Genomic DNA, 57671 nt, shown 5'->3' on the forward strand with positions numbered 1-57671 from the left:
GTCGGTCACGGCCCGCGGGCGCCGCGGCGTCGGTGAGGTAGATCGCGTTCAACAGCTGGTCGGTGGCGATCAGTTCACTGCGCGAGCGCTCCAGGAAGTGCGCGATGAGATCGTCGCCCGCGCGCGCCGCCTCGTCGCCGAGGTGGGCCCGTACGAAGGTGGCGAGGCGCTGGTGGTCGGGGCGGCCCAGCTCCAGATGGATGCAGCGGCGCATCAGCGGGGCCGGGAAGTCGCGCTCCCCGTTGCTGGTCAGGACGACGAAGGGGAAGGCGCGGCACTGCACCCGGCCGCCCCTGATCCGCACCTTCCTGCCGTCGTCGGTGAGGACCTCCGCCTCCCCGTCGGGCAGCCGGTCCGCGATCCGCTCCAGCTCCGGGATGCCGAACTCGCCCTCCTCCAGGACGTTGAGGAGGTCGTTGGGCAGATCGATGTCGCTCTTGTCCAGCTCGTCGATGAGCAGGACGCGCGGCTGCTCGGAGGGAAGCAGCGCCGTGCCGAGCGGGCCGAGCCGGATGTAGCTGCCGATGTCCGCCGACGGGTCCTGCCCCGCCGCCACCCCGGCGCCGGCCGCGGCGCTGTGCGCGGCGAGCTGGACGTCCTGGAGGCGGGCGATCGCGTCGTAGTGGTAGAGCCCGTCGAGCAGGGTGGAGCGGCTGACGATGGGCCAGCGCAGCACCCGGCCGAGCCCCAGTTCGTGGGCGACGGAGTGGGCCAGGGTGGACTTGCCCGCGCCGGGGCTGCCGGTGACGAGCAGCGGACGGCGCAGATAGAGCGCCGCGTTGATCATCTCCAGCTCCTCGGCGCCGGGGCGGTGCAGCTCCGCCTCGTGGCGGTACCCGCCGAGCCGCCGGTCGGCGGAGCCGTCACCGCCGCCGCTGCCGTCACCGCTGCCATCGCCGTTGCCGTCGTGCCCGCCCGCCGGCCAGGTGTCGCCGCGCCCGGCGAAGTCCCGCCAGGGCGGCGGCGGGGGCAGTTGGCCGATGCCGTCGTGCGGTTCGCCGGCCCCTCGGTAGATGAGCCACTCGCTGGGTTCACTCATGGTGATTTCCTCGTCATCACTCGTCCGACGGGGGCGGCAGCCGCCGAAGGTGCTTCACCGTAGCGATCTAGGGCGGACCCCGTAAGGGTCCGCCAGGAGCCGGGCCGGACAGGGCCGTTCACGGTGCCTCCAGCAACAGGCCTGATCCGGGCAGCGGATGGTGCGGATCGTCGTAGAACAGCGCCACGCCGTCCGACCAGAACGTCTCCGCACGGCCCGCGTGCACACCCTGGCGCAGCTCCATCAGGATCCGCGGCAACTGCTCCGCGCCGCCCGCCTCGGCCACCGTGCGCACGGCCCGGCGGTGGAACTCGGCACAGACCGCCTCGGGGCGGTTCTCACCGCGCCGCAGCAGCGCCACATGGAAGCCGCCGCGTACGACCCGGCCCAGTCCCGCCGCGGTCTCGCCGTCGGGGCGGGCCGCGTAACGGCAGAGCACGGGCACGGCCTCGTACGCCAGGGAGCGCAGCAGCTCCTCCTCCGGTACGGGTACCCGTAATCCGTCCTCGCAGTCGACGATCTCGGCCTGTACCGCCGTTTCCGCCGCACGGGTCCAGCGTGTCCGGTGCTCCCTGGCCTCCTCCTCGGAGAGCGGCGGCTCCCGGTCGGAGCAGCGCACGACCACCGGGCGCAGGGTGCCGAGCGGCGGCTCGTCCGGCGCCAGCCGCCAGCCCTCGACCTCCAGACCGAGCTGCTGCTGGACGACGGCGACCTGGAGGACGGCCGGGCTGTCCGGCTCGTCGCACCGCCGGAACGCCTCCGCCAGCGAGCCGGTCAGCCGGGTGTGCAGCGCGCTGCCGGGGGTGCCCCTGCTGTCCTCGGCGACGGGCAGCACCTCCCCGCTGTGCCGGGCGACCCCGACGCGCCAGTCGTAGCTGTCGCGCTCCCAGCCGCGCGGCTCCAACTCCAGCAGGACGAAGGGGCGTTCGCCCGCGCGGGGCCGCTCCCCGTACGCCGGGGCCGCGCGCCGCTGGGCGCGGTCCGTACGGTGCCGGGTGGCGGACCACAGCAGCGCGATCTCGTTGCGGAAGTCCCGGGAGAGCCGGTCGTCGGCGACGAACTTCACCCAGTCCCAGAGCGCTTCCTCGGCCGCCACGGTGGCCGCGGTGACATACGGGCGCTCGGCGGCGATGGCGCTCATGCAGTAGCGCAGGACGAGTTCGAGCGCGGCGCCGCCGCCGCGCGTCTCGTACAGCGCGCCCAGCCCGTCCCGCCAGCTCCGCGGCGCCGGATAGCGCTCCACGCGGTGCACGCCCGGGAGCCGTACCAGCAGGTCGAGCAGGCTGTGCGTGGAGACCGGCGGCGGCAGCGCGGCCAGCCTGCCGAGCAGCAGGATCCGCTGCTGCGGGCTGAGCGCCCGGTCGGTGCCCGCGTCGAGCGAGGTCTGGACGTCCGCCCAGGTCCAGCCGGTGTCCACGCGGGCGAGCTGCCGGTCCGCGTGGTACCGGTCGTGGGCGTGGAAGACCGCCTGGTAGTCGTCGTCGGCCTCGGACGCGGCCATCGCGGCGGGCACCGGCAGCGAGCGCAGCCGCTCGATCCCGATGGACGTGCCGCCCATGCCGCCGACGAGCTGGGACTTGAGTACGCCGACCACCTCGCCGCGCGCCAGGTCGACCGCGGGGCCGCCGGAGACCCCCGGCGGCAGCACGTCCCCGCCGAGCCGCACCTGTTCGTCCTCCGGCTCCGACCAGCCGCCGACCGTGCCCTGGACCGACAACTGCCCGCTGAGCCGCTTGATCCGGCCGCCCACCTCCGTCCAGCCGGAGTAGAGCACCGAGCCGCCGCCGAAGAACGCGGCGGGCCGCTCCGTCACGTACACACAGGCATGCTCGACGGGGCGGAGGAGCCGGACCAGCGCGAGATCGGGGGCGGGCCAGCCCCCGCCGCCGGGCGACGTCCCGGGGGCCGGCTCGGGCAGCGCGGCGACCACCGTGCCGGGCACGGAGGTCTCGCCGCTGCGGGGACCGGTTTCGAAGACCACTGTCACGTCCCGCCCCTCCCCCTGCAGCGCCACATGCGCACATGTGAGAACCCAGCTCGGGGCGATGAAGAAGCCGCTCCCCAGAAAGCTTCCACCCGGCCCGTCAGGGACATACCCGCTGTCCGGGCCATGGATGCGCACGGTCGCCGCCATCACGAGGTCGCGCAGCGCACCGCGGGTGGTCGCGTCGTCGACGGACCCGCCCGGCTCGATCCTGCCCAGCCCGTCGATCATGCGCCGCTCCCGGCCGGGGGCGTGAACCCGTCGGGATGCGCCGGTGCGCCGGGGGACGCGCCCCCGGGGGTCCGCCCGTGCGAGGGCGGCCCGGCCGACGGCGGGACGGGCGGGACGGACGACGGCGGCACAGGGGGCCGGGCCGATGGCGGTACGGGCGGGACGGCCGGCGGTGGCGGCGCGGCCGGCCGCTGCGTCCCGGCGTGCGTCCCGCTGTGTGTCCCGCTGTGTGTCCCTGCGTGTGGCTGGGCCTGTGGCGGCACCAGCGGCGGTGCGGACAGATCGGCGGGCGGTCCCCCGCCGGTCCAGGTGAGCGTGACTTTGATGCCTCCCTTGGCCTCGCCGTCGGCGAGCAGCCCGACGACCTTCCCCGATTTCGCGGTCAGCTCGATCCCGAACTCGATACTGACCTCGTCGGGCCTGACCGCGCGCAGCGGCCCGACGAGCGAACGCGCGACGCTGGTCACGACGCCTTGCAGACTCTCGACCCGGGCCTGTACCTGGTCGGCGAATCCGGTGTCCGAGTACACGAGGCCCCCGGAGGGGCGGCTCAGCTCCTCGGCACCCGAGATCCGGGCCCAGACGGGTGTGCCGTCCGGCATTTCGATGCGCGTGACATTGGCCTCTCCGTCACCCATGACATCCTCATTTCCCCCAATTCCCCGCAGGTTAGCGGCCGTACGGCGCCGAAGCGAGGCACATGAGGGAGGACGGCTGTTCGTGGCCGAACGGTTCTCCGGAGCTCACCGCCGATGACCAGGCATTAGGCTGATTGCCATGTACTTCACGGACCGCGGGATCGAGGAACTGGAGAAGCGGCGCGGCGAGGAGGGGGTCACTTTCGAGTGGCTGGCCGAACAGCTGCGCACCTTCGTCGACCTCAACCCCGACTTCGAGGTGCCGGTCGAGCGCCTGGCGACCTGGCTGGCCCGGCTGGACGACGACGAGGACGAGTAGCCGAGTAGCCGAGCAGACGGGTAGCCGAGCAGACGGGTAACCAGGCAGACGGGTAACCAGGCCCGCCGGAAGGCCCCGTCCCGTCACTCCCCGTCCCGTCACTCCCCGGCGGTACGGAGCCGGTCGTACGTCAGTCCCAGCGCGCCCTGCGTGATCAGCAGCGCGGCCGCGAAGGCCCACCCGGCGCTGCGGCGGCGGACCGCCCACACCGCCAGCGGGGCACCGGCCGCGAGTTGCGCGGCGCCGAGCAGCCGCGCCCGCGGCCCGTGCAGCCAGGGGCCGAGCGGCCCGTCCTCGACCGCGTCCAGCTCGGCCCGTACCGCGTCGCGCCACCCCGCCCACTCGATCTGCTCGGCCCCCGGCTGGACCCGGGCCACCTCGCGCAGCCGGTCGGCGGGTTCGCCCGGGGTGAGCCCCGCCGGAAGGACGAGGCCGGTGCGGGTGAGGAACGCGGAGAGCGCGAGCAGCCGGGTCCTGGAGTCGGCCTCCGGGTCGCCGAGGGTGAGCGGCTCCAGTGCCTGGAGGTCCAGTACGGGGTCGAGGCCGAGCCGGGCCGCGAACGTGCGCATCGCCTCGTCCTCGCCGGCCGCGGTGCCGTCCGCGAGCCAGGTGTAGCCGACCGTACGGCGGAAGCCCGCGGCCAGGACGTACCCCGCCCGGTCCGGGTCCCACCACAGCGCGAGGACCGGCCAGTTGGCGCCGACGGCGAGCGCGGTGGCCCACCCCGCGACCACCCGGTCGACCGTATCCGTACCGTCCAGCCACGGCTTCCCCTCCGGCACCAGCACGCTCCAGCCCAGCCCGGCCGGGGTCAGCAGCAGCTTCTCGCGGAGCAGATGGGCGGCGGGCCGCACCACCGCGGGCTCGGCCCGGCAGAGCAGCAGCGCACCTGCGGATGTCGCGTTCATGGCCCTTACGCTAGGGCACTTTGCCCCGATATGAGCGCTTGACGACTCACGGAACGGCCCGTTCCGCCGTCCGGCCTTGACTTCCCGTAACCGCGATATATCGTGTTCTTCAGGAGACGCGATATGTTGCGTGAAGCCGGGCCGCGGGAGGTCAGCACCATGGCAGAGTCGACGTGGGAAGTCGCCGGGTCCGAGAAGCTCACCTTCGACGACCCGGTGGCCAGACTGGACGTGCGCGTCGTCAACGGCGCGGTGAACGTGGTCGGCACGGACGAGGCCCTGCCCGACCGGCCGGGCGGCACCCGGCTGGAGATCTCGCGCGTCGAGGGCCCGCCGCTGATCGTCACCCTGGACGGCGGGACCCTGACCGTCGCCTACGCGGACCTGCCCTGGAAGTCCCTGCTCAACTGGCTCGACCGCAAGGGCCGGGGGCGCAGCGCGGTCGTCTCCCTCGCCGTCCCCACCGGGACCGAGGTGGAGGTGGGCGTCGTCGGCGCCGAGGCCGTGGTCACCGGGATCCGGGGGCGTACGGCGGTGCGCGGGGTCAGCGGGGGCACCACGCTCGTGGGACTGTCGGGCGAGGTGCGCGCCGAGACGGTCTCCGGCGACCTGGAGGCCCAGGCGGTCACCGGCAGCCTGCACTACCACTCCGTGTCGGGCAGCCTGACGGTCGTGGAGGGTTCCGGGTCGACCGTACGGGCCGACTCGGTCAGCGGTGACATGGTCGTCGACCTCGACCCGGCGGGCCGGCCCACGGACATCAGTCTCAACACCGTGTCGGGCGAGGTCGCGATCCGGCTGCCGCATCCCACGGACGCGCAGGTCGAGGCGAACACGGCGAGCGGTGCGGTGACCAACGCGTTCGAGGATCTGCGGGTCAGCGGCCGGTGGGGTGCCCACAAGATCACCGGCACACTGGGCGCGGGCGCGGGGACCCTCAAGGCGAACACGGTGTCCGGCTCGATCGCCCTGCTCAGAAAACCACCGTCGGAGGACGACGGCCCGGCCGACGGCACCCCGCGGGCCCCCCGCACCTCACACGCACCACAGGACCCGAGGGACCCGGCGCCGCCCCCCGCCCCGGCCGACGCGGCGCCCTCCCTGACGAAGGAGCTCTGACATGCCCCCGGTCTTCGCCCACGGCCGACTCCGCCTCTACCTGCTCAAACTGCTGGACGAGGCGCCGCGCCACGGCTACGAGGTGATCCGGCTGCTGGAGGAGCGCTTCCAGGGCCTGTACGCGCCCTCCGCCGGCACGGTCTATCCGCGGCTGGCCAAACTGGAGGCCGAGGGCCTGGTCACGCACGCCACCGAGGGCGGCCGCAAGGTCTACTCGATCACCGAGGCGGGCCGCGCCGAGCTGGCCGGGCGCGGCGGCGAACTGGCCGATCTGGAGCTGGAGATCCGCGAGTCGGTCTCCGAACTGGCCGCGGAGATCCGCGAGGACGTACGGGGCGCGGCGGGCCAGCTCCGCAGCGAGATGCGGGCGGCCGCCTCCAGGACCCGTACGGCGGCCGGTTCCGGGTCCCACGGGGCGGGCCACGGGGACGCTCCCCTGGGCGACACCGAGTCCTGGCGGGTGGCGAAGGAGGAGCTGAAGCGCGCGAAGCAGGAGTGGAAGGAGCAGGCCCGCCGCGCGAAGGACGAGTCCCGCCGGGCCCGCGAGGACGCCCAGCAGGCCCGCCGCCAGGCCAGGGAGGCCCAGGAGATGGCGCGTCAGGAGATGCAGCGCATCGCGAAGCAGGTCCAGGACCAGGTGCAGGACCACTTCGTACGGGGCGACTGGCCGACGGGGCTGCGCGAGGGCCTCTCCGAGCTGGCCGGCCAGCTCGGCGGCCTGACGGGCTCGGCCTGGCCCCCGTTCGGCAAGCCGGACCCGGCCGGGGCGCGGGACGACGCGTCCGGCACGCGGGACGACACCGCCGGCACGCGGGACGACGACGCGGGGGCACCGGACGACACCGCCGGGACGCGGGACGCCCGGGAGTCCGCGCACGACGCCCCGGAGTGGGCGACGGACGTGCCGGGGTCCGGTGACCCGGCGCGGGATCTGGACCGGCTGCTGGACCGCTTCCGCGACGACATCCGCGACGCGGCCCGGGACCACGGGGTCACGGACGCCCAACTCGACGAGGCCAGAAGCCACTTGTCGACGGCGGCGGTCCGCATCGGCGCGCTGCTGCGCACCCCGGAGAAGTGACGGGCGGACGGGCGGGAGGGGACGCGGAATCCCTTGACGCGTCTCTTCCCGGCCCGATACTGGTGGGCGACACCGTTCGGAAGTGACGGATTGTGTGGCATCAACACCGGTGAATTTGTTGGGACTTGTGCCCTCGTCTCGCCGTGGTGACGCCACCGTCCGGTCACGCCCCCTCCCCCGCACCGAACGGCCCCCCACACAGGAGGAAGCCGCGATGACTCCCTTATCGACTCCGCAGCGCGCCGGGCGCAGGACCGTGAAACGGCGTACGAGGGCACTGGTCACGGGCCTGGCGGCCGTCGCGCTGAGCTGGCCGGGCCTGGCGCAGGCGGCGCCACCGGCCGCGCCGGCCACCGCCCTCGCTCCGGCCACCGCTCCGGCTCCCGCCTCCGTGGAGCGGGCGGCGGCCGACATCACCTGGACCCTGGTCCGGGCGAGCAACCCCACCGCGGACCAGCAGGACGCGTACAACCGCATCACGGCGGCCATGAACGCCGCGGTGGCCCGCTACAACAACCTCAGCGACCTGGGCAAGGCCATCACCGTGCGCTACGAGCCCGGCGTGCCCACCGCCGACGGCAACATCAACGGGACGATCCGCTTCGGCAGCAACCGCAGCTACATGGCCGAGCGGACCGCCCTGCACGAGATATCCCACACCATCGGCGTCGGCACGAGCGGCGGCTGGTCCTCCCTCGGTGGCAGCGGCAGCTGGCGCGGAGCCCAGGCCACGGCTCTCGTCAAGCAGTACGACGGCGCGAACGCGACGCTGTCCACCGGTGGGGGGCACTTCTGGCCCTACGGTCTGAACTACGACAACGAGTTCTCGAACACGGCGGCCGACCGGCATGTCCGCATCGTCGCCGCGATGGTCCGCGACGGGCTCTGAGCCCGGGAAGGGTGAGGGGGCGGCACACCGCCGCCCCCTCACTCCCACCCCGCGCGCTCAGGACTCCAGGTGCTTCAGGGTGTTCCGCAGGCGGGGCACCATGGCCCGGGCCTCGTCGGTGTCCGTCGCGGCGACCTCCTCGACAAGGGCGCGCAGCCGCCGCGCACCCGCCTCCCGTCGGCCGAGCTCCTGCTCGGTCCAGGCCACGCGGACGACACAGCGCACCCGTTCGTCCAGGACACCGAGCCCGGCGAGCGCGGTGGCACCCTGTTCCAGCAGCCGGACCGCCTCCTCGCGGACGCCGTCGGCCTCCCCGTCGGCCTTCCCGTCAACGTCCCGATCGTCCTTTCCGGCGGCGTCGTCACCTTCCTCGTAGTCGTCGTCCTCGTCGTCCTCGTCGTCCTCGTCGAGGAGGTCGAGGAGCAGTTCGCCGGTCTGGTACCAGCCGCGGGCCCGTTCCAGCAGGAGTTCGTCACCGTCACCTTCGACGGCCACGAGGGACCGGGCCATCAGCTCCTTCGCGGCGTCAGCGTTCCCCGCCCGTACCTCCAGCCAGGCGACGGAGCGCAGGGCCCGCGCGGCGCCGACCGGTTCGCCGGTCTCCTGCCACAGTTCGACGGCCCGGTGGTACGCGGCGACGGCTTCGTCACGCAGCCCCGCGCCCGACAGGCACTCGGCGGCGAGGGTGGCGAACCGGGCGTGCGGCTGCTGGTTCTCCCAGCCCTTGGCCACCTCGGCGGCGAGCAGATACTGCTCGGCCGCGCCCCGCTGGTCGCCCAGCGCCCGGAGGATCCCGGCGAGCGCCTCCCGTGCCCGTACGGCCCGCGGCTCCCCCTGGCGGAGCAGGTCGGGCAGGGCCGACTCCAGCACCTCGGCGGCCTCGGCGGCACGGCCGGTCTCGGCGTACGCCTGGGCGAGGAGCAGCCGGGCGTAGGCCCCCGCGCCGGCCGACTCGCCCGCCTCGTCGAGCCAGTGCGCGGCTTCGAGGGCGTACTCCGCGGCCTCGGCCTCCTTGCCGTACTGCTGGTAGAGGATGTCGGCGAGGGTGAGTCTGAGCCGGCCGAGTTCGTCCGGGTCGATCAGCTCCGTGCCGTACGCCACGGCGGTGCGCGCCGCCTCCTCCGCCTCCTCCTCGCGGCCGAGCGCCATGAGCAGCGCCGCCCGCCGGGCGAGGGGTTCCGCGGCGTCCCACGGGCGGCCGGCGGCGGTGCCGCGCCGTGCGGCGGAGGCGAACAGCGCCTCGGCCCGCTCGGTCTCCCCGGCCTGCCAGGCCAGCTCCGCCCGCTGCTCCTCGGCGCCGGCGAGCAGATCCGCGAGGCCGGCGGCCGGTTCCTCGGCGTCCCCGCCGCCGAACGCGGTGACGAACCCGGCGAGGTCCGCGTCGAGGCGGGCCTGATCGGCCTCGGCGGTGGCGGGGTCGTGGCCGCTCTCCTGGTGCCGCAGTACGGCGCCGAGCCGAGCCTCGCTCAGTGCGACGCTCGCGATCCGCCGCGTGCGCGCGGGCTCCCCGGGGTCGAGTGCGTCCGCCGATGCCGCGGCGGTCGCGAGCAGGCGCCGTATCTCCTCGGGCGGTTCACCGCTCTGTGCCGCCGCGAAGACGATCTGCAGCTCGGCGAGGGCGGCCCGGCCGGGCTCCTCGGCGGCCCGGTAGGCGGCGGCGGTCTCCTCCAGGAGGGACCGGGCACCCGGATCGCCCGCGCGCCCGGCGCGGAGCGCGCGGTGTTCCAGCAGCTCCGCGACGAGCAGCGGTTCGAGCACGACCGGCTCCGTCGCGCCTGCCTCCGTCGCGCCTGCCTCCGACGCGCCCGGCTCCGTGGCGCCCACCTCGATCGCGCCCACCTCCGTCGCGCCCGGCTCCGCGGTGGTCCGCGCCGGCACCAGGGCTTCGATCCGGTCCCATGCCGACGCCGCTCGCGGGTGCCCCTGGCCGCGCAGCTCGCGCGCCTCCCGGGCCAGTCTCGTCACCGTCACGGCGGGCGCCGCGTCCTCCCGTGTCACCGCCGCCGGCCCCGCCGGCGCCGGGCCGAGCCGGGGCGCGCGGATCCCCAGGGGCAGGGCGTCCACCAGGGGCGCGGCGGCGAGCCGGCGGGCCAGTCGGGCGGAGACCGTGTCGTTGCCGTTGCGCAGGTCGAAGCGGGCGGCGAGCGCGGTGGCCTCGTCGTCCAGCAACGCGAGGAGTCCGGCCACGGTGCGCGGCTCACCGGCGACCGCGCCCGGTACGGCCGGCTGGTCGCCCAGGCCGAGCGCGGGCAGCCGGCGCAGCAGGGTGAGCACGCCCCCGATGAACTGGAGCCGCGCCCACGGGTTGCCGTGCGAGTCCAGGTGCGACCCGTGCTCGGCGAGGATTTCGAGACCGCGGCCCTCGTTGCCGGTCAGCGCGCAGAACTCGATGTGCAGGCCGATCGACGGCAGCAGGCTCTCGTTGCCCCGAGCCAGCCGGTACCCCTTGAGGTGGTGGGAGCGCGCCTCGTCCAGCCTGCCGGTGCGTACGAGCGGCAGCAGCGACTGGGCCAGCGTCCGGTGCGGCTCCTCCGCGCAGCGCAGCCGGTCGGCGAGCACCGGCTCCCACGTTTCCAGCGCCTTCTCGTCGTCGCCCTGCCGCACGCGGTAACTGCCCTGATCGTTCAGCTCGCAGGCGTGGCAGTTGGCCATCCGGTCGCGCTCCGCGGCCGTCCACGCGGCGAACGCGCGCGCCGCCCGCTCCGGGTCGCCGCTGTCGTCGGCGAGTTCGAACTCGGCCTGGCGTACGGCACGTTCGGTGAAGCCCGCGGTGCGGTAGCGGCGCTCCATCTCCGTGAGCCAGTGCTCGATGGTGGTGAGCGGCATCTCGGGCAGGGTCAGCATCCCGGAGCTGGCCCACTTGAAGACCCAGTGGAAGGTGTGGGTGTCCGCGCCGGAGAAGCCGGACGGGTCCCGGTCCCACTCCTGGAGCAGCCGGGCGAAGGGGACGAGCATCTTGCCGCGCTCGGTGCTGTACTCGTACGCCTGGACGAGGCTGAGCAGCGCCCTGCGGAGCACGTCGGGGTCGCCGGTCCGCTCGGCGGCGGCGACGAGTTCCTCGCCGCGCGCGTTGCGCGCCAGGCCGTTGGGGGCGGAGTCGTTCTCCCAGAGGGCGCGTCTGATGTCCTCGGGTGAGAGTTCGGCGGTCACTGGTCGCCCTCCTCGTGAGCGGCGCGGGGGGCGTCGGCGGGTGCCGCGAGCGGGTGGGTGGCCCATTCCAGGAGGTCCAGGAAGGCCCGGTTGAGCAGCGAGGTGTCGGCGGGGCGCAGCGGGCGCTGGGCCATGAGCAGGGCCTGCCCGTACAGCGACTCGACGGCGGTGCCGGTCAGTTCGGCGTCGGTGAGGGCGGCGATCCGGCGGACCAGCGGGTTGTTGTGGTTGAGCACCAGCCTGGCGCGGGGCGCGGAGCCGCGCAGCGCGCCCAGGATGCCGCTCCACAGCTGGTCCGCGTTCTCCTCGGCCGCCGCCCGGTCCCGTTCGTGGCGGGCCTCGCGGTCGTCGAGGAAGAGCGCGGGGACGGTGAGCGGGTGGAAGGCGCGGAGCGCGACGTCGCAGCCGAGCGCGTCGAGCCGGGTCCTGGCGGTGGCGAGGAAGGCGGCGAGCGCCAGCTCCCGCTGGGGGTCGACCGGGTCGAGGTGCGCGGTGACGGCTCCCGCGTCGAGTTCGGTGACGGTGACGCCCTCCCTGATGGCCGGGAGCAGGGCGAGGAGGTCGGCGTCGTAGGTGTATCCGGCGTTGACGACGCCGAGGCCGTGCGCGGCGGCGATGGGCGAGACCTGGCGGAACTCCTCGACGGTCCGGGTGAAGTGGATGCGCGGATGGCTGCGGGCGAACTCGTCGAGGGTGACCTGGCCGTCGCTGGTCTCGAACGGCAGCCACGGCAGCATCAGCGCGAACAGCTCGGTGTCGTGCCTGGCCATGGACTTGACGCCCAGGTGGTGCACGGAGAGGAACGACGCGAGCCGGTCGGGGTCGCCCGCCGCCAGCTCGGCCAGCCACCCGCGGATCCGGACGCCGAGCGCTTCCCGTACGGCGGCGAGCGTGTCGTCGTCGTACAGGTTCTCGCGGGAGGCGGTGGGGCGCAGGGTGTCGGTGTCGAGGACGACGCGGACGAAGAACGCCCAGTCGGGCAGCAGGTTGTCGGCCCGGTCGGTGAGCAGCATGCCCTTGAGGTAGACGCGGTGGGCGGCGCGCTGGGCGGGGCTGGTGGCGGAGGGCAGGACGTAGGCGACGCCGCGTACTCCGGCGACGGGCAGGTCCAGGTCGACGGAGTCGAGCGGGGTGAAGCCGAAGACCCGCGCGCAGTGCCCGGCCAGCGCGACGCGCCGCGCGGTGGGGGTGGGGTACGGGCGGTCCCAGGCGGCGGGGCGCTCGGTCAGCGGCCGGCCGGTGGCGTCGGGGCCGCTGAAGATGACCTCGTGGGGCAGCAGGGAGCCGTAGTCCGCGGCGAGTTCGGCGACCCGGCGCGGGTCGGTCCACTCCTCGGCGCCGGGCCGCGGTTCGAGGTGGACGGTCGTGCCCGGCTCGGGCCGTGCCTCGTGGGGCAGGGTCCGTACGGTGTACGAGCCGTCGTCGCGGGCCAGCCATTCGACGGGCGGTTCCCCGGGGGTGCGGGCGGACCTGGACACGACGCGGATGCGCCGGGCGACGACGAAGCAGGCGAGGAGCCCGATGCCGAACTGCCCGAGGAACTCCTGCCGGGCGTTCTCCAGTCCGTCCCGCTTGGAGCTGCGGCCTATGGTGGCGAGCAGGGTGTGCACCTCGTCGGCGGTCAGGCCGATGCCGGAGTCCTCCATGACGACGGACGAGCCGTCGGCGACGAGATGGATGCGCGAGGGCGCGCCGGGGTCGTGGAGGTGGCGCGCGGTGACGGCGTCCACCGCGTTCTGCAGCAGCTCGCGGACGTAGACGCGCGGGCTGGAGTAGAGGTGGTGGGAGAGCAGGTCGACGAGGCCGCGCAGGTCCACCTGGAAGGTGTTGACCGCGGGCGCGGACTCGGGCGCGGACTCGGGAGCGGTCACCGGCTCGGGAGCGGTCACGGACTCGGGCCGGGACATGGACTCGGACCGGGGCGCGGACTCGGAGACGGATTCGGGTACGGAGAATTCGGGCGCGTCAGGGCTCATGGATGCGTGGGGCGACCGCACGGCTCGCACAAGCAGCCGTGGTCGCGGGTCGGGCGATCGCGGGGTCCCCCCCTCACGAATCGCGATGGGCCCGGCCCTGACCCCGGCGACGGACGCACGGGTGCACCGCGCGCCGCCGCCGAGAAGGACTCGGAATTGACCACCATCCTAGGGACGGCCACTGACAATGCCTACGGTGTTTCCCCGGAATCGATCTTGCCCGGGACACCGCCGCCGCCCTCCGCCGCGCCGAACACGGCCCGCTCCACCGCCGCGTACGTCGCGCCGTGGTCCGCCAGGACCTCCGACACCACGCCCGGGCGGGCCGTCAGCGCCAGCAGGAGGTGTCCGTCGCCGATGGCGCGGTCGCCCCGGCCGAGGGCGATGCGCAGGGAGCGTGACAGGGCGGCCTTCGCGCCGGGGGTGAACGGGCGGTGCTTCGACCAGCGCGGGCGCTTGCGCCGCACCGCGACGCGCAGCGCGCCCTCCCCGTGGGTCTCCTCGACCCGCGCGACGACCTCGTCCACGTCGATGCCGAGCCCCGCCAGCGCCTCCGTCTCCGCCTTCGACAGGCCGCCCCTGCGCCGGGCGTCCCGGAGCGCGCGCTCCACCGAGGCGCGGCGGCCGGCCAGCCCCAGGGCGGCGAAGGCGAAGGACGCCCGGGTGCCCTCCTGTTCGAACATCGCGAGCAGCAGGTGTTCCTCGGTGACGGTGGCCGCGCCGGCCCGGTCGGCGTGGCCGACCGCGCCGATGACGATGTCGCGCGCGCCTTCGGTGAACCGTTCGAACATCACTGCCTCCCGTGCTTCTTGTGCGCGGCCTGTCGGCTGACGCCCAGCTCGTCCGCGATCTCCTGCCACGACCAGCCCTGATTCCGGGCGCTGCGCACCTGTACGGATTCGAGCCGTTCCAGCAGCCGCCGCAGCGCGGCGACCGCCCTCAGCCCGACCCGGGGGTCGCGGTCGCCCGCCCGCTCGGCGAGATCCGTCGCTTCGGTCATACATGTCAATCTACGTTGACACCCGGGAAGGCGTCAACCCTGGTTGACATGACGAACCGACGGTGGAGGAAACGAACGGACGGCAGAAGAGATAAGGACCGGCCTCAGACCGTCAGCACCACCTTTCCGAACAGCTCACCGGCCGCCATCTTCTCGAAGCCCTCCCGCGCCCGGTCCAGCGGCAGCACCTCGTCGATCACCGGCCGTACCCCCTTCAGCGCGCAGAAGGAGAGCAGGTCCTCCAGCTCGTCCCGGGACCCCATCGTCGAGCCCACCACCTTCAGTTCCAGGAAGAAGATCCGGGTCAGCTCGGCGTGGTCGGGGCGGTCGCCGCTCGTCGCGCCCGAGATCACCAGGGTGCCGCCGCGCCGCAGGCACTTGACGGAGTGCGACCAGGTGGCCGCGCCGACCGTCTCGATGACGGCGTCCACGCGGTGCGGCAGCCGCGCGCCCGGCTCGTACGCCGCCACCGCGCCCAGCTCCACCGCCCGCGTGCGCTTCGCGGCGTGGCGGCTGGTCGCGTACACCCGGAGCCCGGCCGCCGTGCCCAGCACGATCGCCGCCGTGGCGACCCCGCCGCCCGCGCCCTGGACCAGGACGGAATCCCCGGGCCGTACGCCCGCGTTGGTGAAGAGCATGCGGTACGCGGTCAGCCAGGCCGTCGGCAGGCAGGCGGCCTCCTCGAAGGTCAGCTCGGCGGGCTTGGGCAGGACATTGGCGGCCGGTACGGTGACGCGTTCCGCCAGGGTGCCCTGGTACTGCTCGGTGAGGATCGAGCGCGGCTCGGTGCCGTGGTCGCCCCCGCCGATGACGGAGTGGACGACGACCTCGTCGCCGTTCTCGTCCACTCCCGCGGCATCGCAGCCGAGGATCATCGGCAGCTTGTCCTGGGTGAGGCCCACCCCCCGCAGCGACCACAGATCGTGGTGGTTGAGGGAGGCGGCCTTCACCGTGACGGTGGTCCAGCCGGGGCGTGGCTCTGGGGCCGGGCGCTCGCCCAGCTCCAGGCCGTCGAGAGGGTGGGCGAAGTCCGTGTGGGCTGCGTAGGCGGCGAACATGCCCCCGACGATAGGTCGGTGGGCGGGCCCGGAGAACCGCCCACACGTGTGACACACGTCCCGCCCCACCCCCCGCCATGGCCCCCGCGGCTCGGTCCTCCCGCTCAGTCCCTGCGGTACTGCGCGGGCGAGTTCCTCGTCGCCGGGTCCTCGTACGCGCCCACCGTGCCCCGGTCGACGTGGAAGGTGGTCAGCGTGGAGACGGGCGAGGCGGGGTCGCGGCGGTCCTCGATCACCCGCATGTGCGTGCTGAACCGCTCCGGCGTCACCTCGTACACGTCGTACCCGTACCGGTTGCCCTCGAAGTACTGGAGGTGCGGGTTGGCCCGGCCCATGAGCGGGCCGTTCGCCGCGTTCCACTGCGCGTCGTACGCGCTGGAGGTCACCGAGTGCGCCGTGAACTCCGTGCCGATGACCGGCGATTCCGGGTTGTCGTAATCCGGCCGGATGTCGTCGACGAAGGCCGAGTGCCAGTCCCCGGTGAGGACGACGAGGTCCTCCAGGCCGCTCGTACGGACATGCTCCAGGACCTCCTTGCGCTCGGCGAGGAAGCCGTCCCACTGGTCGGTGAACATGAACCGGCCGCCGGGCGAGCCGCGCAGCTGGCTGAGCATGATCGAGTTGGCCCAGATGTGCCAGGAGTCGGGGGCGCGGTCGACGGTGCGCTTGAGCCACGCCTTCTGTCCGGCGCCGAGGATCGTGCCGTCGGGGAGGTTCTGCGCGGAGCGGTACTGGCGCAGGTCGAGCACGGCCAGCTCCAGCAGATCGCCCCAGCGGCGCACCCGGTGGATCTCGGGGTCCGGCAGGCCGGCCGAGGCACCGTCGCCGTCCCCCGCGTCGCGGTGCGGCAGGTGCTCGTACCACGCCTGGTAGGCGGCGGCCCGGCGCTGGAGGAACGGCGCGCCCCCGCCCGTACCGCTGTAGTCGTTGGCGACCTCGTGGTCGTCCCAGGTCAGGAACCAGGGGTGGGCGGCGTGGGCCGCGCGCAGCGACGGGTCGCCCTTGTAGAGGGCGTGGCGCTTGCGGTAGTCGGCGAGGGTGTAGATCATCGGGCCGTTGTTGTCGCGGACCGAGTCGCCGCCCTCGGGCCCGTACTCGTAGATGTAGTCGCCGAGATGGATGACGAAGTCCAGCCGCTCACGGGCGATCCCGCGCAGCGCCGCGTAGTAACCCTGCGGGTAGTTCTGGCAGTTGGCGGTGGCGAACCGTACGGAGGGCACCCGCCCGGCGGGCGCGGTCCTGGTCCGCCCGGTGCGGCTGGTCCGGCCGAGCGCGCTGAACGCGTACCAGTACGTACGGCCCGGGCGCAGCCCCGTCACCGGTACGTGGACGCTGTGCGCGAGCGTCGCGGACGCCGGGACCGTGCCGCGGGCGACGACCCGGCGCAGCGCGCGGTCCTCGGCGACGACCCACCGCACCTCGGCGACCTCGGGCAGCGCCTGCTCGCCGGGCTCGGCGAAGGGCTCGGGCGCGAGCCGGGTCCACAGCACGACGCTCGTGGGCCGCGGGTCGCCCGAGGCGACGCCGAGGGTGAACGGCGCGGCGTCGTACGTCGAGCCGAGCGCCCCGGCGGCCTCGCGGGCCTGCGCGGGGGAGAGTCCGGCGCTCAGCGGCCAGACGGTGCCGAGCGCTCCGGCGGCCCCGGCGGCCTTGAGCAGATCGCGCCGGTTCAGTCCGTTCGTCGCGTTCACGGACGCACCCCTTCGGTGTCGAGCGGGGCCGCCGTGCGGAGCGTCAGGGACAGCGCGTCGGCGTAACCGTCGTTGGAGGTCCCGGACCCGGTCCGGGTGAAGACCAGCAGCACCCGCGCGGAGCGCGCGCCGGGCGGTACGGCGGCTTCCGCGGTCCGCTCCACGAGCGCCGTACGGCCGCCCCGCTCGGCGGCGGTGACCGGGCCGAGCACGGAGAGCGCGACCGGGGTGCCCCGGCCGTCGCGGAACTCCACCGAGAACCTGGCGCCGTCCTCCTGCGTGGCGTACCCGCCGAGCCAGGCGGAGACGGCGTACCGCACCCGTCCCGCGTCCACGGCGGCCCGGCCGGTCGCGCCCTTCGCGGGCAGCGGCACGTCCTGGGTGAGCGCGGTACGCGGGCTGTTGCCACCGGAGAAGAACCGGCTGCCGCGGCGGGCGGGGCCGGGGTCACCCTCGGTCGGATAGCCGTTGCCGTGGGCGTACGCGACGAGCGCGGGCGCCCCCTGACGCACCGTCCAGCCGTCGACCGACGGCACGGGTTCGGCGTCCCCTCCCGGCCCTCTCTCGGCGTCCCCGTTCACGAGCAGGTTCACATGCGCCTCCTGGTGTCGTAGTCGACGCCAGGTATCCCAGCAGCCCCACATGAACCCGTGAAGGCCGCATGCCGAACTTTCGCGCCGGCGCGGGCACTTGCACGGTCGCGTGCGACCACGTGGGCCCGCGCACGCGAGAGCGCCGGGCGGACCGTTCACGGCCCGCCCGGCGCTCACTTGGTATACGAAGAGTCCCCGTTCACGGATCCCCGCCACGAGGAGTCCCGGTTACGAAGAATCCCCGTCTTACGAAGAGTCCCCGTCACGGCGACGATCAGCGGCGCGCGACGCCCTCCGCCCGGGCCGCCGCGGCCACCGCCGCCGTCACCGCCGGTGCCACCCGCTCGTCGAACGGCGACGGGATGACGTAGTCGGCGGCCAGCTCGTCGCCGACGACGTCCGCCAGCGCGTCCGCCGCCGCGATCTTCATGGACTCGGTGATCCGGGAGGCCCGCACCTGGAGCGCGCCCGCGAAGATCCCGGGGAAAGCGAGCACGTTGTTGATCTGGTTCGGGTAGTCGCTGCGGCCCGTCGCCACGACCGCGGCGTACCGGTGCGCGACGTCCGGGTGGACCTCGGGGTTCGGGTTGGCCATCGCGAAGACGAACGCCCCGGGCGCCATCGAGGCGACCGCCGGCTCCGGGACCGTACCGCCGGAGACGCCGATGAAGACGTCGGCGCCGGCGAGCGCGCTCTCCAGCGAGCCGGAGAGCCCCGCGCGGTTGGTGAGGGCGGCCAGCTCGCGCTTGACGTCCGTCAGGTCGTCCCGGTCGGCGCTGACGATGCCCTTGCGGTCGGCGACGGCGACATCGCCGATGCCCGCCTCCAGCAGGAACTTGGCGATGGCGACGCCCGCCGCGCCCGCGCCGGAGATCACGGCGCGCAGCTCGCCGAGGGTGCGCCCGGTCAGCTTCGCCGCGTTGCGCAGGGCGGCGAGGGTGACCACGGCGGTGCCGTGCTGGTCGTCGTGGAAGACGGGGATGTCCAGCCGTTCCTGGAGCCGGCGCTCGATCTCGAAGCAGCGCGGCGCCGCGATGTCCTCCAGGTTGACCCCGCCGAAGGAGGGCGCGAGCCGGACGACGGTCTCGACGATCTCGTCCGTGTCGGTGGTGGCGAGCGCCAGCGGCACCGCGTCCACCCCGCCGAACTGCTTGAACAGGATGGCCTTGCCCTCCATCACGGGGAGCGACGCCTCCGGGCCGATGTCACCGAGCCCGAGCACCGCCGTACCGTCCGTGACGACGGCGACGACCTGTGACTTCCAGGTGTAGTCGTGCACCAGCTCGGGCCGCTCGGCGATCGCGCTGCAGACCTTGGCCACGCCGGGCGTGTACGCGAGGGACAGGTCGTCCTTGTTCCGCACGGGCACGGTGGCCCGGATGGCCATCTTTCCGCCGCGGTGCAGCGCGAAGGCCGGATCGAAGGGCTCTTCGGAGGAACCTTCCGCCCCGGTCATGCCGCTGTCGACGGCTCCGCCGCCGTCACGATGATTGACGATCTCCGCTGCCATGTGGGTGACCCCTTTGTCTTCATCGGTTGAGGGTGTCCACTCCCCTGATGAGGAGGAGTGGGTGGGCACCGCCTCCGTACCTGCACATACGTACGTACGGAGCGGGCGCGTCGCACACGCGCGCCGCAGCGGTGTCCGCGCGCGGTCCCTCACGGTGAGATGACTCATAGCCGCTTATGCGGAAGTAATGCCGGATATTGCCGACACTTCAGGAAAAGGGCATGAACCACGCTCGGTAAGGGATGCGGACCGAAGATTCTACGGCCGCAAGAAGGCGTTTCGACAGAAGGTCCGGCTGTGATGGGCTGCCTTGTCGAGTCGTGGGGATCTCCCGTTACCCGATTTTGACATGCCCGGCGCCCTTGAGGGGACCGTCCGAATGGCAAGATGCCACTCATCACACTAGGTCGCGACACTCGAAGACGCGTGCTCGGCCATTGGCAGCTCCCCTCATCCGCCGGAGGACCCTGATCATGACCGCAAGCAGCACCTGTCGTACCACCACCGCGAAGTCCAGGATGGCCGCGGTCGGCGCGATCGCGGTCGCGGGGACCCTGCTGCTGACCGCCTGCGGCGACCAGACGAAGAGCGGCTCGGACACGGACGCGTCCTCCTCATCGGCCGGCGCCGCCAAGGCCCCCCTCTTCGACAAGCTGCCGAAGGAGATCCAGAGCAAGGGCGTCGTCAAGGTCGGCTCCGACATCGCGTACGCGCCGGTGGAGTTCAAGGACAAGAGCGGCGCGACGGTCGGTATCGACCCGGACATCGCCGCCGCGCTGGGCAAGCAGCTCGGCGTGAAGTTCGAATTCGAGAACGCCACCTTCGACACCCTGGTCACCGGCCTGCGCGCCAAGCGCTACGACATCGCCATGTCCGCGATGACCGACACCAAGGACCGGCAGGAGGGTGTCGAGGACGGCAAGAAGGTCGGCGAGGGGGTCGACTTCGTCGACTACTTCACCGCCGGTGTGTCCATCTACACCCCGAAGGGCAAGGACCAGGGGATCAAGACCTGGGCCGACCTCTGCGGCAAGAAGATCGTCGTGCAGCGCGGCACGGTCTCCGAGGACGCCGCCAAGAAGCAGGCGGCGACCTGCCCGGCCGGCAAGAAGCTGACCTTCGAGTCGTTCGACAACGACCAGCAGGCCCAGACCCGGCTGCGCGGCGGCGGCGCCGACGCCGGCTCCTCCGACTCCCCGATCGCCGCGTACGCGGTGAAGACCTCGGGCGGCGGCAACGACTTCCAGCTGGTCGGCGAGACGATCGACTCCGCGCCGTACGGCATCGCGGTCTCCAAGGACAACAAGCAGCTCTCCAGCGCCCTCCTGACGGCGATGAACACGATCATCGAGAACGGCGAGTACGCGAAGGTCCTCGCGAAGTGGGGCGCGGAGTCCGGCGCCATCCCGGAGGCCAAGCTCAACGGCGGCTCGTGACCGGGACCGGAGCTGGAACCAGCCCCGGCACCAGTCCTGGAACCGGGGCGCTGAGAGGCAATCATCTGTGACTACTGACATCGAAAAGGCGGGCCCCGCCGACCCGCCGGCCGCCGGACCCGAGGCCATCAAGGCCATCCCGGTCCGGCATTACGGGCGGTACGTGGCCGGCACGATCGCCGTCGCGCTGCTCGCGACCCTCGTCTACGCCTTCTCGCAGGGCAAGGTGAACTGGGCGGCGATCCCCGACTTCTTCTTCGACGACCGGATCATCTCCGGCGTCTGGCACACCCTGCTCCTCACCGTCCTCGCGATGCTGATGGGTGTGGTGCTGGGCGTGATCCTCTCGGTGATGCGCCTGTCGAAGAACCCGGTGACGTCCTCCCTCGCCTGGTTCTACATCTGGTTCTTCCGCGGGACGCCGGTCTATGTGCAGCTGCTGGTCTGGTTCAACCTGGGCCTGGTCTTCCAGTACATCAACCTCGGACCGATCTACAAGGACTACTGGTCCTCGTTCATGACGCCGTTCCTGACGGCGCTGCTGGGGCTCGGCCTCAACGAGGCCGCGTACATGGCGGAGATCTGCCGGGCCGGTCTGCTCTCCGTCGACGAGGGGCAGAGCGAGGCGTCGCACGCGCTCGGCATGAGCCGGGCCAAGACGCTGCGGCGGGTGATAATCCCGCAGGCGATGCGGGTGATCGTGCCGCCGACGGGCAACGAGGTCATCAACATGCTGAAGACCACCTCACTGGTCTCGGCGGTGCAGTATCCCGATCTGCTGAGAGCGGCGCTGGACATCGGGCAGACCTCGGGCGCCGCGGCGGAGATGCTGTTCCTGGCGGCGGCCTGGTATCTCATCCTGACCACCGTCTTCAGCATCGGGCAGTTCTACCTGGAGCGGTACTACGCGCGCGGCTCCAGCCGCTCGCTGCCGCTCACGCCATGGCAGAAGGTCGTCAAGAACCTGTCCGCCCTCTCAACATTCCGCCGATCCCCGAAGGCGGCCTCATGAACGCCATGGTGCAGGCCCAGTCCGTGCACAAGTCCTTCGGCGCCGCGCACATCCTCAAGGGCATCGACCTGGAGGTGGCGCCGCGCGAGGTGTTCTGCCTGATCGGCCCGTCCGGTTCGGGCAAGTCGACCTTCCTGCGGTGCATCAACCACCTGGAGAAGGTCAACGCCGGCCGGCTGTACGTCGACGGCGAGCTGGTCGGCTATCGCCAGAAGGGCGACAAGCTGTACGAGCTGAAGGAGAGCGAGGTCGCCAGGAAGCGCCGGGACATCGGCATGGTCTTCCAGCGCTTCAACCTCTTCCCGCACATGACGGCGATCGAGAACGTCATGGAGGCGCCGGTCCAGGTACGGGGCGAGGCGAAGGCCGTGGCGCGCGCCCGCGCGGAGCGGCTGCTGGACCGGGTCGGACTGGCCGACAAGGCCGCCAGCTACCCGTCGCAGCTCTCCGGCGGCCAGCAACAGCGCGTGGCGATCGCCCGCGCGCTGGCGATGGAGCCGAAGCTGATGCTCTTCGACGAGCCGACGTCGGCGCTCGACCCGGAGCTGGTGGGCGACGTGCTGGACGTGATGCGGGATCTCGCGGCGGACGGCATGACGATGATCGTGGTCACGCACGAGATGGGCTTCGCCCGCGAGGTGGGCGACGCGCTGGTCTTCATGGACGACGGCGTGGTCGTCGAGTCGGGGCACCCGCGCGACGTACTGACGGATCCGCAGCACGAGCGGACGAAGTCGTTCCTGTCGAAGGTCCTCTGACCCCAGGGGTGGGGGGGGGGGGGGGGCCGCGCGCCCCCCCCCCCCGCCCCCCCCCCCCCCCCCCCCCACCCCCCACCCTTCCGCGCCCCGTCCCCCCCCCGCGGGCGGGCGCGGCGCCCCCCCGCCCCCCCCCCCCCGACACACGCCGTTCCCCCACGCGCACGAGCACCCGGAGCGCGCCCGGCGGCCGGCTCCCCGCGTACGGGGTCCTGGGCCGACCAGGGCAGGCGAGCCCGACGCGATCCGAACGGCAGCCCCTGACTCCCACCACCCCGGCCGCTCGACGGCACCCGCGGCCTCGACGCGGTCCGTGGCGAGGTCCCGGTGCCCGCGCTCGGCCCCGTCGATCCGGGGGCGTTCCCTACCTGGCGTACGGCAGCAGCCGCAGTCAATGGTGAGCAGGGCGGGATCGAAATCGACACCGGTACTCACCGCACGGGGGAACCGTTTCAGCAGTCTGTCCGTGATACTTCCCGTACCGCCGGCGAGGTCCAGCACCCGCGGTCCGTGGCCCGGCGTGGCCTCCACCCCTGTCCAGCATGACCCGGAAGCGCTCCTCCCGGTCCGGTCGCGGCGCCTCTTCCGTTCCTCCAGGCCCCGTCCCCGTCATGGACCCCCTCCCCCACACCCCGGTAATACCCTAGAACCGTAACCAGTCATTACCGCTCCCGCCATCCAGAACCTAGACCGCTTCCGTAAGGACTACAAGTGGAACTGGCCTCTTACTCGGACTATGCCGTACGCCTGGTGAACACCGAGGAACCGGCCCGCGGCACGGACACCCTGACCTCGGCCGAGGCGGTCCGCGCCCTGTTCGGACCCAACTCGCAGGCGGCCCGCCGCGCCACCGACGCCGACGTGACGCGCTTCCGTTCCGTACGGGCGCGGCTGCGGGCCGTCTTCAGCGCCGCCGACTCGGGCGAGGCCACCCAGGCGGTGGACCTGCTCAACTCCCTGCTGCTGGAGTTCCCCGTCAGCCCGCAGGTCTCCGGGCACGACCTCCTCGACGCCGAGGGCAAGCCCCGCTGGCACATGCACCTGGCGGAGCACCCGTCCAACGCGACCGCGGGGTACGCGGCGACGGCGGCGATGGGGCTCGCCTTCCACCTGACCGAGTACGGCGTGGACCGGCTCGGCCTCTGCCAGGCGGCGCCGTGCCGCAACGCCTACCTCGACACCTCCACCAACCGCTCGCGCCGCTACTGCTCGGACCGGTGCGCGACCCGCGCCAACGTCGCCGCCTACCGGGCCCGCAAGCGCCTGGAGAGCGACAGGCGCCCGGCGGGCGAGCGCCCGGCGAGCACCGGGCGCACCCCGCTGACCAGCCAGGAGACCACCGCGCGCGCCGAACGCTGACCGCCCAGCGGCCGGTACCGCACCCTGACCCGCCCCAGCAGCAGTTCCTCGGGCACCGTCCCGAACACCCGGCTGTCCCCCTCGGCGCCCGGATTGTCCCCGAGCACCCACCATCCGCCGTCGCGCCACTCGACAAGCCGCTTCACGATGAGCAGATCCTGCTGGAGCGGATGCCGCAGCACGGCCACGTCCCCGGCCTTGACCGGGGCTCCGTAGCGGACCAGAAGCTGATCGCCGTGCCTGAGGGTCGGATACATCGACGGCCCGGTCACCTCCGCGATCCCCCACGGCACCCGAGGCTCCCGCCCCGGCACCCGCTCGGGCCCCGCCCCCGGCTCCTGCCCCAGTTCCGTCATACGGCACCTCCCGGTCCCACGGTACGTTCCGCCACCGGTCCCATGGTGACCCCGGACTTTTGTCCTAAGCCCAAGGGGGCACTCGCGAAATACCTCTTCTCACGGAGTAATGTCCCACCTGAGAAGACGATCACGAGGAAGGACAGCTCCATGCTCTCCCGCCTGTTTGCCCCCAAGGTGAAGGTCAGCGCCCACTGCGACCTCCCCTGCGGCGTGTACGACCCCGCCCAGGCCCGTATCGAGGCCGAGTCGGTCAAGGCCGTCCAGGAAAAGATGGCCGGCAACGACGACCCCCACTACCAGGCTCGCGCGACGGTCATCAAGGAGCAGCGCGCCGAGCTCGCCAAGCACCACGTCTCGGTGCTGTGGAGCGACTACTTCAAGCCCCCGCACTTCGAGAAGTACCCGGAGCTGCACCAGTTGGTCAACGACACCCTCAAGGCCCTCTCGGCCGCGAAGGCGTCGAAGGACCCGGCGACGGGCCAGAAGGCTCTGGACTACATCGCCCAGATCGACAAGATCTTCTGGGAGACCAAGAAGGCCTGACTCACCCGGCGAGCCGGCCCGCCTCCCGCGGGTCACTCCACTCACCGGTCCGCACCCGGCCCGCAGGACCGCCGACAACGGCGGCCTTCGCGGTCCGGGTGCGGTTTTTCTCCGGCCGGCCGCGGGTGGGCGCGAATCCGGGCCCACCCGGCACGGATCCGCTGCGCGATGACGGCGGACGTGGACGGCGGACGTGCCTCTCCCCTCGCGCCCGGAACCGCTCAGGGGATCTCCGCCACCGCCGTGATCTCCACCAACTGGCCCGTGTAGCCCAGGCAGGCCACCCCGAGCAGGGTCGACGCGTGCGGGCCCAGGGTCAGGCCGCCGGCGCGGACGACTTCCCAGACGCGGCTGAGGTCCGCCGGGTCCGAGGTGACCCCGTAGACCGTGGTGGACACGACGTCGCCGAGGCCGCAGCCGAGGGCCGCCAGGGCGCTCTCCAGGTTGGTGAGGACCTGTTCCGTCTGGGCGACGAAGTCGTCGGGGCCGACCAGTTTGCCGTCGCCGTCGAGCGGGACCGCACCGGCCAGGAAGGCCAGGCGCCGGTCCGTCTCGACAACGGCCGCGTGGGCGTAGTCCGGCGGCGGGAAAAGGCCGGGCACGGTCATGCGGTGGGCCATCTCAAATCGCTCCTCAAGTCGACCCTGCGGTGTTCACCTGGGGATACGGCTGAACACCTCGCGCTGCTCACCCCGACCGGCCGTGTTCGTAGCGCCGAACGGTTCGGTCAGGCGGCCGGGGCGTGCAGCAGGGGGCTCTTGTGGCGGGTGAGCCAGCGCCGGTAGTCCACCGCCCGCAGCGCCGCCTCCCGGTACGCCGCCTCCAGGTCCGCGAACACGTGGGCCTCCACCGCGGGTTCGCCGAGGACGCCGCCGTCGCCGAGCGCGTGGTCGGAGCGCGCCGACCGGGAGAAGAGCAGCAGCCGTACGGCCAGCGGGTCGTCCCGCAGCGGCCGGATCACCATGTCGTCGCGCGGGCCCGAAGTGGGCTGGCAGGGCGCGACCGCCTCGCCGACCGCGATCAGCTGCGCCGCGGTGAGGTAATCGCCGTGCACCACCCGGGGGTTGAGCCCGGCCGCGCCCAGCACCCGGCGCAGTCCGTCCCATTCGCCGTCGACCGCGGGATCGACCATCCAGCGGTCCCCGGCGAGATCGGCCAGTTCCACGACCTGGCTGGCCGCCGCCGGGTGGTCCCGGGCCATGGAGACGAACTGCGGTTCGCGTTCGACCAGTACGCGCCGGGTGAGCCCGTCGGGGACGGCCAGCGGACAGCCTTCCACCTCGTGCACGAAGGCCACGTCGAGCTGGCCCACCGCGACCATCCGCAGCAGCGCGCTGGGCGAGACGTCCATGTGCAGCGAGATGTCCGTACCCGGCAGCCGGTGACGCAGCCTGCGCAGCCAGCCCGCGAGGGCGCGGCTCGCGGTGGAGCCGACGCGCAGCCGGGGCCCGGCGCCGCGGTCGGCGGCCGCGCGTGCCTCGGCGACCAGCGTGGCCATCCCGGAGACGAGCGGCCTGGCCCGGCTCAGGACGGAACGGCCCAGCGGGGTCGGCCGGCAGCCGGTGCGTTCGCGGGCGAACAGTTCGGCCCCCAACGCGTTCTCGATGCGACGCAGTTGCGTCGTGAGGGACGGCTGGCTCATCCCCAACTGGCGTGCCGCTTTGTGCAGGCTGCCGGTGTCGGCGATGGCGCACAGGGCGCGCAGGTGTCTCACCTCCAGCTCCATGCCCAGAGAGTAGAACGGCCTTCTGAGCCACACCAGATGGTCAAAACACTGTAATTGGAGCCTGATTCGAAGAAATACCGCCGGGTTTCCATACGGGGTGATGCGCTGGTGTTATCGGCGGCTGACATCATCCGCGCCGGGACGAACTCATCGAGACTCTGCGGTAACCCGAACCCGTTCACCGGACCGAGCCGGATGAACCGGACGAGCCGGAAGACACCGGCACCCCGGACAGCCCGGACGGCCCGGACGAATCAGGAAACAGGAGCCCCCCACATGAGACACTCCAAGCGCGCCGCCTCCGCCGCCGTCAGCCTCGGTCTCGCGCTCGTCGGCGCCCTCGCCCTCGCCCCCACCGCGTCCGCCGCCGACCCCGACGCCACGTCGGCCACGCCGACCGCCTCGTACGCCGCGTACGAGGGCTCGAAGGAGGAGGCGGCGAACAACAAGGCGTTCTTCGACGCCGTCCTGAAGTCGGTCGCCGAGAAGCGCGCCGCGAACCCCGGCATCCAGGCCGTCACCGTGGTCTACAACGCCTCGGCCGCGCCGCGCTTCGCGAGCCAGATAGCCGCGAGCACCTCGATCTGGAACAGCGCCGTCTCCAACGTGAAGCTCCAGGCGGGCACCAGCGGCGTCGACTTCACCTACCGCGAGGGCAATGACTCGCGCGGCTCGTACGCCAGCACCAACGGCCACGGTTCCGGGTACATCTTCCTGGACTACGCGCAGAACCAGCAGTACAACTCGACGCGGGTGACGGCCCACGAGACCGGGCACGTCCTCGGTCTCCCCGACCACTACTCGGGCCCGTGCAGCGAGCTGATGTCGGGCGGCGGTCCCGGCACGTCCTGCCAGAACGCCCAGCCGAACGCGGCGGAGCGCTCCCGGGTCAACAGCCTCTGGGCGAACGGCCTGGCCGCCGCGCTGGCCAAGCTCTCCTGACCTTTCCCGCAGCACCGCACGCGAAGGGGCGTCCCCCGAATCCACCCCCCACGGGACGCCCCTTCCGTGTTCCCTCGCTCCGGCGACCGGCCCGGCGGCTCGGGGAGTCAGGGGCGCGGGGTCCCGGGTTCCGGGACCCCGGCGGTTCAGGACGCGCCCACCAGCCGCCGGTCCGACAGCTCCGTGTTCGTCGGGAGCTGGCGCCTGATCCGGCCGAGCGCCTCCTCGAAACCGCCCCCGGCGATCCCCGACGCGTACGCCGCCCCGCCGCAGTGCAGGGTCAGGCTCAGCTCCGCGCGCCCGACCGGCCCGCCGCCCTCCCGCTCGCCGAGCGCGAGCAGACAGCTCAGCGTGGCCTGCTCGACCGTGCCGTCGGAGCTGACCGGCAGCGGTATGTCCCACTCCATGACGCAGGAGGACAGCACCCCGCCCCCGTCCGGTCCCACCGCTTCCAGTACGGCGAAATCCTCCCCTTCGTACTCAACTCCCCTGATCTGTGTGCGTACTTGCTGTCCCCCCGAGGTGAGGGTGATCGCTTCCGCCCCCTGGCGGTCCCGGTACCAGCCCGCCCATGAATCCGTCGGTTCCGCTTCCATGGCGCGGACTGTAGCGGTAGCGGAACCTCCGCCGCCGCAGGGGTCACCGCTTCCTTGCGTAGTTCCTGACGAGTACTCCGTTTTCGAAGGCGCGCACGGACTCCAGGGTGAACTCGGTGATGGCGAAATCCCTCGCGAACATCGGCATCCCCGAGCCGAGCACCAGCGGATACGTCTTGATGATCAACTCGTCGATCTCGTCAGCCAGTTGCCCGGCGAGGTCGGCACCGCCGCAGAGGTAGATGCCGAGCCCGCCGTCCTCCGCCTTGAGCTGCCGGACCTTTCCGGCCAAATCTTCGGCGACGATCTCGACCGCCGGGTCCGGGCTCTCCTTGAGGGTGCGGGATGCCACGTACTGCCGCATATGCGCGTACGGACTGGTGACACCTTCGTCCAAGGCGAGTTGGTAGCTGGACCGCCCCTGGATGACGGTGTCGAAACGCCGGTTCTCCAGGTCGTCGATGCCGAGGGGCTTCCGGCCATGGGTCGGCAGCGTCTCCGGGTACTCGGCCTTCAGATACGCGAAGAACTCCTCGTCCACGAAGCGCATGAAGCAGGTCCCGTCCCCCGACGGGTCGCCGATGAAGCCGTCGATGGACACCGCGATGAAGTACGTCAGTCGGCGCACGCCGATCCCCCTGATGCCGGAATTCCCCTGGTCTCCCGGCCACCCTACTCAGCTGATCGAACGTCAACGAGCCGTTTCCGCCCGCCCCCTGGGGACCCTCAGCGGCTTCGGCGGGTGACGAACTCCGCGAGCGAGAGCAGATCGCCCGCCGCCGCGAGGTCGGGCACCGCCCGGGAGAGCTGCTGGACGGCGCGGGCCATCCGCTCGGCCGCCTCGTGCTGCGCCCAGTCCCGGCCGCCGGCCCGTTCGACGGCGTCGGCGGCGCGCCGCACCGCCTCGGCGTCCATCGGCCGCCGGTACAGCTCGGCCAGTTCCCCGGCGGCCGGAGTGCCCGAGGCCAGCGCCGCGACGACCGGCAGCGACTTCTTGTGGGCGGCGAGATCGGCTCCGGCCGGCTTGCCCGTACGCCCCGGGTCGCCCCAGATCCCGATCAGGTCGTCGATGAGCTGGAAGGCGAGCCCCGCCTCCCGGCCGAAGGCGTCCATGGCCTCGGCCTGCTCGGGCCCCGCGCCCGCGTAGAGCGCGCCCAGGGCGCACGAAGCGCCCAGCAGGGCACCGGTCTTGGCGGTCGCCATGGCGACGCACTCGTCGAGCGAGACCTCGCTGGGATCGCGCGCCTCGAAGGCACAGTCCGCCTGCTGGCCCGCGCACAGCTCGATCACGCAGGACGCGAGCCGCGCCGAGCCCGCGGCCGACGCCGGGTGCGGATCCTCCGCGAGGAGCCGTACCGCGAGGGCCAGCATGGCGTCGCCCGAGAGGATGGCGTCCACCGTGCCGAAGACCGTCCAGGCGGTGGGGCGGTGGCGGCGTACGGGATCCTCGTCGATCACGTCGTCATGGAGCAGGGTGAAGTTGTGGGCCAGCTCGACGGCGACGGCCGGCCGTACGGCGGCGCGCGGGTCCCCGCCGAGCGAGCGGGCCGCCGCGAGGACGAGCGCGGGCCTGATCGCCTTCCCGGCCCGCTCCGTACCCCCCGGGTCCGGGGTGCCGTCGGGCCGCGCCCAGCCGAAGTGGTACCGCGCGACCCCGCGTATGGAGGCGGGTAACGACTCGACGGCGGCGCGCAGTTCGGGATCCACCTCGGCGCGGGTGCGCTCCAGGAGGGCCACCGCCTCGTGGCCCTCGGTGGCGGCACCGGTGCTGGTCATGGTCACGGGGCACCTTCCTCTCGGTCCTGGGGGGGTGCGCCTGTACGGCGCTACAGCTGTACGGCGCTACGGCGGCCCGGCACGGAACCGGGCGGGCGCGGGGCGAGGCGCGGATCCGGGCGGGTTACGGGATCGGGGCGTACGGGATCCGGGCGGGCGCCCGGCCGCAGGCCCGTCGGATCCCGTACGCACGCCACGCCACCCACGCCGCGCGGCGGCTCACCTCACCGCCGGCGGCCCACTTCCACGTTCTCCAGCACACCGAGGGCGTCCGGCACCAGGATGGCCGCCGAGTAGTACGCCGTGACCAGGTACGAGATGATCGCCTGCTCGTCGATGCCCATGAAGCGGACCGACATGCCCGGCTCGATCTCGTCCGGGATACCGCTCTGCTGCAGGCCGATGACCCCCTGCTCGCTCTCGCCCGTACGCATGCAGATGATCGAGGTCGTCCTGGCATCCGAGACGGGGATCTTGTCGCACGGGAAGATCGGCACTCCGCGCCAGGCGGGCACATGGGTGCCGGAGACCTCCACGGTGCCCGGGTAGAGCCCCCGCTTGCTGCACTCACGGCCGAAGGCCGCGATGGCCCGCGGATGCGCGAGGAACAGCTTCGAACCGCGGCGGCGCGACAGGAGCTCGTCCATGTCGTCCGGGCCGGGCGCCCCGTCGTGCGGCTGGAGGCGCTGGCCGTAGTCGCAGTTGTTCAGCAGGCCGAACTCGCGGTGGTTGATCAGCTCGTGCTCCTGGCGCTCCCTGAGCGCCTCGACCGTGAGCCGCAACTGCTGCTCGGTCTGGTTCATCGGCTGGTTGTAGAGGTCGGCGACCCTGCTGTGGACCTTCAGAACGGTCTGCGCGACGCTCAGTTCGTACTCGCGCGGCGCCGCCTCGTAGTCCACGAACGTGTGCGGCACGACCGCTTCGCCGACATGCCCGGCGGACAGGTCGATGGCCGCCTCGCCGTACTTGTTGGTCCGCTGCGCCGGTACGGAGGCCGCCGCCGCCAGATGGTGGCGCAGGGAGTCCTCGCGCTCCGCGAGGTTCCGTACGTCCTGGCGGGTCAGCACCAGAACGACGCACGCCGTGGCCGCGCGTGCCGTCCAGTCCCAGGTGGCCTCCCCGTCCACCAGGGCCTGTTCGCCGAAGTACGCGCCGTCGGCCAGCACTTCGAGCGCCGTCTCGTCCCCGTAGGGACCCCTGCCGATCTTCTCCACCCGTCCGTGTGCCAGCAGGAAGACCTGGTCCGCCGCGTCGCCGGCGGCCGCGAGCACCTGGCCGGGCTCGAACTCCCGCTGCTCGCAGCGGCGCGCCAGCTCGGCCAGCACCCCCTCGTCGCCGTACTCCCGCAGCGCGGGCAGCTCGCCCAGCTCGGCCGGCACGACCGCGACGCGGCCGCCCGTCTGCACGAACGTCACCCGCCCGTCGCCGACCGCGTAGCTGAGCCGGCGGTTCACCCGGTAGGTGCCGCCCTGCACCTGGACCCACGGCAGCGTCCGCAGCAGCCACCGGGAGGTGATCTCCTGCATCTGCGGCGCCGACTTGGTGGTGGTCGCCAGGTTCCGAGCGGCGTCCGTCCCCAGGCTCTGCTGGGGCGGCTGTGCCGCCCGGACCTCGTCACCAACCGAAACCGACATGAAGTCTTCCTCTCGAAACTTTCGATCATGTACGACCTGCGAGAAGAATGGTTCCATCACGTGGCGTGCAGCCGCCATTACACAAACGAGTGGGACTGAACAGCGCGATACGGGGCACAACACGCGCAAGTTCATCCCAACGGCGCACTTCGGGGGCGCGCGGATTCGCGGGCGCGTACCCCGGCCGACAATAGGAACGTGACCCCGCCGCCCGAAGCGTCCGTACCACCCGCACCAACCGGACCTCTCATACCGCCGGTACCGTCCAGCCCTCTCGCGCCTCTCGCCGCTCTGGGCCCTCGGCTCCCCTCTCCGCTGCACGAGGTCGAGGACGAGCGCTTCGCGCGCCGGGGCGTACGCCTGCTGCTCAAGCGCGACGATCTGATCCACCCCGAGCTTCCGGGCAACAAATGGCGGAAGCTGGCGCCCAATCTGCGGGCCGCCGCCGACGCGGGCCGCCGCACGCTGCTCACCTTCGGCGGCGCGTACTCCAACCACCTCCGCGCGACCGCCGCCGCCGGCCGGCTCCTCGGCTTCGCCACGGTCGGTGTCGTACGGGGCGAGGAGCTGGCCGACCGGCCCCGGAACCCGTCGCTCGCCCGGTGCGCGGCCGACGGGATGCGGCTGCTCTTCGTCGACCGGGCGGAGTACCGCCGCAAGGCGGAGCCCGCTGTCGTCGCCGCGCTGCTCGAACGCGTCGGCCTCGACCCCGGCCAGGTGTACGTCGTGCCGGAGGGCGGCAGCAACGCGCTCGCCGCGCGGGGCTGCGCCGAGCTGGGCCGGGAGCTGCGCGGCGCGGCCGGCACCGTCGCCGTGGCCTGCGGCACCGGCGGCACGCTCGCGGGACTCGCCGCGGGACTCGCGCCGGACCCCACCGCCGGGCCGGGTCCGGGGACCCCGGGGGCGGGGCGGACGGCCCTCGGCTTCCCCGTGCTCCGGGGCGGCTTCCTGGACGGCGAGATACGGGGGCTGCAGCGCGCCGCCTTCGCGGGACCGGCGGGCGACTGGCGCCTCGACGAACGCTTCCACTTCGGCGGCTTCGCCCGGGTCCCGCCCGAGCTGGACGCCTTCGCGCGGGACTTCGAGGACCGGCACGGGCTCGCCGTGGAACGTCTCTATGTCGCCAAAATGCTGTACGGGGTCACCACTCTGGCGGCGGAGGGCGCCTTCCCGCCCGGCACGGCGGTCGCGGCGGTGATCACCGGCGCCCCGGAACCGTCCACGCCGGAACCGTCCCCCCAGGCCCCTGCCACGCCGGCCCCTTCCATGCCGTAGCCCGTGCGCCCCGGCAACCTGCCCGCCCCGTCCCCGTCCCTGCCCCCCGTCCCCCTCCGCCCCGCTCAGCCCGAGCCGTCCTCCCGGTACGCCGCGGCCTCCTCCAGGTCCAGCCGGCGCAGCAGGGTCCGCAGCATCTCGTCGTCGATCCGCCGCTGGTCGCGCAGTTCCACGAAGACGGTGCGCTCCGCCTCGATCATCTCCCTGGACAGCCGCCGGTAGGTGTCGTCCGCCGACTCCCCGGTGATCGCGTTGACGGAGCCGAGCCGTTCCCACACCGCGTTGCGGCGCCGCTCCAGCACCGTACGGAGCCGGTCCGCGAGCGGCCCCGGCAGGGTGTTCCGCTCGTCGGCGAGGAGTTCGTCCAACCGCCGCTCCGCCGCCGTGGACGCCTCGCTCTGCGCCTGCGCCTCGGCGAGCGTCTCGGCCTGCCGGTCGCGGCCCGACACCTTCAGCAGCCGGATGAACGGCGGCAGTGTGAGTCCCTGGACGACGAGTGTGCCGATGACCGTCGTGAACGTCAGGAACAGCACGAGGTTGCGTCCCGGGAACGGTGTTCCCGCGTGGGTCGCCAGCGGGATGGAGAAGGCGATGGCCAGGGACACCACACCGCGCATCCCCGCCCAGCCGACGATCAGCGGCGCCTTCCAGTTCGTGTCGGGTTCACGCTCCCTGATCCGCGCGGAGACCAGACGCGGCAGGAAGGTCGCCGGATAGACCCAGACGAACCGGACGACGACCACCGCCACGAAGACCCAGAGGGCGTACAGCACGGCCTCGCCCACCCCGTACTCGCCGAGCCCCTTGAGGACGAAGGGCAGCTGGAGCCCGATGAGCGCGAACACCGCCGACTCCAGGACGAACGCGACCATCTTCCACACCGCGGCCTCCTGGAGCCGCGTCGCGAAGTCCACCTGCCAGGAGCGGTGGCCGAGATAGAGCGCCACCACCACGACGGCCAGCACACCGGAGGCGCCGACCTGTTCCGCGGCCGCGTAGGCGACGAAGGGGATGAGCAGCGAGAGTGTGTTCTGGAGCAGCGCCTCCGTGAGATGGGTGCGCAGCCAGTGCAGTGGGACCATCAGGACGAGTCCGACACCGACACCGCCGAGCGAGGCGAGCGCGAACTCCTCGACCCCGCCCGCCCAGCTGGCCCCGGCGCCGACCGCCGCGGCCAGCGCCACCTTGAAGGCGGTGATGGCGGTGGCGTCGTTGAGCAGCGACTCCCCCTGGAGGATGGTGGTGATCCGGCTCGGCAGCCCCAGTTTGCGGGCGATGGCGGTGGCCGCCACCGCGTCGGGCGGCGCGACGACCGCGCCCAGCACCAGCGCCGTGGTCAGCGGCAGATCGGGGACGAGGAGATAGGTGAGCCAGCCCACCGCGAGGGTCGCGAAGAGGACGTATCCGACCGAGAGCAGCGCCACCGGCCGGATGTTGGCCCGCAGGTCGAGGTACGAGCTGTCCACCGCGGCGGTGTAGAGCAGGGGCGGCAGGATCAGTGGGAGCACGACGTGCGGATCCAGTGTGTAATCCGGCACACCGGGCACGTAGGCGGCGACCAGTCCGACCGCCACCAGCAGCAGCGGCGCGGCCACCGGTGTCCGGCGGGCGGCCCCGGCGATCGCGGCGCTGCCCGCCACCAGTGCGATCAGCGGCAGTACGTCCATCCCGGCTCCGTCTTCCTGTCGTGTGCGCGCACTTCTGTGGTGCTTCGGTCGTGTGCGCGCTGGTGTACGTCGTAATCTCGCCATCATGAGCCAGTGCAGTCACATCGTGGAACTTCCACACCCCGAGCCCGCTCCGAGTGGCGACACCTGCGCGGAGTGTCTGGCCGTCGGCAGCCACCCCGTCCAACTGCGGCTCTGTCTGGAGTGCGGAAACGTCGGGTGCTGTGATTCGTCGCCGTACCGGCACGCGACACTGCACTTCGAGCGGACGGGACACGCGGTGATGCGAAGTTTCGAGCCGGGCGAGAGCTGGCGTTGGTGCTTTGTCGACGGTTCGATCGTCTGACGACTGGGTACGTCAACCCTCCGCCGGTTCTTCTCAATTGGATGCCGCAGACCCCTAGCCACTTTCCGTGGTCATATGCTTACCATGAGTGACCGTAACGGATGGGGGTCCCGGCGACACGGCACTATGGATCGCGATAGCGTCGCCACCCAGACCGGCTACGTAATGACACGTACCGCAAGGCTCCTCGACACGCCCTGTCCGGAGCCCTGAAGAGCTTGTGCCACCTTGGAGGTGAGGGTGTCCCAGATCGCAGGCGAGCCCGGGACCCAGGACTTCGTGGAAGTCCGGCTGCCCGCTGCGGGTGCCTACCTGTCCGTGCTGCGTACGGCCACGGCCGGCCTCGCGGCGCGCTTGGACTTCACCCTCGACGAGATCGAGGACCTTCGCATCGCGGTGGACGAAGCCTGCGCGATCCTGCTTCAGCAGGCCGTACCGGGCTCCGTTCTCAGCTGTGTCTTCCGACTGATCGAGGACTCGCTCGAAGTGACCGTGTCGGCCCCCACCACCGACGGACGCGCCCCCGAGCGCGACACGTTCGCGTGGACGGTGCTCTCCGCACTGGCCGGCAAGGTCGAGTCGACGGTCGCCGAGGACCGTACGGTCACCATCAGCCTCTACAAACAGCGCGGCGCGGGACCCGGGCCGGCGTGAGGAACGGGGACGGTCCGGTGCGTGACGAGGGGCGCATCCCACCAGAGCCGCGGGGAGGGCACGAGGTTCCGGCGGAACCGGTGCTCGCCCCCGCGGGGATCCCCGAGCAGCAGGCCCGTCCCCATCCGGAGGACGGACTTGACGGCCAGACTGCCGCGGCGGACCAGACGCGGACAGAGCGGGCGCAGGCAGAGCGGGCGGCCTTTATGAGCGAGCAGCACAGCGAGCGGAACAGCGGACAGGACAACGAACAGCACGACGACTCGCGGAACGAACCTCAGGGTGAACCGCGGAACGAGTCGCGGAACGAGTCGCGGAGCGAACCGCAGGGTGAATCGCGGGGTGAATCGCGGAGCGTGCAGCGGCACGACCCGCATGACCGCAGCGGCGCGCGGGCGATGTTCGTCGAACTGCGCAAACTGCCGGACGGCTCGCCCGAGAAGGCGGCCCTCCGCAATCAGCTCGTCCGGATGCACCTGCCCTTGGTCGAGCATCTCGCGCGCCGGTTCCGCAACCGCGGCGAGCCGCTGGACGACCTGACGCAGGTGGCGACCATCGGGCTGATCAAGTCGGTGGACCGCTTCGACCCGGAGCGCGGGGTCGAGTTCTCGACGTACGCGACACCGACCGTCGTCGGGGAGATCAAGCGGCACTTCCGGGACAAGGGCTGGGCGGTACGGGTGCCGCGCCGCCTCCAGGAGCTGCGGCTGGCCCTGACGACCGCGACGGCCGAGCTGTCGCAGCAGCACGGCAGATCACCGACGGTGCACGAGCTGGCGGAGCGGCTCGGCATCTCGGAGGAGGAGGTCCTGGAGGGCCTGGAGTCCGCCAACGCGTACTCCACGCTGTCGCTGGACGTCCCCGACACCGACGACGAGTCACCGGCCGTGGCGGACACGCTGGGCGCGGAGGACGAGGCGCTGGAGGGCGTCGAGTACCGGGAGTCGCTCAAGCCGCTGCTGGAGGACCTGCCGCCGCGAGAGAAGCGGATCCTGCTGCTCCGGTTCTTCGGCAACATGACGCAGTCGCAGATCGCGCAGGAGGTCGGCATCTCGCAGATGCACGTCTCGCGGCTGCTGGCGCGCACGCTGGCGCAGTTGCGCGAGCGGCTGCTCGTGGAGGAGTAGCGGAAGGACCTGTCCCCGCGGACAGGTCACGCTCCCTCGGACAGGTCACGCCCCCGCCGACAGGTCACGCCCCGCACCACGGACGCCGTGTCCCGCGGCGCGGGCTACGCGTCGCCGGCCGGGCCACGGATCCCCAGGGCCTCGGTGGTCGTCGGGTTGACGAGCAGGACGAGCCCCGTCACGGCGACGGCCGCCAGCACGATCCCGGCCGGGATGCCGGCGCCGTCCGAGGTGAGCAGGGTGTAGGCGACCGGCAGCGCCATGATCTGGGTGATCAGCGCGGGCCCCCGGCTCCAGCCGCGGCGCAGCAGCAGCCCCCGGGCGGCGAGCAGCGGGATCACGCCGAGCGCGATCAGGGTCACGCCGCCCATCTCGGCCTGCTGCGGGGAGTCGGGGCGGCCGAGCAGCCCCATCACCAGCAGGTACGCGCCGCCGGCGAACAGCGCCAGGGCCTCCAGACCGCTGACCGCCGCGGCGGCGGTCAGCCGGGTGGGGCGCGGGGTCGGTCCGGGGTCGGGCTCTGGCTGCGTCGCTCTGCTCACCCTTGCAGGGTATCGGCCCCCGGATCCACGCCCGGATCCGGCGCCGGGTACGCCGCCGGGGTGCCGGGGCGCCGGGCGCGTTCCGCCCGGGGACGACCCGCCGCCCCCCGGCCGGTAATCTGCTCGGCATGCGCGCACTCCTCGTGGTCAACCCGGCAGCAACCACCACCAGTGCCCGCACCCGAGACGTACTCATCCACGCGCTGGCCAGCGAGATGAAGCTGGAGGCGGTGACGACGGAGTACCGCGGGCACGCCCGCGACCTCGGCCGGCGGGCCGCCGACTCCGACGACATCGAGCTGGTCGTGGCCCTGGGCGGGGACGGCACGGTCAACGAGGTCGTGAACGGTCTGCTGCACAACGGCCCGGACCCCGAGCGGCTGCCGCGCCTCGCGGTGGTCCCCGGCGGTTCCACCAATGTCTTCGCCCGCGCGCTCGGGCTGCCGAACGACGCGGTGGAGGCGACCGGCGCGATTCTCCAGGCGCTGGAGGAGAAGAGCGAACGTACGGTCGGCCTGGGACTGGCGGCCGGGACGCCGGGGTCGGAGGACGAGGCGGTGCCGTCCCGCTGGTTCACCTTCAACGCGGGGTTCGGATTCGACGCGGGAGTCGTCGGCCGGGTCGAACAGCACCGGGAGCGCGGAAAGCGTTCGACGCACGCCCTCTATGTGCGCCAGGTGATACGCCAGTTCCTCGAAGAACCGCACCGCCGCCACGGATTGATCACTTTGGAACGGCCTGGTGAGGATCCGGTCGAAGATCTCGTTCTGTCGATAATCTGCAACACCGCTCCCTACACTTACCTGGGGAATCGACCGCTGTACTCGTCCCCCACGGCTTCCTTCGACTCGGCGCTCGACGTCCTCGGACTGACCAGAATGTCCACTTCGGCGGCGGCCGTATATGGGACACAACTGCTCACTTCGACCCCTGAGCGGGGCCCCCACGGACGCCATGCGGTATCCCTGCACGACCTGACCGACTTCACCTTGCACTCCAAGGCGCCCCTCCCCTTCCAGATGGACGGCGACCATCTCGGAGTGCGTACGAGCGTGACGTTCACAGGCGTTCGCCGTGCACTGCGTGTGATTGTGTGAGCGGAAGAGGCAAAACTCCTTTCACTCGAACGTTTAGGCTGGCATCCACCCCATGGAAGTACGGCTGTGACCTAGTCGACACCGAGGAATCAAAAAAAACTTTCCAGAAGGGGTTGTATCCGCCGCCGAGGTTTGCGAATCTCTACATGGCGCTCGGGACGGCCCGCAACACCGGCCTCCCTGAGAACCAGAACCCCTCCTCAAACCAAGGACTCCGCCGGGTTTCCCGGCGGTCGGCCCTTCCCTTGTCGAGGGATTCGTGAAAGCGTTCACATTCACAAGCAACCTGCACGTAATACCAAGAGAGGTAGCAGCCATGGACTGGCGTCACAACGCCGTTTGCCGCGAGGAAGACCCCGAGCTGTTCTTCCCCATCGGCAACACCGGTCCTGCGCTGCTGCAGATCGAGGAAGCCAAGGCCGTCTGCCGTCGCTGCCCCGTCATGGAGCAGTGCCTGCAGTGGGCGCTCGAGTCCGGCCAGGACTCCGGCGTCTGGGGTGGACTCAGCGAGGACGAGCGCCGCGCGATGAAGCGTCGCGCCGCTCGCAACCGGGCGCGTAACGCGACCGCCTGAACCACCCTTGTAACAGCCTCAGGCGGCGGAGCGTACAGCGTGTACGCATAGACCCGCCCCCGAACCGCAGCGCGCAGTACCCCCCGATGCGCATCGCATAGTGAGCTTCGAACCGAGCCCCGTACCGTAAAACGGTCCGGGGCTCGATGCTGTGTGCGGTACTTTCCGGTGGCGGGCTCCCCCAACTTCCGGTGGCGGGCTCCCCAACCGCTTCGGCGATTACTTCCGCGGCTACTTCTGCGGCTCCACCGGGATGTCGAGCAGGACGCGCGTGCCGCGCACCGGCGCGGGCACCATGTCGAAGGTGCCGCCCAACTCGCCCTCCACCAGGGTCCGGACGATCTGGAGCCCGAGATTTCCGGCCCGGTGCGGATCGAATCCCTCGGGCAGCCCCCGCCCGTCGTCCTGGACGGTGATCAGCAGCCGGGTGTCCGACGTGCCCGAGGTGCCCGTGCGCCGGTTCTTCTTCGCCGGCGAGTCACCGCTGCGGACCGCGGAGACATCCACCCGGCCCTCCTCCCCCGGGTCGAAGGCGTGCTCCAGCGCGTTCTGCAGAATCTCGGTGAGCACCATGGAGAGCGGAGTGGCCACTTCGGCGTCCAGGATGCCGAACCGTCCGGTACGGCGGCAGAGGATCTTGCCGGGCGAGATCTCCGCCACCATCGCCAGGACACGGTCGGCGATCTCGTCGAACTCGACGCGCTCGTCCAGATTCTGAGACAGCGTCTCATGGACGATCGCGATGGAACCGACGCGCCGTACGGCCTCGTTGAGCGCCTCGCGGCCCCGCACCGAGTCCATCCGGCGGGCCTGGAGGCGCAGCAGCGCCGCCACCGTCTGGAGGTTGTTCTTCACCCGGTGGTGGATCTCCCGGATGGTGGCGTCCTTGGTGATCAACTCACGTTCGCGGCGGCGGAGTTCCGTCACGTCCCGGAGGAGCACCAGCGAGCCGATCCGGGTGCCCTTCGGCTTGAGCGGGATGGTGCGGAGCTGGATGACCCCGCCGTTGCCCTCGACCTCGGTCTCCCGGGGCGCGTAACCGCTGGCCAGTTTGACGATGGCCTCGTCCACCGGGCCGCGGGCGGGCGCGAGTTGGTCGGTGGCCCGGCCGAGGTGCTGTCCCACCAGGTCGGACGCGAGTCCCAGCCGGTGATACGCGGAGAGGGCGTTGGGGCTGGCGTACTGGACGACCCCGTCGGCGTCGAGCCGGATCAGCCCGTCCCCGACCCGGGGTGACGCGTCCATGTCGACCTGCTGGCCGGGGAAGGGGAAGGAACCGGCGGCGATCATCTGCGCCAGGTCGGAGGCGGACTGGAGGTAGCTCAGCTCCAGCCGGCTCGGGGTGCGGACGGTGAGCAGATTGGTGTTCCGGGCGATGACCCCGAGGACCCGGCCCTCACGCCGTACGGGGATCGACTCGACCCGTACGGGAACCTCCTCACGCCACTCGGGGTCGCCCTCCCGGACGATCCGCCCCTCGTCGAGCGCGGCGTCCAGCAGGGGCCGGCGCCCGCGCGGCACGAGGTGGCCGACCATGTCGTCCTGGTAGGAGGTGGGCCCGGTGTTCGGCCGCATCTGGGCGACGGAGACATAGCGGGTGCCGTCGCGGGTCGGGACCCAGAGGACGAGGTCGGCGAAGGAGAGGTCGGAGAGCAGTTGCCACTCCGAGACCAGCAGATGCAGCCACTCCAGGTCGGATTCACCGAGGGCTGTGTGCTGGCGTACGAGATCGTTCATGGAGGGCACACCTGCGAGCGTACCCGTGGGACGGATCAGACCCTCAAGGGGCGACCCCTGGTCCGGATCAGGGACGCCCTTGGTCTGTACTGAGGGGTAGGCGGCGAATTAGGCTCACCGTACGCGCCGCGGGCATGGACACCTCCGAATGGTCTAGTCCAGAATGGTGCGACAGGCTTCCACCCTCCCCGCACAGGAGGGTGGAACGAGGTGCCGGCGCTCTCTGCCCTGACTGCGGCGGAACCTCTCCCAACGGCCGCCGGGACCGCACACCCGTCGGCCGTAGCAACTCCGGGCTGCGGTGCCGTACGGGTTGAGGGTCCCGTCGCGGCGCCGCGGCCCGCGGGTGTTTCGAGGAACGCGACGTCCACCGGCCCCCGGGCGGAGCCCGGTGGTGACTCAGCTCGACTCGGGCGTCTTGGCCATCGTGCGCGGGGCGTCCGGGTCGTAGCCGCGGGCGATGGAGATCTCGTAGGCCAGACGGTGGAGCGGCAGGATCTCCAGGATCGGCTGAAGCTCCTCCCCCACTCCCTCCACCGGCAGCACGAACCCCGCCGAGGCCCGCGCGGTCTCCGCCGCCGGGCCCACCACGCACAGATCGGCGCCCCGGCCGCGCAGCCGGTCGAGGACGGGGCGGAGCGCCTCGCCGCCCTTGCCCTCGGGGACGACGGCGATCACCGGCGAGCTGTTGTCGATCATCGCGAGCGGGCCGTGCAGCAGATCCGCGCCCGAGTAGGCGAGCGCGGGGAGGTAGGCGGTCTCCATCAGCTTCAGGGCCGCCTCCCTGGCCGTGGGATAGCCGTACCCCCGCGAGATGACGACCATCCGCCCGGCGAACCGGTAACGGGCGGCGAGCGTCCGTACCTCCGCGCCCCGGGCGAGGATCTCGTCCGCCAGATCCGGCACGGCGGACGCGGCCCCCGTTCCGTCGGCGCCGCCGAGGCTCTCGGTGAAGAGATACAGCGCGAGCAGCGAGGCGGTGTACGACTTGGTGGCCGGCAGCGCCCGTTCCGCGCCCGCCAGGACGTCGATGTGGTACTCGGCCACGGCGGCGAGCGCCGAGTCCGGGTTGTTCGTCACCGCGAGCGTGATCGCGCCCGCCTCCCGGGCGGCCCAGGTGGCGGCCACGAGATCGGGCGAGCCGCCCCACTGGCTGACGCCGACGAAGAGCACACCGGTGAAGTCGGGGCGGGTGCCGTACGCCGTGATGGTGGACATGGAGGCGAGCCCGCAGGGCAGCCCCCGCCTGATCTCCAGCAGGTACTTCGCGTACAGCGCCGCGTGGTCGGAGGTGCCGCGCGCCGCGAGCAGGACGAAGCGCGGCTTCCGCGCGGCCACGGCACCCGCCACCTCGCGGATCCCGGGCGCCCCGTCCGCGAGGAGCCGCCGCAGCGCCGCGGGCTGCTCCAGCACCTCGGTGGACATGACGCGGCCCGCGTACTCGCTCGGCCCGGCGGGAAACGCGGCAGACATGCTGGGTGCCCTCCAGTCGCTCACGCCCCCGTCACCCAGTCGAACACGCCCCCGCCCGGCCCCGCCACCGGGCTCCTCCCCCTTCCGCCCTCCCCCTCCCCTCCCTCTTCGTCGCCTGCGCTTCGCCGAGGATTCAGGAACCGGCGCCGTCCCCTCTGCTAGAATTGGTCTATACCACAAAAGACCTCACCATCAGATCGGCAGGGCCCAGCGTGGAAGTGGTCATCGTCCCGGACGCCGCCGCGGGTGGCGCACTCATCGCCGACAGCATCGCCGCACTGCTGCGCCGTAAGCCCGACGCCCTCCTCGGCGTGGCCACCGGCTCCACGCCCCTGCCCGTCTACCAGGCACTGGCGGAGCGGGTCCGGGCCGGCACCGTGGATGTCTCGGGCGCGCGCATAGCCCAGCTCGACGAGTACGTGGGGCTGCCGTCGGGCCACCCCGAGTCGTACCGCTCCGTCGTCCTGCGCGAGGTCGTCGAACCGCTGGGCCTGGACCCGAGCGTCTTCCTCGGCCCCGACGGCGGTGCCGAGGACGTCCAGGCCGCGTGCGAGGCGTACGACCGCGCCCTCGCCGAGGCCGGCGGGGTCGACCTCCAGCTCCTCGGCATCGGCACGGACGGCCACATCGGCTTCAACGAGCCCTGCTCCTCGCTCGCCTCCCGCACCCGGATCAAGACCCTGACCCGGCAGACCCGCGCCGACAACGCACGCTTCTTCGACAGCCCCGACGAGGTACCGCACCACGTCATCACCCAGGGCATCGGCACCATCCTGGAGGCCCGCCACCTGGTCCTGCTCGCCACGGGCGAGGGCAAGGCGGACGCCGTGGCCCAGGCGGTCGAGGGCCCGGTCGCCGCCCTCGTACCCGCGTCCGCGCTCCAGCTCCACCCGCACGCGACGGTGGTCGTGGACGAGGCGGCGGCCTCCCGCCTGAAGCTGGCCGAATACTTCCGCGCGACGTTCGCGTCCAAGCCGGACTGGCAGGGCATCTGACAGGTTCGCCCCGCTCCGGACCGGATAGCCCCAAAGATCTCCGTTGACAACCCTGTGCACACGGCATTTAACTCTGCGAAGTTGTGTACTTCCTGTGACGCTTGGGGCGGGGATCCATGGGTGGGGTGTGGGGAAATCGTGATGCCCGGAAGAGGAGACGCAGGCGGGGGCCGCCGTACGCGGGAGGTCTCGTGTGCGGGCTCGCCGTCGTGCTGGCGGCGGGACTTGTCCCGCTGAGCGCTCCGCCCGCCGCCGCGCGTCCGGCGTCGGCTCCTGCCGTTTCGACGTCGGACGCCGACGAGGGCCGGAATCCGGACGAGGCCACCGCGGAGGCCACCACGGACGACGCGCTCGCCGAAGCGAAGCGATTAGGCAGGCCGGTCGAGGTCGGGTCCCTGCGGGGTGAGCACAGTGATGTGTTCGCCACCCCCGAGGGCGCGTTGGAGGCGCGGGAGTATCTGCGTCCGGTACGGGCCCGGGTCGACGGCGCATGGCGGCCGGTCGACACGGAGCTGGCCAAGGCTTCCGACGGGTCGGTCGCGCCGAAGGTGTCCACTGTGGGCATCCGGTTCTCGTCGGGGGGTACCGAGCCGCTCGTACGGATGGACAAAGCGGGGCGTGAGGTCGCCCTCACCTGGCCCGGGGCGCTGCCCGCGCCGGAGTTGAACGGCTCCACAGCCACCTACCGGGAGGTGCTGCCGGGGGTCGATCTGCGGATGGGGGCGCAGGAGGACGGTTTCACACAGCTGCTGGTCGTGAAGACGGCCGAGGCAGCGGCGAGCGAGAAACTGGCCGCGCTCCGTCTCGCACTGGCCTCGGAGGGCGTGGACGTTCGCGAGACGCCGGAAGGCGGCCTGGAAGCGGTCGACCGGGGCTCGGAGGGCGCGGTGTTCGAGGCGCCGAAGCCGATGATGTGGGACTCCAGTGCCCCGTCCGGTGACGGTACGGGATCGGCCCGGCGGCGGGCCGCCGTCGAGGAGGGCGTGGACGCGACGCGGGAGCCCGGCGCGAGCGAGTCGGGCAAGCTGGCGGCCGTGGGGGTGGCCGTGCCCGCGACGGGTGACGCCCTCGTACTGACCCCGGACGCGGAGATGCTGTCCGACGCGGACACGGTGTATCCGGTGTTCATCGATCCGCAGTGGTACTCGCCGAGGGCGTCGGCCTGGACGATGGCGTCGAAGTACTGGGCGTCGTCGCCGCAGTGGAAGTTCAACGGTGAGTCGACGGCCGGGATGGGCTTCTGCAACTGGGACTACTGCAAGCCGCACGACACGAAGCGTCTCTTCTACCGCATCCCGACCTCGAAATTCGCCGGGAGAACGGTCCTGTCGGCCGAGTTCGTGGTGCGCAACACGTGGTCGGCGTCGTGCGACGCGAGCAGCGTGGAGCTGTGGCGGACGAAGGACATCTCCTCCTCGACGACGTGGAACTCGCAGAAGGCCCCCGGCTTCTGGATCAAGGAGCTGCGGAAGAGTTCCTTCGCCTACGGCTACGACGGGTGCGCGGCGAAGGACGCGGAGTTCGACGTGAAGTCGGCCGTGCAGGAGGCCGCGAACGGCAAGTGGTCCACGATGACGTTCGGGCTGCGCGCGGAGAACGAGGAGGATCCGTACGGCTGGAAGCGTTTCTCGGACAAGGCGTATCTGCGGGTGAAGTACAACCGTCCGCCTCCGCAGATCAAGATGTCGCAGCTCACGATGGAGTACGGGGGGACCTGCAAGAAGCCGGCGAACGCGGCCAGGGTGCGCACCCTGGGCAAGATCTACGCGAACAAGGTGACCGACCCGGACGGCGACAACGTCTCCGTGCAGTTCCAGGCGTCCTGGGACACCGGGGACGGCAAGGGGATGGTGGCCCGCTGGAGCCCCGCCCGCACCACGGCGAAGCCGTCGGGGTCGACTTTCTCGATCGGGCTGCCGTCGTCGATCCCGAAGAACAAGCAGGTGGCCTGGTACGTGCGCTCGTACGACGGGGCACAGTACTCCCCCTGGTCGACCGCCGGCGACCCGACGGGCTGCTACTTCATCTACGACACGAGTGTGCCCAAGGCTCCGGCGATCGCCTCCGGGGAGTATCCGGCCTCGGACCCGGAGGATCCGGACGACCCGTGGTCGGACGGGGTGGGCAAGTACGGCGCGTTCGAACTGAAGGCCGCCGACAGCGACGTGGTCAGGTACTGGTTCGGGGTCAACACGGACCCGTCCTCGAAGAACGCGCTGACCACCACGGGCGGCGCGGCGAGGACCACCCAGGTGCTGCCGTCCGAACCGGGGCTGAACTTCGTCACCGCCCAGGCCTTCGACGCGGCCGGCAACGGCAGTGAGATCCGTACGTACCAGTACCGCGTGAAGGCCGGCCAGCCCGAGCGTGCCGCCTGGAACCTCGACGATCCGGCCGGCGCCACCGCGGCCGGGGGCACGGCCGGCGCCCGCGTCGCCGAATTGCGCGGCGGGGCCACCCCGGGGGTGGCGGGCGCGATCGGCACGGCGGTCTCGTTCGACGGGGTCGACGACTACGCGCAGACGGACATTCCCACGGTGGCCACCGAGAGCGGCTTCTCGGCCGCGGCCTGGGTGAAGCTGTCCAGGATGCCGGAGACCGCGGCGATCATCGCCGCGCAGCCGGGCAACCACAGCCCCGGTTTCGAGCTGTACTACTCCAAGTCCTACGACCGCTGGGTCTTCAACCAGTACCTCTCCGACACGGCCGGCTCCAACGCGGTACGGGTCATGTCGGCGACGCCCGGTGACGCGAAGGCCGGGACATGGACGCATCTCGCCGGGACGTACAGCCAGACCGACGGCGAGCTGAAGCTGTACGTCCAAGGGAAGCTGGTCGGCACGACCCCGTACACCACACCGTGGGACGCGCGCCGCGGGCTCCAGATCGGCGCGGGCTCCTACAGCGGCCAGGCCGCCTCGTTCTTCCCCGGCACCATCGACGACCTACGGATCTACGACAAGCCCCTCACCGCCACCGAAGTCACCCGCCTGCACACCAAGCAGCCCATCGGAACGGGCCGCCCGGCCCGCGCGGTCTTCCCTCTGGACGAACCCACCGACGCGACCCGCGTCACCGGCCGCGCCGACGTCCACCCCGCCGTCCTCAAGGGCGGCGCCACCCCGGGCCGCGCCGGGATGACCGGCAAGGCGCTGACGCTGGACGGCAAGGACGACTACGCCACCGCCGCCGCCCCGCACGTCAACAACCGGCGCAGCTTCACCGTCTCGGCCTGGGCGAAACTCTCCAGGACCAAGCCCGACCACGCGGCGATCATCGCGACGCAGGCCGGGGAGCACAAATCCGGCTTCGAGCTGTACTACTCCAGCTCCTACGACCGCTGGGTCTTCAACCAATACATCTCCGACACCCCCGACTCCAACGCCATCCGCGCCATGCAGGCCGAGGGCAGAACCGCCAACGGCGGCGAGTGGACCCACCTGGTCGGCGTCCACGACACCGTCGCCAACCAGCTCACCCTGTACGTCAACGGCGCCGAAGCGGGCCGCGCGGCCGTATCCGAAACCTGGTACGCGGGCGGCCCGGTCCAGATCGGCGCCGGCTCCTACGAGGGCACGCCGGATTCGTTCTTCCCCGGCCGGATCGACGAGGTGAAGATCTTCGACCGCCCGGTCTCGGCGGACGAGGTACGGCAGTTGTTCAAGCAGAGCCCGGTGGTCAAGGGCCGCTGGAAGTTTGAACAGAGGAGTGGGAACAGCAGCCCGGACGCTTCCGAGGAAGGAAACGACCTGGCTCTTGGCGCCGGTGCGCAGATCGGGTCCGGCTGGGTGGACGGCGGGCTCGTCCTGGACGGCGTCGACGACTACGCGACCACTGCTGCCGTACCGGTGGACACCGGCGCCAGTTTCACCGTCACCGCCTGGGCGCAGGCAGCGGCGTTGCCGAAGTCCGGAGTGACGCTGCTCAGCGTGCCAGGCGCGCAGAAGAACGCCTTCTCCCTCCGCTACATGCCGAGCGCCACCCCGGATACGGATGCCGGTCGATGGCGGATCACCATGGCCGACCAGGACAGTTCTTCGGCAGTATCCGCCGAGGTGGAGAACGGACAGTTCTACGGTCCCACGGACTGGACACACCTGGCGGTGGTCTATGACGGATTCACCAAGGAACTGCGTCTCTTCGTGAACGGTGAACTGGAAGAGATCGCCTGCGCGGACGACGACGAGAACGGAGAGGCTGACGGCACCTGTGCCGACAGGGCTTCCTGGGCCGAGGACGTGCTGTCGTTCAAGGCGAGTCAGCCTCTCCACATGGGCCGGATCAAAAGCGGCTCCACCTGGGGGCAGTTCTGGCCGGGAACTCTCTCCGACGTATGGGCCTTCCAGGGCACGTTGTCCGAGCCGCAGATCAGTCAACTCGCCGTCGGTGCGCCTGGGATGGCTACGGAAGTACCCGCCGGCTGATCGGTGGAGCGGGCATGGGCCGCACGGCCGCCCATGCCCGCGGCAGGTTGTGTTCACTCCGCTGTATGACTTCCGCTCCGCCTTGTGCGACGCCTGTCGCCGGGTGGCTGTAGTGAGGGGTTGAAGAACAGGCATGAATGGCAGACAAGGCTCACGGTTCCGCCCTCTGCGGCGCCGCGTCGCACTGGCCTCCTCGGTGGTCATGGTCGCCACGCTCCTCCAAGGCGTGGTCCAGCCGGCCCTCGCCGTGTCGGACGAGGGGATGGCAGGAGTCGCCCTCCCTGCGTCGGAGCGGGCCGTACCAGGCAGTCCAGGTGAGGTGAGGCCGCGTGCGGCGATGAAGGGGCCGCGAACCCCCGAGGAGCGTCCCGGCGACGCGTGGCCCAAGGCCGCTTCTGTCCGGGTCCGTCTGCCGGAGCCGAGTACCGCGCGTGCCACGGGATCCGGGGCGGTGGCCGTGCCGGGCGCGCCCCTGTCCTTGGCGGCTCCTGAGGAGAAGAAGGGCCGTGTCGCCCGCGGGGAGGTCGAGGTGCGGGTACTCGATCGCGCCGCCTCGGAGAAGGCCGGTGTGGACGGCCCTCTGTTCACTCTGCGTTCCGTACGAACCGAGGGATCCGTACGCACTCAGGTCGACTACTCCTCCTTCGGCCAGGCGTACGGTGGCGGATACTCCTCGCGCCTGCGCCTTGTCGAGCTGCCCGCGTGTGTGCTGTCGACCCCGAGTGCCGCGAAGTGCCGTACAGGGAAGACGCTCCCCGCCTCCCATGACGCCGAGCGGAACACACTCACCGCCGACTCGGTCTCGCTTACCTCCGCCGAGGCGACCGTGCTGGCGATCCAGGCCGATGCCGAAGGGGACAAGGGGAGCTACAAAGCCACGTCGCTGTCACCGTCAGGGGCCTGGAACACCAACCTGAACACCGGAGACTTCACCTGGTCGTACGCTCTGCCCGCAGCGGAGGTGCCGGGAGGGCTGAAGCCCAGCGTCGGGCTCTCGTACTCGTCGGGTGGTGTCGACGGCCGTACCGCCAACACCAACAACCAGTCGTCGTGGGTCGGTGACGGCTTCGACCTCTCTCCCGGCTTCATCGAGCGCCGCTACAAGCCCTGCGCGGACGACGGGGTGGAGAACGCGGACGGTAACAAGCCCGGCGACCAGTGCTGGGGCTACGACAACGCGTTCATCTCGTTCAACGGGAAGGGCGGCGAGCTCGTACCCGCGGGCGACGACAAGTGGAAGCTGAAGGACGACGACGGCACTCTCATCGAACACCGGAAGTCCACCAACCGCGGAAACGGTGACAACGACGGTGAGTTCTGGCAGCTCACCGATCCGGCCGGTATCCGCTACTACTTCGGATTCAACCGGCTGCCCAACTGGGTCGAGGGAAACGAGGAGACAGACTCCACCTGGACGGTGCCGGTATACGGAAATGACACCGGCGAACCCTGTCACGCATCGGCATTCGCCGACTCCTGGTGCCAGCAGGCCTGGCGTTGGAACCTGGACTATGTCGTCGACACACGCAGCAACGCTGTCGCGTATTACTACGACAAGGAAGCGAACTCCTACGGTCGGAATCTGAAGGAGGACGACAACACCCGTTACACCCGGGGTGGTTATCTCGACCGGATCGAATACGGCCTGAAGTCCTCGGCGATGTACACCGCCAAGGCGCTGGGCAAGATGAACTTCACCAGCAGCGAGCGGTGTCTGGCCAACACCCAGACGACATGCGGATCGATCGGTACGGACGCTGCTTACTGGTACGACACTCCGTGGGACCTCAACTGCGACACAGGTGAGAAGTGCGACGAGGGCCGGCTCTCACCGGCGTTCTTCACCCGGAAGCGGTTGACGGGCGTCGACTCGCAGGTATGGGACGGCAGCGCCTACCAGAAGGTCGACTCGTGGAAGATCGGCCATCGCTGGGGTATGGCCGACACGGACTACCAACTGCTGCTGGATTCCGTCCAGCACACTGGTCATACCGCGAGTCCCGCGATCACCCTGCCGAAGACGACATTCGCCTATACCCAGCTCGCGAACCGTCTCGACAAGACCGGCGACGGCTACGCGCCCTTCATCAAGAGCCGCTTGTCGTCGATCGATGACGAATCGGGCGGACAGGTCTCGGTGAACTACTCGGACGCGGCCTGCGACTGGAACGCTCTGCCGACGCCGCAGTCGAACTCGACACGCTGTTTTCCGCAGTACGTGGGCGGCAGCACCACCGAGGACCCGACGCTCCAGTGGTTCAACAAGTATGTGGTCGCCTCTGTCACCTCCACCGACCGCACCGGCGGCGCCCCCGACCAGGTTGCCCGCTACCAGTACCTCGGCGCCGCGGCCTGGCACTACGACGATGACGACGGTCTGACGGAGGAGAAGCAGAAGACCTGGTCGCAATGGCGCGGATACGGCCAGGTCCGGGTCCAGACCGGCGGACAGGGCGGCGCCGCCGCGATGAAGTCGCAGACCGACACCTTTTTCCTGCGCGGCATGGACGGCGATCGCAAGGACACCAAGGGCGGTACGAAATCGGTCTCCGTGGCACTCGACACGGGCGAGGGCGACGCGATCACGGATCACAGATCCGCGGCCGGCTTCGCGTACAAGAACGTCACGTACTCCGGTCCCTCGGGAAAGATCCTGACCAAGACCGTGAACCGGCCGTGGCATCACGAGACGGCGAAGAAGGTACGGGACTGGGGCACGGTCACCGCGAACTTCACTGGGAGCGCCGGCTCCAAGGTGTGGACATCACTCGACGACGGGGCAGGGGCCGAGTGGCGCACCACCTCGTCGTCGACCACGTACGACACCGTCGCAGGAAGGCCCGTCCGCACGGACGACTCCGGTGACCAGGCGACCTCGGCGGATGACCGCTGTACCACCATCGCCTACGCCACGAACACCGAGAAGAACATACTCACCCTGCCGTCCCGGGTGGAGGTGGTGGCCAAGCCGTGTGCCGCCGACGCCTCCCGCCCCGCCGACGTGGTCTCCGACGTCCGGACCGCGTACGACGGTGCCGCGTACGACGTGCCCCCGGCCAAGGGTGACACCACGGCCACCGCTCAGTTGAAGACGTACAACGGCACCACAGCGGTCTACCTGGAGACGGGGTCCACCTTCGACTCCTACGGCCGTGTAGCCACCAGCACCGACCTGACCGCCGATGTCTCCGTGACCGCGGCGGGTGCGGTGACCCGGACCGCGCGCGCCGACGGGCGGACCACCGTCACGGCACGCACCCCGGCGACCGGTTTCGCCACCAGTGTCCGCGTGACCAGTCCACCCGCTGTGGCAGGTGACACGGCGACGGCGCAGACCTCGGTCACCACCCATGAGATCCTGCGCGGCCAGCCGTTGACCCAGACCGACACCAACGGCGGGGTCACGAGCTTCGCCTATGACGCCCTCGGGCGCTCCACCAAGGTATGGCTGGCCGACCAGCGCACGAGTCAGACGCCCGCCTACGAATTCACGTACAGCGTGGACGAGGGCCGGCCCGTCGTGGTCGGTACCAAGCTGCTGGGCAACAGAGGCGTACAGCGCACCTCCTACACGATCCATGACGGACTGCTGAGGGAGCGCCAGGCCCAAGTGCCCGGACCCGACGGCGGACGCATCATCACCGACAACTTCTACGACGAACGCGGACTGCTGGCCAAGAGTTTCGCGCCCTACTACACGACCGGAAAACCGGCGGCGGGCAAACCCTTCGAGCCGGACAACGCGCTCTCCGTCGAGACGCAGACCCGCTCCACGTTCGACGGACTGGGGCGACCGACGGAAACCCGGCAGATCGCCGGAAACGGCGACGGCGGCACCGTACTGGCCACCACCAGGACGACCTACGGCGGCGACCGCGTCACGGTGATACCGCCGGTCGGCGCCACCACCACGACCACGCTCACGGACGCGCGCGGCAAGACCACCGAACTGCGCCAGCACCAGCAGCGCTCGGCGGACTCCGCCTACAACTCGCTGACCTACACCTACACCAACCGCGACGAACTGTCCGAGTTCACCGACACCGCCGGCAACAAATGGACGTACTCCTACGACCTGCTCGGCCGCCAGACCAGAAGCGCCGACCCCGACAAGGGTGCCACCACCAGCACCTATGACGACCGCGGGCAGTTGACCTCCACCAAGGACGCGCGCAACACCACCCTCGCGTACGTGTACGACGGCCTGGGCCGCAAGACCGAACTGCGGGAGGGTTCCACCACCGGCACCCTGCGCGCGAAGTGGGCTTACGACACGATCAGCGGAGCCAAGGGACAACCGTCGGAGTCCACCCGCTACGTCGGAGGCGAGGCGTACACCTCGAAGGTGGTCGCCTACGACCGTCTCTACCGGGTGCTCCGGTCCAGCACGACGATCCCGACCACGGAGAACGGGCTGGGCGGTACCTATCTGTCGACGAACTCGTACAACGTGGCCGGCGACGTCGAAGGGGTCGGCTACCCCAAGGCGGGAGCCCTCTCCGCGGCAACGGTCGCCTACACGTACGAGGACGACACCCAGCGGCCGGTCGCGACAACGGGCAGCGCCGAGGGCGTGAAGTCCGAGGTGAGCTACAGCTACACGGGCAAGCCTCTCCAGTACCGCTTCCCGGGGATAGCCGGCAAGCAGACGCAGGTGACCAACACGTACGAGTGGGGAACCCAGCGGCTCTCGACCGCCCGTGTGGACCGCCTGAACGTCGCGGGTGTCGATCAGTACAGCACCTTCCGCTACGACGAAGCGGGCAACGTCCTCGCGGTCTCCGACGTGGCCCGTGGCGGCAACGACACCCAGTGCTTCGCCTACGACCATCTCCGGCGCATGACCGAGGCGTGGGCCCAGGGACAGTCGAGCTGCGCCGCTCAGCCGAGCAGCAGCGCCCTCGGGGGACCGGCGCCGTACTGGAACTCGTACGCCTATGACCAGGTCGGCAACCGCCGCTCCGAAACCGTCCACGACGCGGGCGGGAACAGCGCCAAGGACGTCAAGCGCACCTATGCCTATCCGGCTCCGGGAACCGCGCAGCCGCACACGCTGACCTCGGTCACCTCCACCGGCCCCACGGGCACCGCTCAGGACACGTTCACCTACGACAAGACCGGCAGCACCGCGACCCGCACTCTCAGCGGCGACAAGCAGACGCTCACCTGGGACGCCGAAGGCAGGCTCACCAAGGTGACGCAGCCGGTCGAAGGCGCCGCCGACAAGGTCACCGAATACCTCTACGACGCCGACGGCAACCGGCTCATCGGCCGCACCCCCGAGGGCACGACCCTCTACCTGGGCGGCACCGAAATCGTCCTGCCCAAGGGGGCGTCCACCCCCAAGGCCACGCGCTACTTCGACCTCGGCGGCGGCCACCAGGCCATCCAGGAGAACGACGGAAAAGTCTCCCTCACGATCGCGGACCACCACGGCACCGCCCAACTCGCCGTCGACGCCACCTCCCACCAGCTCATGCAGCGCCGCACCCTGCCCTTCGGCGGCACCCGCGGCACGCAACCCGCCACCTGGCCCGGCACCAAGGGCTTCGTCGGCGGCACAGCCGACACCTCGACCGGCCTGACACACCTCGGCGCCCGCGAGTACGACCCCACAACGGGCCGGTTCCTCTCCGCCGACCCGATCATGGACCTCACCGACTCCCAGCAGATCAACGGCTACGCCTATTCCGGCAACAACCCGCTGACCTGGTCGGACCCGTCGGGCCTCTGCTACGCGGACATGTGCGGAATCGGCTACGCGATCGGTGGCACCGGCCAAGTGCCGGGCGACCCGACCCGCTACGTCACGGACGACTCTGGGGCGAAGGCCCGGTACGAAGTCGGTAGTGGAGGCAGCGGCGGCGGGGGCAAGAGCGGTGGGGGCGGAGGCGGACAGAGTTCAACGAACCGGCAGGGGTCGAGCGGATCGTCGAGCCAGCAGCCGGTCATCGCGGGAGTACGGGTTCCTACACAGGAGGAGCTCTTCGCGAGAGGGCACGGCGGCGCCTATCCGGACGCCTCGTACAGTCAAATGCTGGTGAGCTGGGCAGGGGAGCAATGCCAGGGCAATGTCACTGGTGACCTCTGTTCGACGCTTCACGAACTCGGATGGGTCAAGCCGACAGCGGACTTCCTGGAACTCGTCGGCGTCCGCGACGCGCAGCGGTGCGCAAAGGGCAGCGTCAGTGGATGCGTCTGGACCGTCGCCGGTCTCCTCCCCGTAGGAAAGATCGGCAAGGCCGCCAAACTCCTCAAACAGGGCGACCATGCAGCAGCGGCGAAACTTGGTCCTTGTAACAGCTTTCTCCCAGACACCGAGGTGTTGCTGGCCGGCGGAAAGCGCAAGAAGATCGCCGATGTCAAGATCGGCGACAAGGTCATCGCAACCGACCCCGAAACCGGCAGGACCGTCACAAAAACTGTGACTGCCGAGATAATTGGAAAGGGACTTAAAAACCTCGTCAGAATCACCGTCGACCTGGATGGCGAGAAGGGCAGCAGAACGGCCTCGGTCACCGCAACAGCCGGCCACCCCTTCTGGGTCCCAGAGCTCGCCGAGTGGATCGACGCCGCCGACCTTCACACAGGCCAGCAACTGCGCACAAGCACAGGCGACCGTGTCCGGATTGCTGGGATCAAGCGGTGGACCGAGTACAAGACAGTCCACAACCTCACCGTTACAGACCTCCACACGTACTATGTGCTAGCGAGCAAGACGCCGGTCCTGGTTCACAACACTGGCGGCAAAGGCCATATGTGCGATATTACCGCGATGGCTCCTGACGGGACCAAGCGAGTAGACGTCAAGCTGGAGAGCGGTAACATGACTCCAGAGGAGGCTGCTCTCGGCTACCCCAATGATGTCGCCTTCACACACACAGAACATCGGTTCTCACGTATGGCAGGGGCCTCTACCGGGCCAAAGGTTTCACTCCCGAATGATCCATTCCTCGGCAATTATCTATTGAGTCCTGGTGACGCGGTTACGATGCGAGGTCAGCTTCCGCCATGCTCAAGGTGCAAAGGGGCGATGAATCGCATGGTCAGGGAATTGGGAGTGTCGGTTACTTACAAATGGGACGGAGCCAAAGGCGCCGGAACATGGAACGCGAGGGGCTAGGCGTGAGACTTACCGCCACAGAGGTCGGGTTCTTTGAGGACTACGAGGATGACGAAACCCTCGAAGTGGGTTTCACCGGGATCGATGATTCCGGCGTTCGGAGATCATTCTCGATCCAGCGATCCACCTATGAGCCGGACGAACAGGAAATTCAGTCTGGAATGGATTCCTACAACGTCTCGACCGAAAAAGGGTTCACGGTTTACGGCTGTCTGCGGAGCGTGCAACTCAACGACTCGCTAGTGGTCTTGGAGTTCACAGCTGAAGACGCGGAGATTCTTGAAATCTCGACTCCCGTGGAAGTGGACCTGAGTGGTTCGGGAGTCGATGGCGCGGTTTTGCCCGGGAAGCTCAGGGAGGTCCTGGACTGGGGCTCGCGTGAGAAGCGGCCAGAGTTGATTGGATTGAATATTTTCGATCTGCCTTCTGATGGGTGAATTCCTTACCGACGGCTGACGCCAGCCTAGCCGGGAGGGCCAGTGCGTCGCGCAGGTGACGTCCAACTCCTTCGCCGATACGAGGCGTCACGTATTGGCTGATCTTAAATCTGGGCAGATTCGTCTCAATCGAATCACGCGACACCACGAATCAATGATATGTGGTCGTAGCCCTGGACTCACACAAGCGACTCGAAGTTGAATATCGAAATCCGAAAAATAGGGAACATCGAGCCATCCCAGGAGGTGCACCTTCAGTTATCGCAACCGACGTAACCGTCTGGGTTTCCGCAGTCGTTCAAAGCTAATACTTCACAGCTGTCACAGCAATCGCTGAGAGGATTCGATCACTGCTTCGGTGAACGTGGTCCGGTAAGGCTTCTATCGAGAATTACGATCCGTGCATACCCAGGACGACAGTTCGCGCTCTCCTGGGCATGCACGCTTGACGGCAACGGTGACGGCAACGGCGGCTGCGACGGGTGGGGCATCGGGTGCCTTGCCCGTCGGGCCGAGTGCGTCACTCAGGGTGTCGATAGCGTCGCGCTGGAGGCGGAGTCGGAGGTGGGTGTAAACGCCGGCCATGAAGCCGATGTGGGGGTGCCTGGGTGCTGCGGCACCGGGGCAGGAGTGGGTCTCAACGGGCCGCGCACAGTACGGCCCGTTTCGTGCACCTACCGGTGCACTAATGTCCGGCAACTCATTCAAAACGCCTGGCCGATTGAGACAATGGGTGCGTTGCTTGGGCTGGAGCCGAAGGATCTCTGCGCCAGCGCCTTGGCGCACCTCTTGTTCCTGGGCCCGGTTCGGGCGGGTGCCCGACGGCGGACCCAGGCCGCGGGGCATGCCCGGGCGGGCCTCCTGGAACCGCAACACGCGAACCTAAAGGGGCGGGCCTCACGCAAACCTGTCCTCCAGGCTCGCCCGGTTGCCCTTGGCGCCGGTCCGCAGGCGGGGCCCGGCGCTACAGCAGGTGGTCGGCTTTGCCGGCCTTGATGTCGCGGATGAGGGTGGTGAGGGCTTCGCGGGTGTCGGTGAGGTAGGTGTCCTCCTGGCCGGAGACGGCTATGTAGGCGTTGCCGTCCGGGTCCGTGCCGATGCGGAAGCAGTTGTTGCCCGCGCCGCAGAACGGGTCTTCCCAGGTGATCTCGGGCATGACTGGATTCCTTACAGTTCATGGATGATGCTGTGGATGACGTCCTGTGATGCCTTCACCGACAAGCATGCCTCGTCCATCCAGTCCAAGTGTGCTCGATACTTGGCCAGTTGCTCTTCGGTGTACGTAAATTCCGGACCGTGTGCCGAATCGAGCTGCACAGTGTCGAGCTGGGCAACGGCACTCTCGGCATAGAGCAGGGCATGTCCGGCGCCAGGAAAGCTCCCGCGCTCGATGGGCACTATCCGGACGGTGACATTGTCCCGCTCGCCCGCTTCGATCAGAGAACTGAGCTGCTGCTTGGTCACCTCACGACCGCCGAAGCGCATCCTCAGCGCGGACTCGTGGACATACCCCGTGTAGCCGAGGGGCTGTTCGCGGCTGAGCACGCGCTGCCGGTCCATCCGATGCGCCACATGCAGCTCGACTTCGAGGCGCGAGAAAGCCGGGAGCACCGCGCCGAAGACGCTCCGGGCGTAGTCCTCGGTCTGGAGCAGGCCAGGGATGTGAACCGTCTGGATGGTCTGGATCCGGCGTGAATGCCATTCCAGTTCGGCGATGTCCAAGAATCCGGAGGCCAACTTTTCCCGGTACTCGTCCCACCAGTTCCGCTGTGGAAACGTGGCGAGTTCCGCGAGAGCGTCCACGTAGCGTTCATCCGTGCACTCGCAGTGGGTGGCCAAGGCACGCAGCCGCTCAGGGCTGATGTTGCGGATACCTGACTCGAAGTTCGAGATCTTGCCCCGGTCGACACCGAGCAACCCTGCGGCGTGCTCGGCGGTCATGCCAGCGCTCGTGCGCATCTTCCGGACCTCGGCACCGAGTCTCTTCTGTCGCTGCGTGGGGGTGGTCCGTGGGGGCATGGAGATCCCTTCCGTCCGGCTGCCGCTCAGTCTGCCGCGCACCACAATACGGGTCCACCCGTGGTTAATTTTCCAAGTTCGCCTGGTGCATGATGCTCGGGATGCCCTACCTTCAGTGATGCGACGCTCACGCACAGCGAAAACGAAGAGCATTGCACGAGCCTGCCCACAGGTGTCCGCAGACACCACACCAAACCAACGCGTCAACGAGCGGAGTCGTCATGCCCGAAAACGAGTTCGTCCCCGTACTCCCGTACGCCACACCTAGGTTCACCCAGTGCCCGCCCCCGCTCCAGGACGCGGGCGAGCCGAATCCCGGGAACCTCGCGTACGGGCTGACGCTGCCCTCCGCCGTTGCCACGCCGACCGTCGCGCACGAGGCCGCCGAGATCATTCTCGACGTGCACTGCGTGGCGGACCGCCTGATCGACCCGGCCCTGCGGCTCGTGCGCGAACTTGTCGCCTACGCCTGCCGGTTCACCGGATCCGGCGAGCAGGTCCATTTCGCCCTGCGTCATGACCTTGAGGGTGCCCTCCGGGTCACCGTCCACGACACCCACGCCGCGCACGCCCACCCCCGCCTCGCCGCCGTGTGCGACGAACGCCGTCTGGATGCGCTCGACGGCGTGCCCGAACTGGTGGAGGCCCACCAGGGGGCCTGGGGCTTCGGTGCCGCGCACCCTTTCGCCGTCGGTGGCGGCATCGGTACCCGTACGTGGGCCACCCTCGTGCACACCCCGCGCCGCTGGGCCGCCTGACGCGGGGGCGCGGGCCGGCGCGCCTCTACCGCACCCGCCCCGCGAGAACCTCCGCCGCCGCCTGGGCGCAGACGCGGGCCGCGCCGTGGGTGGCGATGT

At 70.7% G+C, this 57671-nt stretch carries 47 protein-coding genes and 1 pseudogene (2 of these 48 only partly in view); 22 read left to right on the forward strand and 26 right to left on the reverse strand.

What is annotated here, in order from left to right; genetic code table 11:
• From ACFXKG_RS29730 to ACFXKG_RS29740, 3 genes are all read right to left on the reverse strand, one after another.
• Positions 1–1039: the 5' portion of an AAA family ATPase gene (locus ACFXKG_RS29730; protein WP_384845612.1), read on the reverse strand. It extends 41 nt beyond the left edge of the window; the window shows 1039 of its 1080 coding nt (coding positions 1–1039); the start codon lies at positions 1037–1039; its stop codon lies off the left edge, out of view.
• 118 nt (positions 1040–1157) lie between these two features.
• Positions 1158–3254: a trypsin-like peptidase domain-containing protein gene (locus ACFXKG_RS29735; protein ID WP_384845614.1), complete on the reverse strand. Its 2097-nt coding sequence runs from the start codon at positions 3252–3254 to the stop codon at positions 1158–1160.
• A complete protein-coding gene (locus tag ACFXKG_RS29740; protein WP_384845616.1) occupies positions 3251–3892 on the reverse strand; it encodes a CU044_2847 family protein in 642 nt (213 codons plus the stop codon). The genes ACFXKG_RS29735 and ACFXKG_RS29740 overlap by 4 nt, the downstream gene beginning before the upstream one ends.
• 139 nt (positions 3893–4031) lie before the next feature.
• Here ACFXKG_RS29740 and ACFXKG_RS29745 point away from each other — a divergent pair, with 139 nt between their 5' ends.
• Positions 4032–4211 (forward strand): DUF6104 family protein, encoded by a 180-nt coding sequence (locus ACFXKG_RS29745; protein ID WP_384845618.1) that lies wholly within the window; start codon positions 4032–4034, stop codon positions 4209–4211.
• A gap of 98 nt (positions 4212–4309) precedes the next feature.
• Here the strand turns inward: ACFXKG_RS29745 and ACFXKG_RS29750 are convergent, their stop codons facing one another.
• Positions 4310–5119, reverse strand: coding sequence for a hypothetical protein (locus tag ACFXKG_RS29750; protein WP_384845620.1), 810 nt, complete (start codon positions 5117–5119; stop codon positions 4310–4312).
• 159 nt (positions 5120–5278) lie between these two features.
• On the opposite strand from ACFXKG_RS29750, the gene ACFXKG_RS29755 reads away from it, so the two are divergent.
• The 4 genes from ACFXKG_RS29755 (at position 5279) to ACFXKG_RS29770 (ending at position 11343) form a co-directional block, all read left to right on the forward strand.
• A complete protein-coding gene (locus ACFXKG_RS29755) occupies positions 5279–6238 on the forward strand; it encodes a DUF4097 domain-containing protein (protein WP_384845622.1) in 960 nt (319 codons plus the stop codon).
• A gap of 1 nt (position 6239) precedes the next feature.
• Complete coding sequence (locus ACFXKG_RS29760) at positions 6240–7319, forward strand: helix-turn-helix transcriptional regulator (protein WP_384845624.1); 1080 nt, start codon at positions 6240–6242, stop codon at positions 7317–7319.
• A gap of 214 nt (positions 7320–7533) precedes the next feature.
• Positions 7534–8208, forward strand: a complete 675-nt coding sequence (locus tag ACFXKG_RS29765) for a hypothetical protein (RefSeq protein ID WP_384845626.1) — start codon at positions 7534–7536, stop codon at positions 8206–8208.
• A gap of 1719 nt (positions 8209–9927) precedes the next feature.
• On the forward strand, positions 9928–11343 hold the full coding sequence (locus ACFXKG_RS29770; RefSeq protein WP_384845704.1) for a pentapeptide repeat-containing protein: 1416 nt from the start codon (positions 9928–9930) through the stop codon (positions 11341–11343).
• Between the two features lie 11 nt (positions 11344–11354).
• Here the strand turns inward: ACFXKG_RS29770 and ACFXKG_RS29775 are convergent, their stop codons facing one another.
• The 7 genes from ACFXKG_RS29775 to ACFXKG_RS29805 all read right to left on the reverse strand — a co-directional run bounded on the left by ACFXKG_RS29775 (position 11355) and on the right by ACFXKG_RS29805 (position 19186).
• Positions 11355–13265, reverse strand: a complete 1911-nt coding sequence (locus tag ACFXKG_RS29775; RefSeq protein ID WP_384845706.1) for an HSP90 family protein — start codon at positions 13263–13265, stop codon at positions 11355–11357.
• Positions 13266–13525: 260 nt separating this feature from the next.
• Positions 13526–14125: a Clp protease N-terminal domain-containing protein gene (locus ACFXKG_RS29780; RefSeq protein WP_384845628.1), complete on the reverse strand. Its 600-nt coding sequence runs from the start codon at positions 14123–14125 to the stop codon at positions 13526–13528.
• Positions 14125–14334 carry a helix-turn-helix domain-containing protein gene (locus ACFXKG_RS29785; protein ID WP_365817627.1) on the reverse strand — a complete coding sequence of 70 codons (210 nt, stop codon included), beginning with the start codon at positions 14332–14334 and terminating at the stop codon, positions 14125–14127. Before ACFXKG_RS29785 ends, ACFXKG_RS29780 begins: the two co-directional genes overlap by 1 nt.
• A gap of 104 nt (positions 14335–14438) precedes the next feature.
• The gene (locus ACFXKG_RS29790; protein ID WP_384845630.1) at positions 14439–15392 is read right to left on the reverse strand and encodes a zinc-binding dehydrogenase; all 954 of its coding nucleotides are present in this window, start codon (positions 15390–15392) and stop codon (positions 14439–14441) included.
• 104 nt (positions 15393–15496) lie between these two features.
• Complete coding sequence (locus tag ACFXKG_RS29795) at positions 15497–17083, reverse strand: alkaline phosphatase D family protein (protein WP_384845632.1); 1587 nt, start codon at positions 17081–17083, stop codon at positions 15497–15499.
• Positions 17080–17676, reverse strand: coding sequence for a phosphoesterase (locus tag ACFXKG_RS29800; RefSeq protein WP_384845634.1), 597 nt, complete (start codon positions 17674–17676; stop codon positions 17080–17082). Before ACFXKG_RS29800 ends, ACFXKG_RS29795 begins: the two co-directional genes overlap by 4 nt.
• Before the next feature lie 274 nt (positions 17677–17950).
• On the reverse strand, positions 17951–19186 hold the full coding sequence (locus ACFXKG_RS29805; protein ID WP_384845636.1) for an NADP-dependent malic enzyme: 1236 nt from the start codon (positions 19184–19186) through the stop codon (positions 17951–17953).
• 473 nt (positions 19187–19659) lie between these two features.
• Here ACFXKG_RS29805 and ACFXKG_RS29810 point away from each other — a divergent pair, with 473 nt between their 5' ends.
• From ACFXKG_RS29810 to ACFXKG_RS29820, 3 genes are all read left to right on the forward strand, one after another.
• Positions 19660–20622, forward strand: a complete 963-nt coding sequence (locus ACFXKG_RS29810) for an ABC transporter substrate-binding protein (protein WP_384845638.1) — start codon at positions 19660–19662, stop codon at positions 20620–20622.
• Between the two features lie 67 nt (positions 20623–20689).
• Positions 20690–21634: an amino acid ABC transporter permease gene (locus ACFXKG_RS29815; RefSeq protein WP_384845640.1), complete on the forward strand. Its 945-nt coding sequence runs from the start codon at positions 20690–20692 to the stop codon at positions 21632–21634.
• Positions 21635–21639: 5 nt separating this feature from the next.
• Positions 21640–22392, forward strand: coding sequence for an amino acid ABC transporter ATP-binding protein (locus ACFXKG_RS29820; RefSeq protein WP_382896841.1), 753 nt, complete (start codon positions 21640–21642; stop codon positions 22390–22392).
• Between the two features lie 210 nt (positions 22393–22602).
• Here the strand turns inward: ACFXKG_RS29820 and ACFXKG_RS29825 are convergent.
• Positions 22603–23002, reverse strand: a pseudogene (locus ACFXKG_RS29825) (hypothetical protein); the annotation flags it as partial.
• Positions 23003–23100: 98 nt separating this feature from the next.
• On the opposite strand from ACFXKG_RS29825, the gene ACFXKG_RS29830 reads away from it, so the two are divergent.
• The gene (locus tag ACFXKG_RS29830; RefSeq protein WP_384845642.1) at positions 23101–23748 is read left to right on the forward strand and encodes a CGNR zinc finger domain-containing protein; all 648 of its coding nucleotides are present in this window, start codon (positions 23101–23103) and stop codon (positions 23746–23748) included.
• Here the strand turns inward: ACFXKG_RS29830 and sodX are convergent.
• Positions 23634–24104: a nickel-type superoxide dismutase maturation protease gene (gene sodX / locus ACFXKG_RS29835; protein ID WP_384845644.1), complete on the reverse strand. Its 471-nt coding sequence runs from the start codon at positions 24102–24104 to the stop codon at positions 23634–23636. The two genes, ACFXKG_RS29830 and sodX, sit on opposite strands and share 115 nt — an antisense overlap.
• A gap of 150 nt (positions 24105–24254) precedes the next feature.
• Between sodX and sodN the strand changes: the two genes are divergently transcribed.
• On the forward strand, positions 24255–24650 hold the full coding sequence (gene sodN / locus ACFXKG_RS29840; RefSeq protein ID WP_382896758.1) for a superoxide dismutase, Ni: 396 nt from the start codon (positions 24255–24257) through the stop codon (positions 24648–24650).
• Positions 24651–24871: 221 nt separating this feature from the next.
• Here sodN and ACFXKG_RS29845 read toward each other — a convergent pair whose 3' ends face one another.
• Both ACFXKG_RS29845 and ACFXKG_RS29850 read right to left on the reverse strand, forming a co-directional pair.
• Positions 24872–25270: a RidA family protein gene (locus tag ACFXKG_RS29845; protein WP_384845647.1), complete on the reverse strand. Its 399-nt coding sequence runs from the start codon at positions 25268–25270 to the stop codon at positions 24872–24874.
• 107 nt (positions 25271–25377) lie between these two features.
• A complete protein-coding gene (locus ACFXKG_RS29850; protein WP_384845649.1) occupies positions 25378–26376 on the reverse strand; it encodes a LysR substrate-binding domain-containing protein in 999 nt (332 codons plus the stop codon).
• 276 nt (positions 26377–26652) lie between these two features.
• Between ACFXKG_RS29850 and snpA the strand changes: the two genes are divergently transcribed.
• The gene (gene snpA / locus ACFXKG_RS29855) at positions 26653–27318 is read left to right on the forward strand and encodes a snapalysin (RefSeq protein ID WP_384845651.1); all 666 of its coding nucleotides are present in this window, start codon (positions 26653–26655) and stop codon (positions 27316–27318) included.
• A 146-nt stretch (positions 27319–27464) separates the two neighbouring features.
• Here snpA and ACFXKG_RS29860 read toward each other — a convergent pair whose 3' ends face one another.
• The 4 genes from ACFXKG_RS29860 to ACFXKG_RS29875 all read right to left on the reverse strand — a co-directional run bounded on the left by ACFXKG_RS29860 (position 27465) and on the right by ACFXKG_RS29875 (position 31324).
• The gene (locus ACFXKG_RS29860) at positions 27465–27914 is read right to left on the reverse strand and encodes a DUF6304 family protein (protein WP_384845653.1); all 450 of its coding nucleotides are present in this window, start codon (positions 27912–27914) and stop codon (positions 27465–27467) included.
• A 43-nt stretch (positions 27915–27957) separates the two neighbouring features.
• Positions 27958–28542 (reverse strand): dihydrofolate reductase family protein, encoded by a 585-nt coding sequence (locus ACFXKG_RS29865; protein ID WP_384845655.1) that lies wholly within the window; start codon positions 28540–28542, stop codon positions 27958–27960.
• A 98-nt stretch (positions 28543–28640) separates the two neighbouring features.
• Positions 28641–29690 (reverse strand): family 2 encapsulin nanocompartment cargo protein polyprenyl transferase, encoded by a 1050-nt coding sequence (locus tag ACFXKG_RS29870; protein ID WP_384845657.1) that lies wholly within the window; start codon positions 29688–29690, stop codon positions 28641–28643.
• A gap of 224 nt (positions 29691–29914) precedes the next feature.
• Positions 29915–31324 carry a family 2B encapsulin nanocompartment shell protein gene (locus ACFXKG_RS29875; RefSeq protein WP_384845659.1) on the reverse strand — a complete coding sequence of 470 codons (1410 nt, stop codon included), beginning with the start codon at positions 31322–31324 and terminating at the stop codon, positions 29915–29917.
• Between the two features lie 249 nt (positions 31325–31573).
• Between ACFXKG_RS29875 and ACFXKG_RS29880 the strand changes: the two genes are divergently transcribed.
• Entirely contained in the window at positions 31574–32599 is a 1026-nt protein-coding gene (locus ACFXKG_RS29880) for a 1-aminocyclopropane-1-carboxylate deaminase/D-cysteine desulfhydrase (protein WP_384845709.1), read from the forward strand.
• A gap of 65 nt (positions 32600–32664) precedes the next feature.
• On the opposite strand, the gene ACFXKG_RS29885 is transcribed toward ACFXKG_RS29880, so the two are convergent.
• Positions 32665–34266, reverse strand: a complete 1602-nt coding sequence (locus tag ACFXKG_RS29885; RefSeq protein WP_384845661.1) for a Na+/H+ antiporter — start codon at positions 34264–34266, stop codon at positions 32665–32667.
• Between the two features lie 85 nt (positions 34267–34351).
• Here ACFXKG_RS29885 and ACFXKG_RS29890 point away from each other — a divergent pair, with 85 nt between their 5' ends.
• The 3 genes from ACFXKG_RS29890 to ACFXKG_RS29900 all read left to right on the forward strand — a co-directional run bounded on the left by ACFXKG_RS29890 (position 34352) and on the right by ACFXKG_RS29900 (position 36393).
• Positions 34352–34612 (forward strand): UBP-type zinc finger domain-containing protein, encoded by a 261-nt coding sequence (locus ACFXKG_RS29890; RefSeq protein WP_384845663.1) that lies wholly within the window; start codon positions 34352–34354, stop codon positions 34610–34612.
• A 240-nt stretch (positions 34613–34852) separates the two neighbouring features.
• Positions 34853–35266 (forward strand): anti-sigma regulatory factor, encoded by a 414-nt coding sequence (locus tag ACFXKG_RS29895; protein ID WP_319680839.1) that lies wholly within the window; start codon positions 34853–34855, stop codon positions 35264–35266.
• Positions 35263–36393 (forward strand): RNA polymerase sigma factor SigF, encoded by a 1131-nt coding sequence (locus tag ACFXKG_RS29900; protein WP_384845666.1) that lies wholly within the window; start codon positions 35263–35265, stop codon positions 36391–36393. Before ACFXKG_RS29895 ends, ACFXKG_RS29900 begins: the two co-directional genes overlap by 4 nt.
• Positions 36394–36497: 104 nt before the next feature.
• On the opposite strand, the gene ACFXKG_RS29905 is transcribed toward ACFXKG_RS29900, so the two are convergent.
• The gene (locus ACFXKG_RS29905) at positions 36498–36935 is read right to left on the reverse strand and encodes a hypothetical protein (RefSeq protein WP_384845668.1); all 438 of its coding nucleotides are present in this window, start codon (positions 36933–36935) and stop codon (positions 36498–36500) included.
• 128 nt (positions 36936–37063) lie between these two features.
• Between ACFXKG_RS29905 and ACFXKG_RS29910 the strand changes: the two genes are divergently transcribed.
• A complete protein-coding gene (locus ACFXKG_RS29910) occupies positions 37064–38032 on the forward strand; it encodes a diacylglycerol kinase family protein (RefSeq protein WP_365817669.1) in 969 nt (322 codons plus the stop codon).
• 316 nt (positions 38033–38348) lie between these two features.
• The gene (locus ACFXKG_RS29915; RefSeq protein WP_004937597.1) at positions 38349–38606 is read left to right on the forward strand and encodes a WhiB family transcriptional regulator; all 258 of its coding nucleotides are present in this window, start codon (positions 38349–38351) and stop codon (positions 38604–38606) included.
• Between the two features lie 231 nt (positions 38607–38837).
• Here ACFXKG_RS29915 and ACFXKG_RS29920 read toward each other — a convergent pair whose 3' ends face one another.
• The gene (locus tag ACFXKG_RS29920; protein WP_382896838.1) at positions 38838–40343 is read right to left on the reverse strand and encodes a histidine kinase N-terminal domain-containing protein; all 1506 of its coding nucleotides are present in this window, start codon (positions 40341–40343) and stop codon (positions 38838–38840) included.
• A 399-nt stretch (positions 40344–40742) separates the two neighbouring features.
• A complete protein-coding gene (locus ACFXKG_RS29925) occupies positions 40743–41816 on the reverse strand; it encodes an SIS domain-containing protein (RefSeq protein ID WP_384845670.1) in 1074 nt (357 codons plus the stop codon).
• 212 nt (positions 41817–42028) lie between these two features.
• On the opposite strand from ACFXKG_RS29925, the gene nagB reads away from it, so the two are divergent.
• The 4 genes from nagB (at position 42029) to ACFXKG_RS29945 (ending at position 54795) form a co-directional block, all read left to right on the forward strand.
• The gene (gene nagB, locus ACFXKG_RS29930; protein WP_384845672.1) at positions 42029–42811 is read left to right on the forward strand and encodes a glucosamine-6-phosphate deaminase; all 783 of its coding nucleotides are present in this window, start codon (positions 42029–42031) and stop codon (positions 42809–42811) included.
• 116 nt (positions 42812–42927) lie between these two features.
• The gene (locus tag ACFXKG_RS29935) at positions 42928–47235 is read left to right on the forward strand and encodes a LamG-like jellyroll fold domain-containing protein (RefSeq protein ID WP_384845674.1); all 4308 of its coding nucleotides are present in this window, start codon (positions 42928–42930) and stop codon (positions 47233–47235) included.
• A gap of 133 nt (positions 47236–47368) precedes the next feature.
• A complete protein-coding gene (locus tag ACFXKG_RS29940; RefSeq protein ID WP_384845676.1) occupies positions 47369–54358 on the forward strand; it encodes a polymorphic toxin-type HINT domain-containing protein in 6990 nt (2329 codons plus the stop codon).
• Entirely contained in the window at positions 54340–54795 is a 456-nt protein-coding gene (locus ACFXKG_RS29945; RefSeq protein ID WP_384845678.1) for an Imm10 family immunity protein, read from the forward strand. Before ACFXKG_RS29940 ends, ACFXKG_RS29945 begins: the two co-directional genes overlap by 19 nt.
• A gap of 964 nt (positions 54796–55759) precedes the next feature.
• Here ACFXKG_RS29945 and ACFXKG_RS29950 read toward each other — a convergent pair.
• Positions 55760–55951, reverse strand: coding sequence for a hypothetical protein (locus ACFXKG_RS29950; RefSeq protein WP_384845680.1), 192 nt, complete (start codon positions 55949–55951; stop codon positions 55760–55762).
• Between the two features lie 11 nt (positions 55952–55962).
• Positions 55963–56814: a helix-turn-helix domain-containing protein gene (locus ACFXKG_RS29955; RefSeq protein WP_384845682.1), complete on the reverse strand. Its 852-nt coding sequence runs from the start codon at positions 56812–56814 to the stop codon at positions 55963–55965.
• Positions 56815–57035: 221 nt separating this feature from the next.
• Between ACFXKG_RS29955 and ACFXKG_RS29960 the strand changes: the two genes are divergently transcribed.
• The gene (locus ACFXKG_RS29960; protein WP_384845684.1) at positions 57036–57572 is read left to right on the forward strand and encodes an ATP-binding protein; all 537 of its coding nucleotides are present in this window, start codon (positions 57036–57038) and stop codon (positions 57570–57572) included.
• Positions 57573–57597: 25 nt separating this feature from the next.
• Here ACFXKG_RS29960 and ACFXKG_RS29965 read toward each other — a convergent pair whose 3' ends face one another.
• A protein-coding gene (locus tag ACFXKG_RS29965; RefSeq protein ID WP_384845686.1) for a glycoside hydrolase family 3 protein crosses the window boundary here: on the reverse strand, positions 57598–57671 show its 3' end. The gene runs 1549 nt beyond the window's last position; the window shows 74 of its 1623 coding nt (coding positions 1550–1623); its start codon lies beyond the right edge, outside the window; it ends in the stop codon at positions 57598–57600.

The organism is Streptomyces sp. NPDC059255 (genome assembly GCF_042752355.1).
Taxonomy (GTDB): Bacteria; Actinomycetota; Actinomycetes; order Streptomycetales; family Streptomycetaceae; genus Streptomyces.

What these genes read in the sequence shown, in the direction of transcription:
- ACFXKG_RS29735 (WP_384845614.1), bottom strand. Translation starts at nt 3,254, where the DNA reads ATGATCGACGGGCTGGGCAGGATCGAGCCGGGCGGGTCCGTCGACGAC.
- ACFXKG_RS29740 (WP_384845616.1), bottom strand. Translation starts at nt 3,892, where the DNA reads ATGGGTGACGGAGAGGCCAATGTCACGCGCATCGAAATGCCGGACGGC.
- ACFXKG_RS29745 (WP_384845618.1), top strand. Translation starts at nt 4,032, where the DNA reads ATGTACTTCACGGACCGCGGGATCGAGGAACTGGAGAAGCGGCGCGGC.
- ACFXKG_RS29750 (WP_384845620.1), bottom strand. Translation starts at nt 5,119, where the DNA reads ATGAACGCGACATCCGCAGGTGCGCTGCTGCTCTGCCGGGCCGAGCCC.
- ACFXKG_RS29755 (WP_384845622.1), top strand. Translation starts at nt 5,279, where the DNA reads ATGGCAGAGTCGACGTGGGAAGTCGCCGGGTCCGAGAAGCTCACCTTC.
- ACFXKG_RS29760 (WP_384845624.1), top strand. Translation starts at nt 6,240, where the DNA reads ATGCCCCCGGTCTTCGCCCACGGCCGACTCCGCCTCTACCTGCTCAAA.
- ACFXKG_RS29765 (WP_384845626.1), top strand. Translation starts at nt 7,534, where the DNA reads ATGACTCCCTTATCGACTCCGCAGCGCGCCGGGCGCAGGACCGTGAAA.
- ACFXKG_RS29775 (WP_384845706.1), bottom strand. Translation starts at nt 13,265, where the DNA reads ATGTCCCGGCCCGAGTCCGTGACCGCTCCCGAGCCGGTGACCGCTCCC.
- ACFXKG_RS29780 (WP_384845628.1), bottom strand. Translation starts at nt 14,125, where the DNA reads ATGTTCGAACGGTTCACCGAAGGCGCGCGCGACATCGTCATCGGCGCG.
- ACFXKG_RS29785 (WP_365817627.1), bottom strand. Translation starts at nt 14,334, where the DNA reads ATGACCGAAGCGACGGATCTCGCCGAGCGGGCGGGCGACCGCGACCCC.
- ACFXKG_RS29790 (WP_384845630.1), bottom strand. Translation starts at nt 15,392, where the DNA reads ATGTTCGCCGCCTACGCAGCCCACACGGACTTCGCCCACCCTCTCGAC.
- ACFXKG_RS29805 (WP_384845636.1), bottom strand. Translation starts at nt 19,186, where the DNA reads ATGGCAGCGGAGATCGTCAATCATCGTGACGGCGGCGGAGCCGTCGAC.
- ACFXKG_RS29810 (WP_384845638.1), top strand. Translation starts at nt 19,660, where the DNA reads ATGACCGCAAGCAGCACCTGTCGTACCACCACCGCGAAGTCCAGGATG.
- ACFXKG_RS29820 (WP_382896841.1), top strand. Translation starts at nt 21,640, where the DNA reads ATGGTGCAGGCCCAGTCCGTGCACAAGTCCTTCGGCGCCGCGCACATC.
- sodX (WP_384845644.1), bottom strand. Translation starts at nt 24,104, where the DNA reads ATGACGGAACTGGGGCAGGAGCCGGGGGCGGGGCCCGAGCGGGTGCCG.
- sodN (WP_382896758.1), top strand. Translation starts at nt 24,255, where the DNA reads ATGCTCTCCCGCCTGTTTGCCCCCAAGGTGAAGGTCAGCGCCCACTGC.
- ACFXKG_RS29845 (WP_384845647.1), bottom strand. Translation starts at nt 25,270, where the DNA reads ATGGCCCACCGCATGACCGTGCCCGGCCTTTTCCCGCCGCCGGACTAC.
- ACFXKG_RS29850 (WP_384845649.1), bottom strand. Translation starts at nt 26,376, where the DNA reads ATGGAGCTGGAGGTGAGACACCTGCGCGCCCTGTGCGCCATCGCCGAC.
- snpA (WP_384845651.1), top strand. Translation starts at nt 26,653, where the DNA reads ATGAGACACTCCAAGCGCGCCGCCTCCGCCGCCGTCAGCCTCGGTCTC.
- ACFXKG_RS29860 (WP_384845653.1), bottom strand. Translation starts at nt 27,914, where the DNA reads ATGGAAGCGGAACCGACGGATTCATGGGCGGGCTGGTACCGGGACCGC.
- ACFXKG_RS29870 (WP_384845657.1), bottom strand. Translation starts at nt 29,690, where the DNA reads ATGACCAGCACCGGTGCCGCCACCGAGGGCCACGAGGCGGTGGCCCTC.
- ACFXKG_RS29875 (WP_384845659.1), bottom strand. Translation starts at nt 31,324, where the DNA reads ATGTCGGTTTCGGTTGGTGACGAGGTCCGGGCGGCACAGCCGCCCCAG.
- ACFXKG_RS29885 (WP_384845661.1), bottom strand. Translation starts at nt 34,266, where the DNA reads ATGGACGTACTGCCGCTGATCGCACTGGTGGCGGGCAGCGCCGCGATC.
- ACFXKG_RS29890 (WP_384845663.1), top strand. Translation starts at nt 34,352, where the DNA reads ATGAGCCAGTGCAGTCACATCGTGGAACTTCCACACCCCGAGCCCGCT.
- ACFXKG_RS29910 (WP_365817669.1), top strand. Translation starts at nt 37,064, where the DNA reads ATGCGCGCACTCCTCGTGGTCAACCCGGCAGCAACCACCACCAGTGCC.
- ACFXKG_RS29915 (WP_004937597.1), top strand. Translation starts at nt 38,349, where the DNA reads ATGGACTGGCGTCACAACGCCGTTTGCCGCGAGGAAGACCCCGAGCTG.
- ACFXKG_RS29920 (WP_382896838.1), bottom strand. Translation starts at nt 40,343, where the DNA reads ATGAACGATCTCGTACGCCAGCACACAGCCCTCGGTGAATCCGACCTG.
- ACFXKG_RS29925 (WP_384845670.1), bottom strand. Translation starts at nt 41,816, where the DNA reads ATGTCTGCCGCGTTTCCCGCCGGGCCGAGCGAGTACGCGGGCCGCGTC.
- ACFXKG_RS29935 (WP_384845674.1), top strand. Translation starts at nt 42,928, where the DNA reads ATGGGTGGGGTGTGGGGAAATCGTGATGCCCGGAAGAGGAGACGCAGG.
- ACFXKG_RS29940 (WP_384845676.1), top strand. Translation starts at nt 47,369, where the DNA reads ATGAATGGCAGACAAGGCTCACGGTTCCGCCCTCTGCGGCGCCGCGTC.
- ACFXKG_RS29945 (WP_384845678.1), top strand. Translation starts at nt 54,340, where the DNA reads ATGGAACGCGAGGGGCTAGGCGTGAGACTTACCGCCACAGAGGTCGGG.
- ACFXKG_RS29950 (WP_384845680.1), bottom strand. Translation starts at nt 55,951, where the DNA reads ATGCCCGAGATCACCTGGGAAGACCCGTTCTGCGGCGCGGGCAACAAC.
- ACFXKG_RS29955 (WP_384845682.1), bottom strand. Translation starts at nt 56,814, where the DNA reads ATGCCCCCACGGACCACCCCCACGCAGCGACAGAAGAGACTCGGTGCC.
- ACFXKG_RS29960 (WP_384845684.1), top strand. Translation starts at nt 57,036, where the DNA reads ATGCCCGAAAACGAGTTCGTCCCCGTACTCCCGTACGCCACACCTAGG.